The sequence below is a fragment of the Pseudoduganella sp. UC29_71 genome (assembly GCF_042693265.1).
Lineage (GTDB): Bacteria > Pseudomonadota > Gammaproteobacteria > Burkholderiales > Burkholderiaceae_D > Rugamonas.
Genome location: NZ_CP170549.1, coordinates 57,672 through 115,342, shown reverse-complemented (window position 1 = coordinate 115,342; position 57,671 = coordinate 57,672). Strand labels below are relative to the sequence as shown.

The following is a 57,671-nucleotide window of genomic DNA, read 5'->3' as shown; positions in this document are numbered from 1 at the left end:
GACCATGTTCGCCGGCGCGCTGGACATGGGTTCCATGTACGGCACCAAGACCTACCCGGTCACCTACATGGTGCTGGAGCTGGTGACGGACACCTTCGCGCTGTTCATGCTGGTCATCACCACCTTCTACGCGGGCGAGCTGGTGTGGCGCGAGCGCGAGAACCGCATGGCGCAGATGCTGGACGCGCTGCCGGTGCCGAGCTGGCTGCCGCTGCTGTCCAAGCTGTTCGCGCTGATCGGCCTGCAGGCCCTGCTGATGCTGGTGGTGATGGTGTGCGGCATGGCGATCCAGATGTTCAACGGCTACTTCCAGTTCGAGCCCGGCCTGTACTTCCAGCACCTGTTCACCATCCAGCTGCCGTCCTACGCGCTGGTGGCCGTGCTGGCGATAGCCGCGCAAGTGCTGATCAACCACAAATACATGGCCCATTTCGCCATGATCGTGTACTACGTGGCCAGCATCACCCTGCCCTCGCTGGGCATCGAGCATCCGATGCTGGTGTACGGCACCTCGCCCGGCTTCGTCTACTCGGCCATGAACGGCTATGGCCACTACCTGGTGCGCGAGCGCTGGTTCGAGCTGTACTGGGGCGGCTCGGCGCTGATCCTGGTGGTGCTGTCGCTGCTGTTCTGGGCGCGCGGCAACAACGACGAATGGCGCCAGCGCATCTCGCTGGCGCGCCACGCGCTGACCATGCCGGTGCTGGCCACGCTGGCCGTCGGCGTGAGCATCGTGCTCGGCTCGGGCGCCGTGCTGTTCTACAACCTGCACATCGCCAACTGCTACAAGTCCACCTACCGCCAGCTGGCCGACCGCGCCGACTACGAGCGCAAGTACAAGCAGCTGGCCGCCATGGCGCAGCCGCGCATCACGGACGTGCAGCTGGGCGTGTCCATCGAGCCTGAAAAGCGCCGCCTGCAGGTGAAAGGCCGCTACATGCTGGAGAACAAGAGCGGCCAGCCCATCACCGACATCTACATCACGCAGGACACCACCTCCGACATGCAGCCGCTGCGCTTCGGCCAGGTGGCGCACCTGAAAATGAAGGATGAAGACCTGGGCGTGTACCGCTACTCGCTGTCCACGCCGCTGGCGGCGGGCGCGCGCATGCCGCTGGAATTCGAGCTGGAGTATGCGCCCAAGGGTATCCTCGGCCTGGGCCAAGATACGCCGGTGGTGGGCAACGGCACCTTCTTCAACAACACCAAGCTGCCGCACATCGGCTACCAGCGCCAGGCCGAGCTGACCGATCCGCGCGACCGCAAGCGCCACGGCCTGCCGGCGCAGGAACGCGCCCTGCCGCGCGACGATCCCAAGGGCCTGGCCAACAACTACCTGGGCAGCGACGCCGACTGGGTCACCTTCGACGCCACCGTGAGCACCAGCGCCGACCAGGTGGCCGTGGCGCCGGGCTACCTGGAAAAGGAATGGAAGGCCAAGGGCCGCCGCTACTTCCACTACAAGATGGACAAGCCCATCCTGAATTTCTACGCCTTCCAGTCGGCCCGCTACGCGGTCAAGCACGACTGGTGGCAGGACGTGGGCATCGAGATCTACTACCAGCCCGGCCACGAATACAACCTGGACCGCATGGCCAAGGGCGTGAAGGACGCGCTGGAGTACTACACGAAGAACTACAGCCCCTACCAGCACAAGGTGGTGCGCATCGTGGAGTTCCCGCGCTACGCCGGCTTTGCGCAATCGTTCCCGAACACCATCCCGTATTCGGAAAGCGTGGGCTTCATCGCCAAGGTGGACGACAAGAATCCGAAGGACATCGACTACCCCTTCTACGTGACCGCGCATGAAGTGGCGCACCAGTGGTGGGCGCACCAGCTGGTGGGCGGCGACACGCGCGGCGCCACGGTGCTGAGCGAAACCCTGTCCGAATACTCGGCGCTGATGGTGATGAAGAAGCAGTACGGCCCGGACAAGATGCGCCGCTTCCTGCGCTACGACCTGAACCAGTACCTGCTGGGCCGCGCGCTGGAGAACAAGACGGAACTGCCGCTGGCCGACAACGAGAACCAGCCCTACATCCACTACCGCAAGGGCAGCCTGGCCATGTACCAGCTGCAGGACATCCTGGGCGAGGACAAGGTGAACGCCGTGCTGAAAAGCCTGCTGGTCAAGCACGCCTTCAACACGGCGCCCTACCCGAGCGTGACGGTGCTGGTGGATGCGCTGCGCCGGATTGCGCCGCCCGAGCAAGCCTACCTGATCGACGACCTGTTCAATTCCATCGTGCTGCACGACAACCGCGCACTGAGCGCGACCGCGCGCAAGCGGCCCGACGGCAAGTATGAGGTCACGCTGAAAGTCCACGCCAGCAAGCTGCGCGCGGATGGGCTGGGTGCAGAGAAAGAAGTGCCGATCCACGACCTGATCGACGTGGGCGTGGACGACAAGGACGGCAACAGCCTGCTGCGCGAGCGCAAGCTCGTCACGCAGAAGGAAGGCAGTTATACGCTGGTGGTGAACGGCCGTCCGGCCAAGGCCGGTATCGACCCGGACAACAAGCTGATCGACCGCAAGCCCGACGACAATATGATCGCCGTCGAGCTGTGAACGGCGGCGCTTATTTCAGCAGGATGGCCTTGCGGTAAGGCGCGATCGGCGGTTTCGGGAATTGCACGGAAGCGTAGGTCTGGCGGAAGCAGGCTGCCTTGCTGTTCTCCACGTCCGTGACGGTATTGGTGACTTTGCCGTTCGCGTCCAGCAGCAGCATGATGGTGACCGGATATTTCGACTTGCCGTGGCAGTTGCCGCGCTCATCGAATTTCTGCGCGTTGTTGTGCGCGATGGACTCTTCCTCGTACTTGCTGACCTTGGCGTTCGGGAACTGGGCGTTGAATTTCGCCATCTCGGACGTGAACTCGGGGTTCTTCGGCGACGGCGCCTCGTCCTGTGCGGCGGTATTGCTGGTTTGCGTGGTCTGGCAGGCGGACAGCAGCAGTGCGGCGCACAGGGCGCTCAGTTTCAAGCAGGTATTTCGCATAATTTCTCCCAAAGCATGTAGTTGTGGTACCAGTCTACATACTTTCGGTTTTTTGCAGCGCACGCTGCGGAGCCGTCGCACGGCTGTAGCCTTCGGCCAGCTTGAACACGCTCACCACGTCCGCCAGCGATTCGGCCTGCTCCTGCAGCGCGCCGGCCGCGGCGGCGGCTTCTTCCACCAGGGCCGCGTTTTGCTGCGTCACGTTGTCCATCTGGATCATGGCTTCGTTCACCTGCTCGATGCCGGCGCTCTGCTCCAGGCTGGCGGTGGTGATTTCGCCCATGATGTCGGTCACGCGCTTGATGCTGTCCACCACTTCGCTCATCGTCATGCCGGCCTGCTCCACCAGCTTGCTGCCGGTGTCGACCTTGCCGACCGAATCGTCGATCAGCGTCTTGATTTCCTTGGCGGCGGCGGCGCTGCGGTGCGCCAGGTTGCGCACTTCGGTGGCCACCACCGCGAATCCCCGGCCCTGCTCGCCTGCACGGGCCGCTTCCACGGCGGCGTTCAGCGCCAGGATATTGGTCTGGAAGGCAATACCGTCGATCACGCTGATGATGTCCACGATCTTGCGCGCCGAGGCGTTGATCGATTCCATCGTGTCCACCACCTGGCCCACCACTTCGCCGCCGCGCTCGGCGACGTGGGAGGCGGCCACGGCCAGCTGGTTGGCCTGGCGCGCGTTGTCGGCGTTCTGCTTGACGGTCGAGGTCAGCTCTTCCATCGACGACGCGGTTTCTTCCAGGCTGCCCGCCTGCTGCTCGGTACGGGCGGACAAATCCTGGTTGCCGGCGGCGATCTGGCCCGAGGCGGTCGCGATCTGGTCGGTGCCGTCGCGCACTTCGCCGACGATGCGGGCCAGGCCGTCGTTCATGGTTTTCAGCGCTTGCAGCAGGCGGCCGGTTTCGTCCTTGCTGTCGATGACGATGTCGCTGCGCAGGTCGTTGGAGGCCACGGCGCAGGCGATTTCCACTGCGCGGCCCAGCGGCTGCGTGATGCCGCGCGTCAGGCGCCAGGCGCAGACGCCGCCCAGCGCCAGCACCACGGCGGCGAAGGCCAGCATGAAGCGGCGGTTCTGCCGGTAGCTGGCGTCGATGCGGGCGGCGTTGGCGTCGATGCTTTGGCGCTGCATCACCAGCAGGCCGTTCAGCGCGTCCAGGTAAGCCTTGCCGTCCGGGATGAAGCGCTTTTCCAGCAGCGCGGCGGCTTCGTCGAATTTGTCTTCCTTCTTCAGCGCCACGATGCCGTCGCGCGAGGAGATGTAGCGCTTGCGCGCCGCCACCATGTCGGCAAACAGCTTCTTCTCGTCGTCGCTTTCCAGCAGCGGCTCCACCTTCTTTTGCAGCTCGTTCACTTCGCTGGTGGAAGCGGCGGCGTCGGCGGCAAAGAACGGCCCCAGGCTGGCGTCGCTGGACTTGGAAATAGCGGTGGTGCGGCGCACGCTGGTGTGGATCAGGCGGTACCAGTCGGAAATCATGCGCTCCTTGGCCAGCGGCTGCTGCATCATTTCACCGGTGGCTTCGGCCACGGATTGCATATGGCTCAATCCTATCCAGGTCATCAACATAGTGAGCAGCAACACCAGCCCAAAGCCGCCGGCAAGGCGGGTGCCAATTTTCAGGTTTTTCATTTTTCTCTCAAAAACTATGGGTGGGACACAAGCGGATGAACCGCGCCCCGGCTGAAAAATGGTGCCAGTGCGTCCACGGGAAACGACGAATTGCTACGTTGAGACAGCGCGCAGCGGATGAAAGTACGCTGCACTTGGTATTGACAGGACTGCTAGGGAAGGCCAGGAGTGTAGCACCAAGACGAAAATGGTGCCTCGTGGAAACTACGTAGATTGATGCGCAAGCCTAGGCGTAGGCCTCGAACGCGCCCAGCACGGAGCTGTTGAACAGGGAGCTGGCGGCGACGCCGGCCAGGTTGGGACGGGTCTTGAGTACGTCGCCCCAATAGGACGACAGCGCGGGAGGCGCACTTTGCAGCAGGCCAGCGCCCGTGTAGAGGCCGGAACTGAACGTGCTCGCGGCCAGGCTGGCGGCGACCAGTTGGTCCTGCTGCAACTGGGCTTGCCCTTGGGTCGGACTGCCGAGCGGCGGCACCGCCACGGGTTCCTGTAGCGAACCGGCCTGCAGGATCGAGTTGAGCAAGCCGGACGCGGTATAGACCTGTGCAGCGGAATTGTTCCCGCCCAGCGAGGCCACCACGCTGGACTGCTCGGACAGGCTGACCGCGATCGACGGCAGCACGGCGTCCTCCGTGCCGGTCTCCTCGATTGCGGGAGGCTGGTACAGGGAATAACTTGGCGGCAATGTTAGTGCGGGGATCATAGCTACACTATAGCCACCTCTGCAGTGAAGACAAGGCGGCTTACATCAGCCCGGCCAGGGTGCGCAGCCAGCCCGGGGCACGCGCGCGGTTCCACACCAGCGCAACCTGCTCGCTGCAAACGAAAGCGCAATCGCTGACCTGGATGCGGACCAGCGCGGGATCGTCCAGCGCAAAGTCGGGCAGGTAGGCCAGCGCTGCGCCGGATTTCACCAAGACCAGCAGCAATTGCAGGTCGTCGGTCCAGTAGCGGATCTTGCGCGGGAACTGGTCGTCGCGCCAGCCGTCGGAGCGGGAGCCGCGCTGCACGCCGCAGAACAGCGAACGGGAGGGGCAGGCGAAATCGCATTCCAGGACCTGGGCGCTTGTCGCGTGCAGCACGGCGGCGGCGGGAGCCGCCGGTGCGCGGGAGCCGGCCAGCGCCTGTACCAGCGGATGGCTGCGCCCCGCCACCAAGTGCTGCACCACGCCACCCAGCGGCGTCGCGATCCATTCGTCGGACCAGTGCTCGCCGCGTCCCTCGGTCACTTCGCCGGTCACGATGGCCGCATTCACGTCGCCGCGCGCCAGCGCTGCCAGCGCTTCATCCTCGAACATGGCCTGCATGCGGATGCTGGCGTCGGGGTAGCTGCGCAGTGCGTCCGCCAGCGCTTTGCCGTGCCGCCACAGCAGGATGGCCGGTCCCCCGACGCGGCAATCGACGGCCGCCTGCTCGCCCAGCAGATCCGAGCGGGCCTGGTCCGCCAGCGCCAGCAGCGTCTGCGCGCGCGACAGCAGGAAGCGGCCGCTGTCGTTCAGCGCCAGCTGTTTGCCGCTGCGGTCGAACAGGGACTTGCCCAGGCTATCCTCCAGCCGCCGGAGCGCCTTGGACACGGCAGACGGAGTCAAATGCATTTCCTGCGCCACCGCGCCGAGCGAGGGACGGCGCGCGGCGCTGACGAAAATACGCAGATCGGCAAGATTCATGATTCCAAATTGGACACAATACGTGAATTTAAGTTGCTTTACGCGACATTATCGCGAGCATACCATGGCAGCATGAACTCAATCACACTACGACCATGGATCCGCCGCCGCACGCTGCCGGTGCGCACATGAACGCGGCGCGCGCAAGCTTCCCGCTGGCATTGCTGGCATTGCTGGCATTGCTGGCGGTGCCGGCGCCCACCCTGGCCGCCGGCCCCACCTACGGCGAGCATGGCATGGCGCTATTCGGCGGCAAGGACGGCCTGTACGCCTCGCACCTGCCGATGTTCCATGCGCCGCACGACTACCAGGTGGTGCTGCAGCTGCACGTGGCGGACGCCAGGCTGGACGCAGCGCTGAAGCGCCGCCTCGACGGCAAGACTGCGCTGTGGACGGTGGCGCCCGAAAAATTCGACCTGGATCGCCTGTCTCCCGGCGCCACTGTACCGCTGCGCCAGTTCAAAGCAGACTTGGTGCTCGGCCACTTCGAGCAAGGCGGCAAGACACAGTACAGCGCCGCAACATTGGTGGTGGATAAAGTTTTGCTGTACCGGCAGCTCTCCCCGGAAGTTAAAAAAATCTCCACAGCAACTTATGTGCAAATAGGCAACGGTAATCAACGATTTTTGATCAAGAATATCGACAGCCGGCCTGATTTCGATCATATTGTTTCTTACCGTGCAGCATCGCACGCGCCCTACGCACCGATTACCATCGCCAGGAACGGCGTGGCCGAACCGGACGCGAACGCGCTAGCCGCCGCGCTGCAGGCAGTTCCGTCCGCTATACGCGGCACGGTCTACTTCTTTACCGAAGACTTACGGTGATGACAGTTCCTGCGATTTACCAAGGCTTGTGGCGACGCACCGGTATCTGGCGCAGCAATGGCACCAGCGACCTGAGCACGCAGGTCTGGTGGTTTCAGTCCGCCAGCTTCCACATCGATCTGCGCATCCCCATCGACCGCCCTTCCATGGATAGCCGCACCCAGCTGGCCAGGCTCGCGCCCGCGCAGCTGGCCCGTTTCAGCGCGCAGACCGGCTTTGCTGGCAAGACCGTGGTGACGGGCGACCGCTGCGAATGGCGCCCGGAAATCGCCTTCCCCGCGCTGAGCGCCGACCTCGACGCGGGCTGGATGCGCTTCGACAGCGAGGATTCCGTCCATGAAACCGGCATCGACAACAGCTACGAGGAAGACTGGATACGCATGGCGTCCGCGCCCATGCGCGGCGTGCGGCTGGAAACCACCGGCGCGCCCGTTTCGGCTGGCTCGGCGGCCGTGGCCTACCTGATCATCGGCGAACGCTGGATGGCGTGGGCCTGCGGCAGTCCCAGCGACGCCTATTTGCCGGGCGCGCCCGACCACAGCGCCTGGAGCGAGTTCACGGTATTGCACAAAGGCGGCGGCTGGCGCATCGCCGGCTCCAACTGCGCCTGGCTGGAAGGCCAGGAAGTGCCCGACGCGGACGCGCTCGCGGCGCAGCTGCTGTCGCCGGCCGAAATCACCACCCTCCCCTTCGCCCCCGGCCACTGGCGCGTCACGGCACTGGCGTAGGCGCCGCCGGTAGCGCCGGACACCGACGGAAAAGAACTCGCCAGCGGCGCGTACGATTTGATGTAAAAACGGGACCCAAAGGTCCCGTTTTTGCGCCGCTGCTTACTCCGCGGTGGCGGTGGCTTTCTTGGCCGGTGCTTTCTTAGCCGCCGGCTTGACAGCCGCCTTTTTGGCTGCGGGCTTGGCGGCGGCTTTCTTGGCGGCCGGCTTGGCGGCGGCTTTCTTGGCCGGCGCTGCCGGTGCCGCTGCCGCTTCGCCGTCGGCGCCTTCGGCCGCGTCGGCCTTGCCGGCTTTCGGCTTGGCGCCCGGCTTGGCCTTGCGTTCTTCGAACTCGAAGCTGATCTTGCCGTCCTTGCCCTTCACCAGGAAGGCCTTGAACGGACGGCGCGTGCGCTGCGACACGAAGCCCGGCAACAGGTCGGTCTTGCCGTCGTTGAGCAGCTTGCTCATCTGCTCGGGCAGGATTTCCTGCTGCAGGATGATGCGGCCGCTGCGGAAGTCGCAGGTCTTCGGCTTGGCCACGCTGTGCTCGCACACGTAGGCCAGGCCCATTTCATAGACGTTGGCGGCGCATTTCGGGCACGGGCCGACCGGCGTCTGGCCGGTGAAGTCCACGCCCTCGCCGTCCTCGCCTTCTTCGTCGTTCTGGCCGAAGTCGAATTCCAGCTTGAAGTTGCTGATGTCTTCGTCGCGCACGATGCGCAGGATGGCGGCGAACGGACGGCCCATCTTGGAGCGGAAACCTTGCAGCGGGCCGATGGTGCGGTCCTTCAGCAGTTGCTCCACCTCGGCGATCTCGAACTGCCGGCTGCCCGGTGTCTTGCTCATCGAGAAGTCGCACTTGGTGCAGGCGAAACGGCGGTAATTCTCTTTCACCACGCCGCCGCAATTCGGGCACGGCGTGGTCAGGGTGGCGTACTCGCCGGGAATGGTGTCGTTGTCGTATTCCTTGGCGCGCTTGACGATGATTTGCGTCATCTGGGCGATTTCGCGCATGAACTCCTCGCGCGAGATGCGGCCCTTTTCCATCTGCGACAGCTTGTATTCCCACTCGCCGGTCAGCTCCGGCGCGGTCAGTTCGTTCACGCCCAGGCCGCGCAGCAAGGTCATCAGCTGCGACGCCTTCGCAGTCGGCATCAGTTCGCGGCCTTCGCGCAGCAGGTATTTCTCGCCCAGCAGGCCCTCGATGATGGCCGCGCGCGTCGCTGGCGTGCCCAGGCCCTTGCCGGCCATGGCGTCGCGCAGCTCGTCGGAGTCCACCAGCTTGCCGGCGCCTTCCATGGCCGACAGCAGCGTTGCTTCCGTGTAGCGTGCAGGCGGCTTGGTGACCAGGCCGTTGGCCGTGACTTTCTCGGTGTGCACCTTCTCGCCCTTGGCGACCGGCACCAGCATGCCGCTGCCTTCCTTGTCGTCGTCGGCGGCCACGTCCTTGCCGTAGATGGCCATCCAGCCGGCGTTGGTCATGACCTTGCCCTCAGTCTTGAACTGGTGGCCGGACACTTCGGTGTAGCGGGTGGTGACCTGGAACTCGGCGGCCGGGAAGAACACGGCCATGAAGCGGCGCGTCACCAGGTCGTACAGTTTCTGTTCCGGCTCGGACAGGTTCTTCGGTGCGATGCCGGTCGGAATGATGGCAAAGTGGTCCGAGATCTTGCTGTTGTCGAAGATGCGCTTGTTCGGCTTGACCCAGCCCTTGGTCAGGATCTGCTTGGCGAAGGTGTGGTAGTTGTTGTTCTCGCCCAGCACGCCCAGCACTTCCTTGACGGTGTCCAGGTAGTCTTCCGGCAGGTGGCGCGAATCGGTACGCGGGTAGGTCAGCACCTTGTGCTTCTCGTACAGCGCCTGGGCCAGGCCCAGCGTGTTCTTGGCCGAGAAGCCGAAGCGGCCGTTGGCCTCGCGCTGCAGGCTGGTCAGGTCGAACAGGCCCGGCGCCATCGAAGTGGTCGGCTTGGATTCCTCGGTGACGTTGCCCTGCTTGCCCTTGCAGGCCAGCGCGATGCTGTCGGCCGCCGCCTTGGACCACAGGCGCTCGGCGCGCTTTTCCGGATCGGTTTCGTCCTTCTTGAAGCTGGTATCCATCCAGCGGCCTTCGTACACGCCGGCCGCGCAGATGAACTCGGCGCGCACCTCCCAATAGTCGCGCGGCACGAATTTCTTGATCTTCTCTTCGCGCTCGACCACGATGGACAGGGTCGGCGTCTGCACGCGGCCCACGGTGGTCAGGTAGAAGCCGCCCTCTTTCGAGTTGAACGCGGTCATGGCGCGGGTGCCGTTGATGCCGATCAGCCAGTCCGCTTCCGAACGGCAGCGCGCGGCGTCGGCCAGCGGCAGCATTTCATCGTCCGAGCGCAGGTTGTTGAAGCCTTCGCGGATCGCGTTGGGCGTCATCGATTGCAGCCACAGGCGCTGCACCGGCTGCTTGGCCTTGGCGTTCTGCGCGATCAGGCGGAAGATCAGTTCTCCTTCGCGGCCCGCGTCGCATGCGTTGATCAGGCCGGTGACGTCCTTGCGTTTGATCAACTTGTTGAGCACTTTCAGGCGCGACTCGGTCTTGGCGATCGGATTCAGCGCGAAGTACGGCGGGATCATCGGCAGGTGCGCGAAGCTCCATTTGCCGCGTTTGACGTCGTGCTCTTCGGGGACCGCGATTTCCAGCAAGTGGCCCACGGCCGAGGACAGCACGTATTGGTCCGACTCAAAGTACTCATCGTGCTTGGTAAAGCCGCCCAGCGACTTCGCGATATCGTTCGCGACAGATGGCTTCTCGGCGATGATGAGGGTTTTGCTCATAGTTTTCGTATTCTCTTGTTTTTTTACTCTGGATTTGGCGCAGCATGCGCATCATACAGAACATTCTTATACCGCATGCTGAACTTTTGCAATCCCGGCATGGTTGCCGCGGTAAGGCGGCCTGGCGCTGCATAGGGTAATCTTGAAGTCTTGCGGCATGCAAGCGGGGAACAGCGGGAAGCAGGCTCAGTGCAGCAGGCGCGGCATCTGGTCTTCGTCGGAACCGAACAGGTCGTCGAACATCAGCGCGTCCGGCTCCTTGCCCTGGCTCCACAGCAGCATCAGGACGATGACTTTCAGCTTGCCCAGCGACACCGGCATTTCATCCAGCGCCAGCGCGCGTTCAATGACGATTTCGCGCTGCAGCGGCGACAGCACCTGCGCGCTTTCCAGGAACTGGATAAAGCCGATGGCGGCGGTGCCCAGCGCGTCCCTTTCCTCTTCCACATAGTAGCGGGTGCCGGTGGACGCGGCCGTCAGCGATTGCTCGACACCGGCCATTTCATTCAGGTCGGTCAGCCAGACCAGCGCTTCGGATATCTCCTCGTCGTCGAAACCGACGGCCGACAGTTTCCGTGCCAATGCGGCCGGTTCCGGGCACGCATCGGGGCGGTAATAAGTCTCGTAGAGATAAACAAGGATGTCGAACATGGCGCTACTCTAACAGTTAAGAACGGCGAAACACAAGCCCTGCACCGCATCGTTACTGGCCCCGGCGGGTCAGGCGCTGAAAAATTCCTCCCGGCAAACGTTCCACCAGGCCGGCCAGCTCCAGCGCCAGCAGATGGGTGTGCGCATCGGCGGCGGACAGGCCGGCGCGCTGGGCCAGGGTGTCGGCGTGGGCCGGATCGTGGCCGAGCGCGGCCAGCACCGCCTCCAGTTCGGCGCGCACCAGGGCGGTGGCCTGCAGGCGCTCGGCGCCTGCGCCCGACGGCGCCTCGGGCAGCAGCTCCTCGAGGATGTCGGCGGCGCACTCGGCCAGCTTGGCCTTGCATTCCCGTATCAGCGCGTTGCAGCCCTTGCTCAGGGTGGCGTGGATGGAGCCGGGCACGGCGAACACGTCGCGCCCCTGGTTCAGGGCGTAGCGCGCCGTAATCAGCGAACCGGACTGGGCGGCCGCCTCGATCACCAGCACGCCGCGCGCCAGGCCGCTGATGATGCGGTTGCGGCGCGGAAAATTGTCTGGCAGCGGCGCCGTGCCCAGCGGATACTCGCTGACGATGCAGCCCTCGGCGGCGATGCGCAGCGCCAGCTCGCGGTTGCGGGCGGGATAGAGCCGGTCGATGCCGGTGCCCATCACGGCCACCGTGCCGGCGCCGCCACCAGCGCCGCCGCTGCCCGCCAAGGCGCCCGCGTGGGCGGCGGCGTCTATCCCCAGCGCCAGCCCGGACACCACGGTCAGCCCGGCCGCCGCCAGCGCCTCGGCAAAGCGGTCCGCGTTGGCCACGCCCTGCGCGCTGGCATTGCGGCTGCCAACAATGGCGACGGCGGGCCGGTACAGCAGCTCGCGCCGTCCTCTTGTATACAGTAGCAGCGGCGCGGCGGGGATATGGACGAGCTGGGGCGGGAAGGCGGGATCGTCCAGCGCCATCAGCGCGTGGCCCGGCTGCTCCGCCCAGGCCAGCGCGGCGTCCGCGAGCCGGGCCGCCTCGTCCAGCAGCGCGGGCGGCGGCGCGCGCAGCGCCTGCACGGCGGAAGCCACCAGCACGTCGGCCAGCACCTCGGCCAATATCCCGGCCAGGCGGGCGGGAGCGGCGTCGAACACGCAGTCGGGATGTTGCAGTTCAGATATCAGCGCGGCGCCGGCAGTGACGCCGACGCCGGGCGTCAGCTGCAGGCGCAGCCAACTGGCGAGTGCCGCGCGGCTCAGCGGCTGCGGGGCGGGGGCGGGGGTATCCGTGGCTTGCACGGCGGGGTTTACTCCGGCGATTTGGCAACGTCGCCCACTTCCACTGGCGCCGTCACCTGCATGATCAGGCCGTACGAAATATGCTTGAACACGCGGAAGATAAACAAGCTGCCCACTTCCTCGTCCGGCAGCTTGACCTGCGGATTCCCCAGGTTGTGCCAGCCTTTGCTGGCGCCCGGATCGGTCACCGTCTTCCCCTTATGGTACAGCTGCAGCACGGAGCCGATATCGAGTCCGTCAAGCTTTCCGCGATTAATGCTGACAACCTGGTTCTGGCCGGCGTGGGTCACGCCGCCGTAAATGGCGACCACGGCCGCGTCCACCTGGCGCTCGGGCGGGTGCGGCACGTAGTTTTGCAGCGGCGTGGGCGGCGCCTGCATCAGCAAGTCGCCCTTGCCCATTTCTTCCTTGGCCGTGGCGACGGTGAAGGTATGCACTTCGGAACCGGCCTTGGCCAGCGCCACCAGTTTGAGCGTGCCTAAATAGAATGCTTCCTGGCCGATGACGGCCTTGGTGACCGGGTCCTTCAGCGGCTTGCCGGGGCGGAACACCTGGAACGACGTGCCGCCCTTGAGGTCGCCGCGCACATAGGCTTTTTCATCCTTGCCGAGGAAAACATGGCCTTCCTGGGCCGCAATGATGCGCGGCGCGTTCTTCAGCTCGTCGTCCTCGATGATCAGCGGCTGGGTCAGGAACGGTTCGATGTCGCCGGTCGGGATGGATTGCACGGCATCCTTGCCCAGGCCTTCCGTGCGCAGCTGCGGCGACAGGCGCAGCGCCGACGGATCGCCTGCCCCGCTGCCGTCGCCGACGCGCTTGCCCAGCCGCAGCCGGCCTGCGGCGCGGTCCAGGTAGACGATCTGGCCCGGATAAATCCAGTGCGGATTGCGGATTTCCTCGCGGTTCATGCCCCAAACCTGCGGCCAGCACCAAGGCCGCTCCAGGAACTTGCCGGAGATATCCCACAGGGTATCGCCCTTGACCACCACGTGCTGGTCCGGCGCATTGGGCCGGAATTCGCAGTTCATGGTCTGCGCCGAAGCGGCTCCTGCACCGGAAATGAGCGTCGCGATCAACAGGCGTGCGCCGACTGTGCTAAAATTTTTCATTAAGATGTCCGTTAAAGGCGGGCATGGACGAAAGGCTGGATCGCGACCTGAAGGTTGCCCTGCTGAATCAAATTCTGCCCATAATACCCTGAACTAGCAAGAGAAACCACGCTGCGCAGCAGGGTGTGCCTGTTGCATTTTTAAGTCACACGACTAATCCGCATGTCCATATTGAATATCCTCCGCTATCCCGACCCGCGCCTGCACAAGGTGGCGCAGCCTGTTACCGCCTTCGACGCGCGCCTGGCCAAACTGGTCGCCGACATGGCCGAAACCATGTACGAGGCACCGGGCGTCGGCCTGGCCGCCACCCAGGTGGACGTCCACGAGCGCGTTGTCGTCATCGACATCACCGAAGACAAGAGCAACCTGATCGCCTTCATCAACCCGGAAATCATCTGGTCCAGCGAAGAGCGCCAGGTGTATGACGAGGGCTGCCTGTCGGTGCCCGGCGTGTACGACGGCGTGGAGCGCCCTTCCCAGGTGAAAGTGCGCGCCTTCGACGTCAAGGGCGAACAGTTCGAGCTGGAAGCGGACGGCCTGCTGGCCGTGTGCATCCAGCATGAAATGGATCACCTGATGGGCAAGGTGTTCGTGGAATACCTGTCGCCGCTGAAGCGCAACCGCATCAAGACCCGCATGATCAAGGAAGAACGCGGGCTGGCGCGTGAAAAGGCGCTGCGCGAGCAAGGCCGCCGCATCTGATCACCACATGGCCGGCACTGTCCGGCCATGTTTTTTAGTGCCATCTGTTAATCTGTTAGTGCCATCACAAGAGGAAAAAAGATGAAAATAATCTTCGCGGGCACACCCGAATTCGCAGCCGTGGCGCTGCAAAGCCTGCACGAGGCGGGTTTCGAGATCCCCCTGGTGCTGACCCAGCCCGACCGCCCGGCCGGACGCGGCATGCACCTGCAGCCGTCCGCCGTGAAGCAGTACGCGGTGGCGCACAACATCCCCGTAGCGCAGCCGCTGTCGCTGCGCATGGACAGCAAAGATCCGCAGCGCGCCGCCGAAGCCAGGCAAGCCCATGAGCTGCTGATGGCGACCGACTACGACGCCATGGTGGTGGCCGCATACGGCCTGATCCTACCGCGCAGCACGCTGGACATCAAGCCCTGCATCAACATCCACGGCTCGCTGCTGCCGCGCTGGCGCGGCGCCGCGCCCATCCACCGCGCCATCGAAGCCGGCGACGCGGAAACCGGCGTCACCATCATGCAGATGGAAGAAGGCCTGGACACCGGCCCCATGCTGCTGATCGAGCGCCTGCCGATCGGCCCGCAGGACAGCACCGGCGTGCTGCACGACAAGCTGGCCGCCATGGGCGCGCGCATGATCGTCAAGGTGATGCAGAAGATGGAACACGGCATCGTGGAAGCGGTGCCGCAGCCGGAAGCGGGCGTCACCTACGCCGCCAAGATCAGCAAGGAAGAAGCGGCGCTGGACTTTTCGCAGTCCGCGCGCGAGATCGGCCGCAAGATCCGCGCCTTCAACCCCTTCCCCGGCGCGCACGGCGACGTGAACGGCGTGACCATCAAGCTGTGGGGCGCCGAAGTGCTGGACGCCGACAGCTCGGCCCCCGCCGGCCAGGTGCTGGCGGCGGATGCGCAGCACGGCATCGTGGTGGCCTGCGGCGGCGGCGGATCGCTGCGCCTGACCGAGCTGCAGAAGCCGGGCGGCAAGCGCCTGCCGGCTGCCGAGTTCATCAAGGGCTTCGCGCTGGATGGCCTGCGTTTCGCCTGAGGCGGCTGTGCGCCTGCCGCCGCACATACGGGGCGGCGCGCTTGGCTGAGCCGGTGCGCATCGACCAGCTGGCCGCGCTGCGCGCCCTGCGCCGCGTGGTCGAACTGGGCAGCTTCACGGCTGCTGCCGAGGCGCTGGACCTCAGCCACACCGCCGTCTCGCGCCAGATCAAGCAGCTCGAAGCCCATCTCGGTGCCCAGCTGCTGAACCGGACCACGCGCCGCTTCGCCCTCACCGACGCCGGCAAGCAATACTACGAAGCCAGCCGCCAGATCCTGGATGCCCTGGACGACGCCGACCGCGCCGTGGGCCGGCATCAGGCGCGCCCGTCCGGCAGCCTGCGCATCAACGCGCCCATGGCTTTCGGCACGCTGGAGCTGGCCGGCTGGCTGCCCGCCTTCATCGCGCACTATCCTGAATTAAGAGTGGACCTGGTCTGCAACGACCGCATTGTCGACCTGATCGAAGACGGCTTCGACGTGGCGCTGCGCCTGACGCGCGGCCTGCCGGACTCCACGCTGGTGGCAAAGAAACTGGCCGACAGCCCGCTGCTGCTGGCCGCCAGCCCCGCCTACCTGAAACAGCACGGCGCGCCGCGCACGCCGGCCGACCTGCGCAACCACAACTGCCTGGCCTACACCCAGGCGCAGCATCCGCACCAGTGGACCTTCAGCGGCCCGGACGGCGCGACAGAGACGGTCAGCGTGCAAGGCAACCTGCAAGCCAACACCAGCGTCGCCCTGCGCGCGGCCGCGCTGGGCGGCCTGGGCATCATCAGCGCCGCCGCCTTCATCGTGCACGAAGACGTGCAGCGCGGCGCCTTGACCGCGCTGCTGCCGGACTATCCGCAGCGGCCCCGGGAACTGTACGCGCTCTATCCGCAGAGCCGCCACTTGTCCCCGAAGGTACGCGCCTTCATCGACTTCGCCGCCGCCCACTACCGCGAGCGCGGCTGGGCCTGAGGCTAGGCGGCCTGTTCCATCTTCTTCACCGCGCGGTACTGCTGGGTGAGGCCGCCGTAGCCCCAGGCGGCGGGACGTGCGTCGTCGATGTGGACGTAGCTCACCTCGTGCAGCGGGCCAAGCAAGCCGGCCATTTCTTCGAATACCGCCTTGATGTAGGCCGCCTTGTCGATCGCCGTGTTGGTCTCGTCGGTGATTTTGATGTCGAGGAAGAAGCTGGCCTTCTCTTGCTGCGCCAGCGACTGCTCGCCGATGTACCAGTGCTGCTGCGGCACGTGCGAGATGGCGATGGAGGTCAGCGGCTGCGCCTTGTGCAGGATGTCGTGGGTCAGGCGCAGCAGGATGGCGGCGGCGCGCTGCGATTGGTCGGCGCTGGCGTTGTTGGTCGGCGTGGACAGGGTGAGGTTCAGGATGGGCATGGTGCTACTCCTTTAGTGGATCGGGTTAAGGTGTAGCCATCGTAGGCCTCCTGCCCCAACCGCACCAGCCGCGCGGGCGCACATGATTTGTGCGGGCGGCGCACATAGGCGGCTTACGCGCGCGGCGCTAAGCCGCCCTACGGTTTGAGCTGGCGGATGGGGGACAGGCGGGGGAAGACGTGGCGCTGGCTGCGCACTTCCTTGTTCCATTCCTGGTTGGCCTGGTGCAGCGCGGCGTCGTAGTAGCCGCGTCCGTGGTCCAGGTGCAGGCTGACGATGGAGTGCCGCGCGCGCACGCCGCGCACGCCGATGTTGTTCAGCCGCAGGCCCATGTTCAGGTCTTCGCCGCCGTAGGCCATGCTTTCGTCGAAGCCGCCCACTTCCAGCACGTCGTGCCGCCATGCGCAGCTGTTGGCGCCGCTGAAGGCGTTGCGCGGCGACAGGAAGTCGTAGAAGCGCTGCAGGCGCGGATTGCGCAGCAGGCGGTTGCGGCTCTTGTCGAAGCCCGGGATGGCGCTCAGGAAGTCGTAGTCGAACAGGCGCTGGTCCAGGATGGCCGGGCGCAGGTCGTTATTCAAATGGTACGCTTCCGGCACGCTGATATGGCTGCCGCCGGCCAGGAAGGCGCCGGGACGGCTCAGGCGCAGGTAGGTCTCGACGAAATCATCGCGCGGAATGCAGTCGCCGTCGGTGAACAGCAGCAGGTCGCCGCTGGCCTGCAGGATGGCCTTGTTCAGGGCGCGGCATTTGCCGAAGCCCCGGTGCTCCTGGGTCAGGTGGATCAGCGGCAGGTCCAGGTGGCGGCAGCTTTCCACTGCCTCGGCAATCTCGGGGAACTCGCCGTCCTGGGAAACGATGATCTCGTCCGGCATGCGGGTCTGGGCGGCGTAGCCGGTCAGGACGAACTCCATTTCGCGGCGCTTTTTATGCGCGGAGATGATAACGGTAATCTTCATGCCGCCATGTTACCGGAACAACGCGGGTATTGCTCCAGCTTATGCCGCCGATGCTGCAATGCCGTATAATTTTAGACCCGGTATCGCATTCCCCCGGCCATCCTCCAGCCACGTCGCGAAAGTATTAAATGAATAACAAAGCCACCCAGCCACGCTACTCCAAGACCGAAGCCCAATTGCGCGACATCCTCGCCAAGCGCATCATGTTCCTGGACGGCGCGATGGGCACCATCATCCAGCAGTACAAGCTGGATGAAATGGCTTACCGCGGCGGCCCGGCCGGCCGCTTCGCCGACTTCGCCGCCCCCGCCGCCGCCAACCCTGCCGGCTTGGCCGCGCGCGAGCTGTTCGTCAAGGGGAACAACGAGCTGCTGACGCTGACGCAGCCGCACGTGATCCAGGAGATCCACGAGCGCTACCTGGCCGCCGGCGCGGACCTGATCGAGACCAACACTTTCGGCGCCACCTCGATCGCGCAGGACGACTACCACATGGCCCACCTGGCCTACGAGATGAATGTGGAAGCGGCCAAGCTGGCCAAGGCCGCCACGGCCAAGTACAGCACCCCGGACAAGCCGCGCTTCGTGTGTGGCGCGCTCGGCCCGACGCCGAAGACCGCCTCCATCTCGCCGGACGTGAACGACCCGGCCGCCCGCAACGTGACCTTCGACCAGCTGGTGGCCTCCTACTACGAGCAGGTGCGCGGCCTGGTGGACGGCGGCTCCGACGTGCTGCTGGTGGAAACCATCTTCGACACGCTGAACTGCAAGGCCGCCCTGTTCGCCATCGACCAGTACTTCGATGAGCGCCCGCAGCAGGAACGCCTGCCGCTGATGATCTCCGGCACCGTGACCGACGCTTCCGGCCGTATCCTGTCCGGCCAGACCGTGCCGGCCTTCTGGAACTCGGTGCGCCACGCGCGTCCGCTGACCATCGGCCTCAATTGCGCGCTGGGCGCGGCGCTGATGCGCCCTTACGCCGAAGAGCTGTCGCAGATCGCCGACACCTTCGTCTGCATCTACCCGAACGCCGGCCTGCCCAACCCGATGAGCGACACCGGCTTCGATGAGCTGCCGGCCGACACCTCCGCCCTGCTGCGCGAATTCGCCGACGCCGGCTTCATCAACGTGGCCGGCGGCTGCTGCGGCACCACGCCGGACCACATTGCCGCCATCGCCGCGCTGCTGAAGGACACCACGCCGCGCGCGCTGCCGGAAGTGAAGGTCGCGCAGCGCCTGTCCGGCCTGGAACCGTTCACCATCGACGACGACTCGCTGTTCGTCAACGTGGGCGAGCGCACCAACGTCACCGGCTCGAAAGCGTTCGCGCGCATGATCCTGAACGAGCAGTACGACGAAGCGCTGTCGGTGGCGCGCCAGCAGGTTGAAAACGGCGCCCAGGTCATCGACATCAACATGGACGAGGCGATGCTCGATTCGCTGGCCGCCATGACGCGCTTCCTGAACCTGATCGCCTCCGAACCGGACATCTCGCGCGTGCCCATCATGATCGACTCGTCCAAGTGGGACGTGATCGAAGCAGGCCTGAAGTGCGTGCAGGGCAAGTCCATCGTCAACTCCATCTCGATGAAGGAAGGCGAGGAAGAGTTCATCCGCCAGGCCAAGCTGTGCCGCCGCTACGGCGCCGCCGTCATCGTCATGGCCTTCGACGAGAAGGGCCAGGCCGACACCTTCGAGCGCAAGATCGAAATCTGCGCGCGCGCCTACAAGGTGCTGACCGAGCAGGTGGGCTTCCCGCCGGAAGACATCATCTTCGACCCGAACATCTTCGCCATCGCCACCGGCATCGAGGAACACAACAACTACGCGGTGGACTTCATCAACGCCACGCGCTGGATCAAGGACAACCTGCCGCACGCGAAGATCTCGGGCGGCGTGTCCAACGTGTCGTTCTCCTTCCGCGGCAACGACCCGGCGCGCGAAGCCATCCACACCGTGTTCCTGTACCACGCCATCAAGGCCGGCATGACCATGGGTATCGTCAACGCCGGCATGGTGGGCGTGTACGACGACCTGCCGGCCGAGCTGCGCGAGCGCGTGGAAGACGTGGTGCTGAACCGCCGCGAAGACGCCACCGAGCGCATGATCGAAATCGCCGGCACGCTGAAGGCCGGCGGCAAGGCGCAGGAGCAGAACCTGGAGTGGCGCAACGCCATCGTCGAGAAGCGCCTGGCGCATGCGCTGGTGCACGGCATCACCCAGTTCATCACCGACGACACCGAAGAGATGCGCCAGCAGGTGCTCGCTTCCGGCGGCCGCCCTATCCACGTGATCGAAGGTCCGCTGATGGACGGCATGAATATCGTCGGCGACCTGTTCGGCCAGGGCAAGATGTTCCTGCCGCAGGTGGTGAAGTCGGCGCGCGTGATGAAGCAGGCCGTGGCCCACCTGATCCCCTACATCGAAGAGGAAAAGCTGGCCGAGGAAAAGCGCACCGGCATCGTCGCCAAGCCGAAGGGCAAGATCGTCATCGCCACCGTGAAGGGCGACGTGCACGACATCGGCAAGAACATCGTGTCCGTGGTCCTGCAGTGCAATAACTTCGAAGTGGTGAACATGGGCGTGATGGTGCCCTGCTCCGAGATCCTGGCGCGCGCCAAGCTGGAAAACGCCGACATCATCGGCCTGTCCGGCCTGATCACGCCGTCGCTCGAAGAGATGGCCCACGTGGCCAAGGAAATGCAGCGCGACGAGCACTTCCGCATGATGAAGATCCCGCTGCTGATCGGCGGCGCCACCACCAGCCGCGCCCACACGGCGGTGAAGATTTCGCACAACTACGAAGGCCCGGTGGTGTACGTGCCGGACGCGTCGCGTTCGGTGTCGGTGGCGCAGTCGCTGCTGACGCCGGAGAGCCGCGAGCAGTACATTGCCGAGATCGAGCAGGACTACGTGCGCATCCGCGAGCAGCACGCCAACAAGAAGGCGCTGCCGACCGTGTCGCTGGCCGCCGCCCGCGCCAACAAGGCCAAGCTGGAGTTCGCGCCGGTAAAGCCGAAGTTCATCGGCCGCCGCGTGTTCAAGAACGTGGACCTGGCGCTGCTGGCCAACTACATCGACTGGGGTCCGTTCTTCCAGACCTGGGACCTGGCCGGCCCCTTCCCCGCCATCCTCACCGATGAGGTGGTGGGCGAAGCGGCCAGCAAGGTGTACGAGGAAGGCCAGGCGCTGCTGAAGAAACTGATCGACGGCCGCTGGCTCACCGCCAACGGCGTGGTGTCGCTGCTGCCGGCCAACAGCGTGAACGACGACGACATCGAGGTCTATACCGACGACGAGCGCAACACCGTGGCCTTCACCTACTACGGCCTGCGCCAGCAGGGCGTGAAGCCGATTATCGACGGCGTGCAGCGTCCGAACCAGTGCCTGGCCGACTTCATCGCACCGAAGCTCATTGACGGCAAACCGTCGGGCATCAAGGACTACATCGGCATGTTCGCCGTGACTTCCGGCCTGGGCATCGAGAAGTACGAGCAGCGCTTTGAAGACGCGCACGACGACTACTCCTCCATCATGCTCAAAGCGCTGGCCGACCGCCTGGCCGAGGCCTTCGCCGAATACATGCACGAGCGCGTGCGCAAGGACCTGTGGGGCTATGCCGCCGCCGAAACGCTGAGCAACGAGCAGATGATCGCCGAGGAATACGCCGGCATCCGCCCTGCGCCCGGCTACCCGGCCTGCCCGGAGCACACGGTGAAAGCCGACATGTTCAAGGTGCTGCAGGCCGAAGAGATCGGCATGGAGCTGACCGAGTCGTTCGCCATGTTCCCCGGAGCGGCCGTGTCCGGTTTCTACTTCGCGCATCCGCAGTCGAAGTACTTCACCGTCGGCAAGATCGGCAGCGACCAGTTCGAGGACATGGCCGCCCGCCGCAACATCGACAAGGCGGAACTGGAACGCTACCTGGCGCCCAACCTGTAAAAAAACCGGGAACCTTTTGACCGCTGCGATGGCCTAAGCATGGAGTTAACCACTTCAATGGAGGCCATATGGAAAACAAGGTTGCAATCAAGCGCTGGCAGGATCAGCTGACCCTGCTGCTCGGCTTGTGGCAGTTCATTACGCCATGGGTGTTTGACTACGGCATCCCGTCCCAGCTGGCGTGGAATGCGTTCATCACCGGCGCCGTGATGGCGGTGCTGGCGGCGTTTGACCTGTACAAGACGTATTTCTGGGCCGTAGTGCTGAACCTGCTGGTCGGCATCTGGGTGGCGGTGTCGCCCTGGGTGCTGGCGCGCGCCGAACAAGTCACCGTGCCGCAGACGGCGATGTGGAACAACCTCATTGTCGGCCTGGCGGTTGCCGTGCTGGCGCTGTGGGAAATGCGCACCGATCCGGAACTGCGCACGCACTGGCCGGGCGCGGCGCATCCGTGATGCTGGCCGGGCTAGGCTACAGCCATGAGCCCGCGAGCCGCGGCAATTGGATACGGCGTAGGGCGGGTTAGCGCGTGAGCGCGTAACCCGCCGGCCCTTAATGCTGATCGCGGCGGAATTTCCAGATGGCGAGGCCGGCGAACACGGCGGCGAAGGCGAGCTGCACGCCCATGGGGCCGAGCGCGCCTTCCATGCCGAGGCCGCGCCACGTGACCGCATCGAAGCCATCCACCGCCCAGCGGGTGGGGATGGCGACGGTCAGCTGCTGCATCCACGCCGGGAAGACGAAGGACGGCACCCAGGCGCCGCCCAGCATCACCATGATCAGCGTGGCGAACACCGCAATGCCGCGCGCCGCTTCAGGCGTCTTGCCGAAAGCGGCAATCAGCAGGCCGAAACCGGCCGTCATCAGCGCGAAGCACAGGCCGACGCCGGCAAAGCCCAGCGGGTTGGCAATCTGCACCTTGAAGATCAGCATGGCGCACAGGAAGATGGCCACCAGCAGGCCGGACGCGATCACGGCGGCCGACACGGCACGCGCAAGCAGCACGGCCGTCAGCGATACCGGCGCAGCCAGCAATCGGTTCCAGATGCCCATGCGGCGCGCCAGCAAGATGCCGATGCCCATGTCCACGCCCATGAAAAGAATGAACTGCACGCTCATGCCGGCGAAGGAGTGGGCGTAGCCGTTGTACTTGGGACCGGAGCTGAGCGCTTCATCTTTGGTGGCGAAGGGCATGCTGAGGCCGGCCTTGCTCTTGCCCGCGTCCCCGCCCGCCCCACCCGCGACACCGTCGGCACCGTCCTTCGCGGCGCTGGCCTGCTCCGTCTGCTGGAACTTGCGCACGCTGGCCAGCATGTCGCGCAGTTCGGGCCGGCCCTTGCCTTGCGCGGCCTCCTGTTCCAGCTGCTTCAGGCTGGTATCCATGAATTTCTCGCCGGTCTGGCCGCCGAACATTTCGGCGCTGACGATCTGCATTACCTGCTGCGTGAGCATGCCCTTCACCATGGCCAGCGTGGTCGATTGCGAGGGGTCGTAGAACACGGGAATCTCGGGCTTGTCCGCGGCGTTGAACAAGGCCTTGCCGGCGGCGTCGCCGAAGCCTTGCGGGATCACCACGGCCACCGTCAGCTTGCCCGAGCGGACCCGGGCCTGCGCTTCTCCCAGCGGCAGTTCGACGATGCGCAGCGAGGCGTCGGCCTTCAGGCCGTCTGCAATCTTCACGCCGACCGGGCTGCTGTCCCGCAGCACGAGGCCGACGTCGATCTTGCCGGTGTTGGCGTCGCCCCCCGCCGCCGAACAGCGAGCCGAAGAAGGCGGCCAGCACGATGGGCAGCATCAGGTTGATCAGCAGCGCGCGCTTGTCGCCGAGGTAGAGGATGAGGTCTTTACGGACCAGTGCGAAAAAGGCGGTCATGGTTAGTCGCGCAGGCTGCGGCCGGTGAGGTTGAGGAAGATGTCTTCAAGGTTGGTCCTGGCGGTGGCGAAGTGCTGCAGCGCGCAGCCTTGCGCGTCCAGCCAGGCCAGCACGGAGGCGGCGTGCGCGGTGGCGGCAAGGCCGATTTCAAGCACCGGGCCGCCCGCGCCGGCAGGGCCTGCCGCGCCCTCCAAGCGTGCGCCGGCGGCGCTGTCCGGGCCAGCGGACGCGGCGGCGCTGCCTGCGCGGCCCAGCTCGCTCACCCCGCTCACGCCGGGCAGGCCGCGCAGGCCGGCCAGCAATTCGGCCAGGCGCGCCGGCGGCAGCGGCTGCGCCAGTTCGGCGCGCAGCGCGGCTTGCGCCGGCAGGCGGCGGTACAGGTCGGCCGGGCTTTCGTCGGCCAGCACCTTGCCGTGGTCGATGATGACGATGTGGTCAGCCAGCCGCTCCACTTCTTCCATGTAGTGGCTGGTGTAGATCAGCGCCATGCCCCTGGCCTTGAGCGCTTCCAGCGTGTCGAAGATGGCGTTGCGGCTTTGCGGATCGACGCCGACGGTGGGCTCGTCCAGGATCAGCAGCCTGGGTTCGTGCAGCAGCGCGGCGGCGATGTTGAGGCGGCGCTTCATGCCGCCGGAGAAAGTGGATGGCTTGTCTCCAGCGCGGTCGGCCAGGCGCACCATGTCCAGCGCCTGCGCGCAGCGCTCCTTGAGCAGCGCGCCCTTCAGGCCGTACAGCGCGCCGAACAGCTTGAGGTTCTCGATGGCGGACAGGTCTTCGTACAGCGCCAGGTCCTGCGGCACCAGCCCGATCTTGAGCTTGGCGCCGTTCTGGCCTTGCGCCATGGCCTGCCCTTCCAGCTCGACACTGCCGCCGTCGCTGCGCAGCAGGCCGCAGATCATGCTGACGGTGCTGGACTTGCCGGCGCCGTTGGGGCCGATCAGCCCCACGGTCTGGCCGTGCTTGACCTGGAAGGAAACGCCGTCGACCGCGCGGCGGCCGCCGTAGGACTTACTGAGTTGATTGACGCTAAGCAGGACTGTGGACATGGCGCATTGCGATCCGTTAAAAGAATCGCAAGCGTATCGCGTCTGTTAGCCTTCTAGCAAGTGACAAGTGTCATGACTTGTCATGGCTTGTCGTGGCGCGTCACAATGCGTAGCGCACCACGTTGTCGCTCCACTCGAACGCGGCCATTTCCAGTTCCACCAGCTCGTCGGTGGACACGGCCAAGTCGCGCAGCGTGGGCACGATCTTGTGTTCCATGTCCTCGATCTGCTCGATGCACTCGGCCAGTTTCAGCAGGTCGCCGAAGAAGCCGCCGCGGAACATCAGCGCGTCCTGCACTTCGTCGATGACGGGGATCTGCGCCAGGATTTCAGACATGGGAATGCCGAACAGCGTATCCATCAGCGACATGATGCCGACCGTGAACGCGATGTCGGCCGCGTGGCGTTGGCTGGGGCGCAGCTTGTGCGCCAGCAGTTCCAGCAGGCGGCCGCGGGTGGTGGCCAGCATCAGCAGCGGCGTCATGCTGTGGCCGCGCTTGCTCGGCTCGGCGTACAGCATGATCTGCAGCCAGCGCTGCAGCTGGCGGCGGCCCAGGATGGTGACGGCCTGGCTCAGCGAATCGATGCGCTGGCGCGCGCCCACGGCTGGCGTATTCACCAGGCGCAGCAGGTTCAGCGCCAGCGACACGTCGCGCTTGATGGCGCGCTCGATTTCCTGGTTGTCGGCCTCGGAGGTGACCAAGGTCATCAGTTCCATCACGGCCAGCTGCGACGGCGACAGCTTCTTGCCGCTCATGATGACCGGTTTGGCGAAGTAATAGCCCTGGAAGTAGTCGAAGCCCAGGTCCAGGCAGTTCTTGAACTCGTCGCGCGTTTCCACCTTCTCGGCCACCAGCTTCTTGCCGTCCTGCTTGAAGCGCGGCGCCAGCTTCATCAGGGTGGGCAGCGGCGTGCTGCGCATGCTCATCTTTACGTATTCGATCATCGGCAGCAGCGTCTGCACATTGCCGGTGTCGGCCGTCACGTCGTCCAGCGCGAAGCTGAAGCCGTGGCTTACCAGCTCGGCCATGCGGTTCAGCACCGGCGGCGTCGCCTCCATGGTCTCGACGATTTCCAGCACCACTTTCTCGCGCGGCAGGAAACCGAAGATATCGCTCATGATGACGTCGGCATCGACGTTGACAAAGCCGAGCGCGTCGCCGATCACCTTTTCCATGCCCAGCTGCGAGGCGTGGGCAATGACGGAGGCGGTGGCGCCGATGTCGCTGGTGATGTTGGCCGGCCCCACGGGCGCGTTGCGGAACAGCAGTTCGTAACCGAACAGTGCCTGGTTACGGTCCAGCATCGGCTGACGGCCAAGGTAGAACTCGCGCACGCGCAAGCTCTTGGAAGAGGTATCGTTGGTCGAAAGGTCGATCATGGAAGAATCATCTCTGTTCGGTGGTGCCAGAAGGCAACTAATCCGCTGTTTTACGCGGTTTTACCTGATATTTTGGCATCATTCGCTGTCGTTGTCTCTGACAATTTTTCTGCGCCGGAAGTATCCGGTACTCCATCCAGAAATACTTTCAGTTCTCCAGGCGCAAACGCGGTCCACTGTTCATTCGTGGTGAGCGGCTGGGTGACAATGATGGCGACCCGGTCGTTGGGCGTGGTGACTTCGGAAAAGTCCACGCTCACATCCTCGTCCGACAGCTCGGCCGTCACGAAAGGATACTGCCGCACCAGGTAGTACAGATTGGTGGAGCAATGCGCGTACAGCTCGTTGCCGCTGGAGAGCATCATATTGAAGGTGCCGTGCGCGGCGATCTCCGCCACCAGGGCGGCCAGCACGGCGCGCAACGCGCCCCGCTCCGGCTGCACGTCGCCAAAGCGGGCGCGCAGCGTTTGCAGGATGTAGCAGAAGGCGCGCTCGCTGTCAGTGGTGCCGACCGGACGGAAGGCGCCGTCCAGCACCGGATGGAATTCCTTCAAGTCGCCGTTGTGCGCGAATACCCAGTAGCGGCCCCACAATTCGCGCACGAAAGGGTGGCAATTTTCCAACGCCACCTGCCCTTGCGTGGCCTTGCGGATGTGGGCGATGACGTTGCGCGACTTGATCGGGTAGCGCTTGATCAGCTCGGCGATCGGCGACTCGATGGCGGCCTGGTGGTCAACGAAATGGCGCACGCCGGCGCCCTCGAAAAAGGCGATGCCCCAGCCGTCATGGTGGGTGTCGGTGCGGCCGCCGCGCATGGCAAAGCCGGTGAAGCTGAACACAATGTCGGTCGGGACATTGCAGTTCATTCCAAGTAATTGGCACATAGTAAGGGGAAATCTGCAACAGACTCCCACCTTACCATGCCTGCGCCCTTTAATGCAGCAGGACGGGTTGGCTCATCAGTAACTCGTAGCTGCCGAGGAATTCATCGATTTCCTCCATGGTGGGCTCGCTGGCGATCAGCTGGTTGACGTCGCGCCGGAAGCTTTGCGCCAGCACGCCCGCGATGAAAATCTCGCGCTTGCAGCCTTTATCGACAATTTCATAGCCGCCAAAGCGCAGGGCTTCCAGGTCGCGGTCCGCACCGAATTCAACCACGCTGTATTGCTCGCTGTTGTAGATCAGGTTCATTTTGCTTCCTTCACGCTTGGGGCGGAAGCTGGATTTGTTCCGCCGGTCCATATTGAAGTGGGGACCGGACGCCGCTTTTCAAGCCTAGGCTTGCAAGTCGGCAGCCAGGTCCAGCAAGTCGCCATACGGAGCTTCCAGCAGCATGCTGCGCAACTGATCCACATGCTCCGCGTTTGCCAGGCTGATGAACAGCTGCGCTGGCGGACGGCGCAGCAGACGATTCAATGTTACTCGCAAAACGAGATTTCCCGCGCAGCACAGGCAGCCGGGGGCGATGCGCAGCACCTGCAGGCCCGTTTCAGGGGCGGATTCGAGGGGGGAATTGGCGTCCGCCAGGCCTTCGAGGATGACGGCGGCAGGCCGGACAGGGGTGGGCGCGGCCGCAGCCAAAGCGGAGGCGATGGCCGCTTCGCGCACGGCGGCGCGCGCGCCGGTGACCAGCGTGGTGCGGCTACGGATGGGGGAGGAAGCGCCGGCGCCGGTCCCGGCAGCGCCGGGTGCGGCACCAGCGGCGGCCATTATTGGTTCTTCTTGGCCAGCTTGCCCGGCTCGACGCCGAGCTGCTTGAGCTTGCGGTACAAGTGCGTGCGTTCCAGGCCGGTCTTTTCCGCCACCCGCGTCATGCTGCCGCCTTCGCGGCCCAGGTGGTGTTCAAAGTACATGCGCTCGAAGGCGTCGCGCGCCTCGCGCAGCGGCAGGTCGAACGACAGGTTGAACATATGGCCCTCGCCGGCCGTGGCGCCCGCGCCGCGCACCGCGGCGTGGGCTTGCGGCATGGCGGTGCTGAACGGTGCGCCGGCGGCCACCGCGCCGTCTTCCGGCGGCGGCGCCACGGCCGGGCGCGGCGCCAGCGACGGCGAACGCACGGTTTCCTGGGCGCGCGTCAGGCCGGCTTGCACTGCCTTCAGCAGTTTCTGCATGGCAATTGGCTTTTCCAGGAAATTCAATGCGCCGATGCGCGTGGCCTCGACCGCCGTGTCGATGGTGGCGTGGCCGGACATCATGATCACCGGCATGGTCAGCAAGCCGTCGCGCTGCCATTCCTTCAGCAGCGTGACGCCGTCCGTGTCCGGCATCCAAATGTCGAGCAGGACCAGATCCGGCGCGCCTTGCGCACGCGCCTCGCGCGCCTGCTGCGCGTTTTCGGCAAGCTGTATTGCGTGTCCTTCGTCGCTCAAAATTTCCGAGAGCAACTCGCGGATACCCATTTCATCATCCACTACCAGAATGTTTGCCATCTATCCCTGCCTTTTTTCAATCGCCGGTCATGCTGACATTGTAAGCCTGCATGCTAGCAATAATTTTATTAGTCTTCCAATATTATGCCAACTGCACCGGTGCCAACTTTAACAGCAAAATCAGTACCGAAGCGCCACTTCTATCGACATGGTTCTGGATATCAATCCGTCCCCCATGCTCGTCGATAATTTTTTTCACCATCGCCAGCCCCAAACCCGTGCCGCGCGCCTTGGACGTCACGTAGGGTTCGAAGGCGCGCGCCAGGATTTTGGGTGCGAAACCGGGGCCGTTGTCCGAGATCGCCAGGCGCACGGCGACGCGGGTGCCGCCGTCTGCGCTCTGGTAATGGATGGCCTCGGTGACCACGTCGATGCGCGGCGCCACGCCGGCCGGCGGCTGGTCCAGCAGCGCATCTTGCGCGTTCTGCAGTAAATTATGGATGACCTGGCGCAGCTGGGTGGCGTCGCCCATCACCAGCGGCAGCTGCGGCGCCAGCGCCAGGTGGATGATGTCGCTCACTTCGCCGGTCAGGTACAGGTTCAGGATCTCTTCCACCAGCGCGTTCACGTCCAGCGGCTCAAGCACGGCCGGCGGGGTTTTCGCGTAATCGCGGAAGTCGTCCACCATGCGCTTCATGGCGGCAACCTGGTTGACGATGGTGGTGGTGGCCTTGTTCAGCAGGTCCACGTCGTTCTGCATCTCGAGCTTGGATTCAAGCTTCATCTGCAGGCGTTCGGCCGACAGCTGGATAGGCGTCAGCGGATTCTTGATTTCGTGCGCCAGGCGGCGCGCCACCTCGCCCCAGGCGATGGAACGCTGGGCCGAGATCACGTCGGTAATGTCATCGAACACCACGATGTAGCCGCTGCCGTTCTCCACCGGCAGGCGCGAGCCGCGCGTGAGCAGGGTCAGGTCGTGGTCTTCCGGGTTGGCGCTCTGGGCCGGGCGCGGGATCTCGATCTGGCGCTGCCAGTGCAGGCGCTGCACGTTGCGGCCGGCGGCCGAGTGCGCGCTTTGCGCCGAGAACGCGGCCACGATGGCGTTGGCGAATTCCTGCAAGCCTTCGATCTCGGTGAGCTGCTGGCCTATCATCGTCACGCCGGCGTGCTGCAGGATGCGCTCGACCGAATCGTTGCAGCTGACCAGGCGGAACTCGCCGTCCAGCACCATCACCCCGGCCGACATATTGGCCAGCACCGACTCCAGGTGGGCCTTGGCGTTCTGCAGCGCGGCGCGGTTCTTGTCCACGGCGATGCGCGCGTCCGACAGCTGGCGCGTCATGGTGTTGAACGACTGCGTCAGGGTGCCCAGCTCGTCCGAGCTGGCCACGATGGGGCGCGGCGACAGGTCGCCGCCGGCCACCGCGCGCGTGCCCTCGGCCAGCAGCAGCAGCGGCTGGGCCAGGTCGTTGGCGATCAGGAAGGCTGCCGCGATGGCGCCGAACACGGCCAGCAGCAGCGTCAGCGTCAGCGTTTCGATATACATCTTGCGCAGGCCGACGCGGGCCACGAAGCGTTCCTTGTATTCGCTGTAGGCGGTGCGCAGCATTTCGCCGTTGGCGGCCAGCTTGGGCGGCACCGCCTGGATGATCTGCAGGAAACGCGGCGCCAGGTGGGTGCCGTTGGGCTGCACCGGGTCCGGTATCGCCATCAGCACGCGCACGCGCAGCACGCTGGAGGCGTCCGGCAGCGGCGGCGGCGGCGCGCCCACGCGGTCGTCGCGCAGCTCGCTGCCGCCCTCGGCCTGGGCGTAAGAATCCTCGCTCTTGGCCACGGCCAGCATGGGCGCGTTGGGCAGGTCGGCCGACAGGTTGATGCGCTGCGGCCCGGTGGCCGAAACGATCAGCCCGCCTTCCGCGTCCACGATGATGGCGCTCTGCGTGCCGGGATGGGTCTTGACGAAGCGCGCCAGGATGGCCGGTGCGGCGTAGAACGGTTCCTCGGCCAGCAAGGTGGAGGTCTTTCGCGCTTGCCCGTTGAGGTCGGCCACAGCCTTGTCGAGCGCGTCACGGCCCAGGTTCAGGCCGGCGTCCAGCGCTTCCTCGATGCGCACGTTGAACCAGGAATCAATCGAGTGGGAGACGAACTGCACCGACACCAGGAAGATCACCAGGCCGGGCAGTACGCCGATGGCGGCAAACAGCAGCACCAGCCGCGTCATCAGCTTGGAGCCGAACTTGCCGGCCCGGTAGCGCGAGTACAGGCGGAACAGCGACACGCCGACCAGGATCAGCAGCGCCAGCGCGACCGCCGCGTTCAGGCCCAGCAGCCAGCCGTAGTAGCGGTCGAACAGGCCGGAGTTGTCGGAGGCGGAGGCGAGCAGGAACAGCAGGATGCTGACCGTGGCGCCGGCAACGACGAACAGATACCGCAAAGCCGGCGTCACTTATTCAGCCCTGTACAGGAAGGTTTTTTTGTTGGACGCCAGGCGCCATTCACTGTTGTTGAAGGCGTTGACCTGGATCGGCTTGGGCAGGTAGTCGCGGTCCATGCCCATGCGCAGGGTGACGTTGTAGACCTCGCCCACCTTGAGCGCGCCGCGCGGCGCCACCACCCAGCGGCTGGGCCGGCGCAGCAGGAACAGCGCGTCCTCCAGCGTGGAAAAACTCTGGCGCACGCCGCTCACCGGCCCCACGTGGTACTGGCGCGTGAGCACGTTGTAATTGATGCTGAAGGTGCGCTTGACCTTGACGGCCTTCTCGTCCATCCAGTACCAGCGCGGACGGGTGAATTCGACTTCGGTGGTGAAATACAGGGTGACGCCGAACTGCAGCGCGTCTTCCAGGCCATGGTTCAGCTCGAACGAATACGCGGCCGACAGGCGGTAGCCCTCTTCGGCCGCTTCGATGGTGGCGCGGGTGATCTCAACCGTCTCGTCCGAGGCGCGCGCCGGCGTCAGCGCGCACGCGCACATCAGCAGCAACTGCCAGGCGAGGAGTCGAAAAAAACGTAGCGTCACGAGTGGGCCGGTACTAGTTTGCGCGCAGAGGGTTTTCACACATCGATTACGCATTTTTCTGGAATAACGCGTAAAACAATCCATCGTGATCCTGTTCGGCACTGCCGGTGGGCAGCAACTGACCGGGCGCATCGAGACGGGTGGCGCCATGGCGCACCGCGAAAGCGGCCGCCTGCGCCTCGGATTCTTGCGGCCACAACGAACATGTCACGAACAGCAATTTACCATTGGGGGCGAGCATCTGCCAAAGGTTGTCGAGAATTTTGCCGGAAAGTGTTGCAAGTTGGAGCGTGTCGCCCTTGCGGCGCAGCCAGCGGATATCCGGGTGGCGGCGCACGATGCCGGAGGCGGTGCACGGCACGTCGGCCAGGATGCGGTCATAGGCCTGGCCGTCCCACCAGTCCGGGTGCTGGGCATCGGCCGCCTTCAGGGTTGCCTTCAGGCCCAGGCGCTCCAGGTTCTCGCCCACGCGCGCCAGGCGCTTGGCGTCCGCGTCCAGCGCGGTCACGTCGGCATCCGCCAGCTCCAGGATGTTGCAAGTCTTGCCACCCGGCGCGGCGCAGGCGTCCAGCACGCGCATGCCGTCCTGGACGTCGAGCAGCTGCGCGGCCAACTGGGCCGCCGCGTCCTGCACCGAGACCACGCCGTCGTCGAAGCCCGGGATCAGGTGCACGCCGACCGGCTTGGCCAGGCGCACCGCCTGCGGGCCGATCTGGGCGGCGGCGATGCCGGCCTGCTCCAGCGTTGTCAGGTAGTCGGCCACCGAGCTGCGGCGCGCGTTCACGCGCAAGGTCAGCGGCGGCGGCTGGTTGCCGGTGGCCAGTACGGCCTGCCAGTCGTCCGGGTAGGCGGCGCGCACGGCGTCGATCCACCATTGCGGGTAATTCCACTTGGCCACCGGCTGCAGCGCGGCCGCCTCCAGCAGCTCCTTGCGCTCGCGCTGGAAGCGGCGCAGCACGGCGTTTACCATGGGCTTGGCGCGCTCGGTGTCTGGATGCGCCCAGGCGGCGGTGACGGTCTGGTCCACCACGGTGAACTGTTCATAGGCCGAGCTGCCGTCGGCGTCCTTCTGCATCAGCGGCAGCGCGCAGGCCAGCAGGGCCGCCACCAGCGGTTCCGGGGCTTTGGGGGCCATCAGGGCGATCAAGGCGTCGCTGTGGCCCAGCGCGCGCATGGCGCGGTAGGCGATGTCCTGCATGGCGCCGCGCGCCTGCGGGGTGGCGCTGGTATTGGCGAACACGCCGGCCAGCGCCTGCGGCAGCGCCATGCCGGTGCGCACCTGGGCCACGGCGGTGGCGGCGCCCAGCAGGGCGAAAGCCAGCGAGTCCTGGCGCAGGTCGGTCTGGAAATTGACTTGCAGCGCAGGTTTCAGGTCGCGGTGATGGCTCTCGCGGAACTCCGGTTTCGGACGCGGCGGCGCGAAAGTCAGCGCCGGCGGGGCCTTGCGCTGCTTCGGCGCGGCCTTGGCCCAGACCGCTGCGGCGCTGGTGGCGTCCTCGGTGACTGGCCGGCGCTCCTGCTGCGGGCGCGCCGGCGCACGCTCGGCGCCGCCGGGGCCGGTCCTGCCCGCGCCTGCCGGCTTGCCGTAGCCCGGTTTCGACACGGCCGGTCCTGCGCCGCCCGCGCCTGCCGGCTTGGCATAGCCGGGCTTGCCCGCTGCGGCCTTCCCTGCCGCCCCTGTGCCTGCAGCGCCCTTGTAAGGCTGCTTGCCGGCAGCGGATTTGGCCGGCGCGGCAGGGGTTTTCAGTTTCAGGACAGGGCGCTCTTTGGTCATCTTGTTATTTCCGTAATGGCTCGCGTCCGCCCATGGCTGGGCCGAGCGGCCCGCCGGGCCGCAAAAAATCGCGGGAATTCTATAAAGGTGAGATTGTAACCGGGTTGTGGACGACTCCCGCAGCAAAGTACGCCCCCCGGCGCCGTGCATGCACCGGCCAAACGTTTCCTCCCTCTTGCAAACCAGTATAATTACCGCTGTTTGGCCGGGGCGGACGCTGCCGGCCGTTTCGCTTTTAGCAGATTTTTTAGCGCGGTCCAGCCGCCACCTACGCACATGCTCGCCCAACAGAAACAAGAGATCATCGCCCTGTTCAACGCCGCCCTGGCGCCCATCCTCGACGGTTCCGGCGTCACCGCCAATGTCGTGCTGGAGCGCCCGCGCGACGCGTCGCACGGCGACGTCGCCTGCAATATCGCCATGCAGCTGGCCAAGCAGCTGAAAATGAACCCGCGCGAACTGGCCACCAAGCTGGTCGCCGCGCTGCTGGAAAACCCGGCCGGCAAGCACATCGTTGCTTCGGCCGAGATCGCCGGCCCCGGCTTCATCAACCTGCGCGTGACCGACGCGGCCAAGCAGGCCGTGGTCAAGGCCGTGCTGGCGCAGGGCGCGCAGTTCGGCAGCAGCGACGCCGGCAGCGGCAAGCAGGTGATCATCGAGTTCGTGTCCGCCAACCCGACCGGACCGCTGCACGTGGGCCACGGCCGCCAGGCGGCGCTGGGCGACGCGCTGTCCTCGCTGTTCGGCTCGCAGGGCTACAAGGTCACCCGCGAGTTCTACTACAACGACGCCGGCGTGCAGATCCAGACCCTGGCCACCTCGGTGCAGGCGCGCGCGCGGGGCTTCAAGCCGGGCGACGCTGAATGGCCTGAATCGGCCTACAACGGCGACTACATCCAGGACATCGCCGACGACTTCCTGGCCAAGAAAACCGTGTCCGCCTCGGACGGCGCCCCGGCCACCGCCTCGGGCGACGTGGACGACATCGAGTCGATCCGCGCCTTCGCCGTGACCTATCTGCGCAACGAACAGGACATCGACCTGCAAGCCTTCGGCGTGAAGTTCGACAACTACTACCTCGAATCGTCGCTGTACAAGGACGGCAAGGTGAACGCCGCCGTGGAATCGCTGGTGAAAGCCGGCGTGACGTACGAACAGGAAGGCGCGCTGTGGCTGAAAACCACCGACTACGGCGACGACAAGGACCGCGTGATGCGCAAGTCCGACGGCACCTACACCTACTTCGTGCCGGACGTGGCTTACCACATCGTCAAGTTCCAGCGCGGCTTCGACCAGGCCATCAACATCCAGGGTTCGGACCACCACGGCACCATCGCCCGCGTGCGCGCCGGCCTGCAGGCGGTGAACCTGGGCATCCCGCAGGGCTACCCCGACTACGTGCTGCACAAGATGGTCACCGTGATGAAGGACGGCGCCGAGGTGAAGATCTCCAAGCGCGCCGGCTCCTACGTCACCGTGCGCGACCTGATCGAATGGTCCGGCGGCGGCGACATCACCAAGGGCCGCGACGCGGTGCGCTTCTTCCTCATCTCGCGCAAGGCCGACACGGAATTCGTGTTCGACGTGGACGTGGCGCTGAAAACCTCGGACGAGAATCCGGTCTATTACGTGCAGTACGCCCACGCGCGCATCTGCCGCATGCTGGAACTGTGGAACGGCGACGAAGCCACGCTGGCCAATGCCGACCTGTCGCCGCTGACCGCGCCGTCCGAAGCGACGCTGCTGGCCGCTCTGGCAGCGTATCCCGAAGCGCTGGCGCGCGCGCAAGCCGAGCTGGGTCCGCACCAGGTGGCGTTCTACCTGCGCGACCTGGCGGCGGCGCTGCACAGCTTCTACTTCGCCGAGAAGGTGCTGGTGGAAGACGAAGCGCTGAAGCTGGCCCGCCTGGCGCTGATGGTGGCGACCCGCCAGGTGCTGCGCAACGGCCTGGCGCTGATCGGCGTCTCGGCTCCAAACAAAATGTAATTGCGAAGGATATCCCGCACAATGAGTTTCCGTTCCCGCCCTACCTCTTTGGACCGCCAGCAAGGCAACACGCTGGTGGGCATCATCATTGGCCTGGTGATTGGCCTGGTCATCGCCGTGATCGTGGCGCTGGTGATCACCAAGGGCTCGACGCCGTTTACCGACAAGTCCGGCAAAGTGGGCAAGTCGACCGAGCCGACGGCGGGACAGATCTCGGACCCCAACAAGCCGATGTACGGCAACAAGGAAGCCGTGCGCGAAGCGGCGCGCGACCTGTCGCGCGACTCGGCGGCAGCGCCTGCGGCGCCCGCAGCACCTGCCGCACCCGCAGCGCCTGCCGTACCGGCGGCGCCCGCGCCGGCCGCGCCGTCCAAACCTGCAGCGGACGAGTTGCAGCAGGTGGTGGACAAGATCGAGGTGGCCAACAAGGCCAAGCCGGGCGCCACCAATGTACAGCCGACACCGCCGGCCGCAGCGGGCGACGAGAAGTACGTATATTATCTGCAGGCGGGCGCCTTCCGCGAAGTGGCGGACGCCGAAAACGCGCGCGCCAAGCTGGCCCTGCTGGGCTTCGAGGCGACCGTGTCGGACCACACCAATAGTACCGGCGTGCTGCACCGCGTGCGCATGGGGCCATACAACCAGGTGGAAACGATGAACAAGGTGCGCAGCAAGCTGTCCGAAAACGGCATCGACGTGGCAGTGGTGCGCAATCAAAAATAAGCAAAAACAAGCAGAAATAAGGAAATCCGCATGCGTATCCTGAAGCAGCTCCTGAGCGTAGTAGCACTGTGCAGCGTGGCCTTCGCCGCCACCGCATCCCCGGCCGCGCCGATCAGCGGCGTGGAATACCAGACGCTGGCCACGCCGCAGCCGACCGACACCGGCAAGAAGATCGAAGTGATCGAGTTCTTCGCTTACTACTGCCCGCACTGCAACAACCTGGAACCCATGCTGGAAGCCTGGGTCAAGAAGCAGGGCGACAACATAGTCTTCAAGCGCGTGCACGTGCCGCGCGACGAAAGCGTGCTGCCGCAGCAGAAGCTGTTCTTCACGCTGGAAGCCATGGGCCTGCTGCCGCAGTACCACAAGAAGGTATTCAACGCCATGCACGTGGAGCGCAACCGCCTGAACCGCGACGAGCAGGTGTTCGACTGGGTGGCCGCCAACGGCATCGACCGCCAGAAGTTCATCGACACCTACCGCTCCTTCGGCGTGCAGGCCAAGGTCAAGCGCGCCGACGGCATGATGGACTCGTACAAGATCGATTCCTGGCCGACGCTGATCGTGGACGGCCGTTTCCAGGCCTCGCCGCACCTGGCCGCAGCCGGCATGCAGGGCAACCCGTCCGAAGCCGAACTGCAGACTGCCGCGCTGCAGGTGATGGACTTCCTCGTCGCCAAGGCGAAAGCGGAAAAGAAATAAACATGGGCCGCCGTTGAAACGCGTATTCATCACAGGCGCGTCCAGCGGCATCGGCGCCGCGCTGGCGCTGCGGTACGCGCAGCACGGCGCCACGCTCGGCCTGCTGGCCCGGCGCGGCGAGTCGCTGCAGGCGCTGATCGCCTCCCTGCCCTTCCCTGACAAGCACCGCGCCTACGCGGTGGATGTGCGCGACCACGCCGCCATCCGCGCGGCCGCCATGGACTTCATCGAATACACCGGCGGCGCCGACATCGTCATCGCCAACGCCGGCATCTCGCACGGCACGCTCACCGAATACGCGGAAGACTTGCCGGTGTTCGAGTCCATCATTGCCACCAACCTGAACGCCACCGTGGCCACCTTCGCGCCCTTCATCGCCGCAATGAAGCTGCAGAAAACGCCGGCGCGGCTGGTCGGCATCGGCAGCGTGGCGGGCATCCGCGGCCTGCCCGGCGCGGCCGCTTACAGCGCCTCGAAAGCGGCGGTGATCAGCTACTGCGAATCGCTGCGGCTGGAGATGAAACCGCACGGCATCGACGTGGTGACGATCTCGCCCGGCTACATCGATACGCCGATGACGCAGCGCAACGCCTACCCCATGCCCTTCCTGATGGCGCCCGACAAATTCGCGGCCGCCGCCATGCGCGCCATCGAGCGCGGCAACAGCTACGCCGTCATTCCCTGGCAAATGGGGGTGGTGGCGAAGGTGCTGCGCATGCTGCCCAACGCCGTCTACGACTTCGCCTTCGCGAAAGCGCCGCACAAGGCGCGCCTGCGCACGCCCGCACCATAGAGCACCATGACCATGCAACTGACTCCGGCCGCCATTGCGCGCCATTGCGCCGAATGCGCGAACCACGTGGCGATTGAAGTGGTGGCCGAAACCGGCTCCACCAACATCGACCTGCTGCAGCGCGTGAACGCGCTGCGCGGCCCGGTGCTGCTGATCGCCGAACGCCAGACCGCCGGCCGTGGCCGCGCCGGGCGGCCCTGGCTGTCGCAGCCCGGCTCCACGCTGACGTTCTCGCTGGCCTGGCGCTTCAAGGGGCCGCTGCAAAACCTGGTGGGCCTGCCGCTGGCGGTGGGCGTGGCGCTGGCCGAGGCGATGAATGTGCTGGGTGTGCCGGTGCAGCTGAAGTGGCCGAACGACTTGCTGAAGGACGGTGCCAAGCTGGCCGGCATCCTGGTGGAGACGCAAACCGCGCAGGACGGCGCCATCTGGGCCGTGATCGGCGCCGGCATCAACCTGCTGATGCCGGACCAGCTGGAGGCCGACATCGGCCGCGAAGTGGCGTCCGCGCCATGGCTGGCGCAGATGGACCGCAATGAGCTGATGGCTGCGCTGCTGAACCGCCTGGCGTCGGTGCTGGCCGAATTCGACGACACCGGCTTCGCCGCCTTCACCGAGCGCTGGAACCGCCTGCAGGCGTGGCGCGGCCAGACCGTGCGCATCCTGGACCATGGCGACACGCTGCACGAAGGCCTGAGCGCCGGCGTGGACGGCTCCGGGCGCCTGCTGCTGGACACCGCGCAAGGCCGCGTGGCCGTGCTGTCGGGCGATGTGTCGCTGAGGCTGGCGCCATGATCCTGCTGATCGACGCGGGCAACACCCGCATCAAATGGGCGCTGATCGACTCCGCGCCTGCGCCCGCCGCCGCGCTGGGCACGTGGCTGGCCTATGGCGCCGTCATGCACGCCGACGCCGCCCAATTGCCCGCCGCCTGGCACGCCGCGCACGCCGCCCAGGTGGCGGCAGGCCGTCCAGCCGTCAGCCGGGTACTGGCCGCCAACGTCGCCGGCACGGCGCTGCGCGACCGCCTCACGCGCATGCTCACCACCGGCGCCGACGCAACGGCCGGCACCGCCGAAGCCACGCCTCCGGCAGTGCCCGCCGCCCCATTGCAGCCCGCGCCCGGCGCCAGCGGCGCTGGACGCCTGGCGGCAGGCGGGCTGCTGGTTGCGCCGGAGGCGATCGAATGGTTCGCTTCCCTGCCCGAGCGGGCGGGGGTGAAGAACGGCTACCGCAATCCCGCGCAGCTGGGCTGCGACCGCTTTGCCGCCGCCATCGGCGCGCACGCGCTGGCGCCCGGCCAGTCCGTCATCGTGGCCAACTGCGGCACCGCCACCACCATCGACGCGGTGACGGCCGACGGCCGCTTCCTGGGCGGGATGATCCTGCCGGGCCTGGGCCTGATGGCCACCTCGCTGGCGCGCAATACGGCGCAGTTGCCGCAGGTGGCCCAAGGCGGTAAGCTGCCGTCTGGATTCGCCGACAACACCGACGATGCCATCCTGAGCGGCTTGCTGGCGGCGCAGGCCGGCGCCATCGAGCACGCATGCGCGCTGCACCAGGCGCAAGCCTGCCTGATCTCGGGCGGCGCAGCGGCCTATATCGCGCCGGCCCTGCCGGCCGGCATACCGCACCGCCTGGTGGACAATATCGTGCTGATCGGATTGCAGGCTGCTGCCGGCAGCGTCTGACTGGGGACTCTCGTGCTGAAACTTATCTTCTGGTTGCTGCTTGCTGTGAACGGCGTGCTGTACGCCTATGGACAGGGCTATCTCGGCCATTTCAGCGGCAACGAGCGTGAACCGGCGCGCCTGAAGAATCAGCAGAACGCGGACAAGCTGGTGCTGATCCCGGCCGCCAGGGCCAACGCCGCCGTGGCCGCGCTCAAGCCGGCCGCCGACACGCCGGCGGAAAAGAAGGCCGAAACCGTGGCCTGCTACGAGATCGGCAACTTTGTGCTGGCCGACGCGCGCCGCTTCGAAGCGGCCGTGGCGCCACTTGACCTGGGCGACCGCCAGGCACGCCGCAACCTGCCCGGCACCGAGATTTCCAGCTACATCGTGCACATCCCGCCGCAGGGCAGCAAGGAAGCCGCCGACAAGAAAACGGCCGAGCTACGCGCGCTGGGCGTGACCAATTACTTCGTCATGTCGGACAATACCGCCATGCGCTGGGCTATTTCGCTGGGTGTGTTCAAAACGGAGGCGGCCGCGCAAAGCCAGCTGGCTACGCTGCAGAAACAAGGCGTGCATAGCGCCCGTGTGACGCCGCGCATGAGCGCCAGCAAGCTGCTGGCCTTCCAGTTCCGCGACATCGGCAGCGACGTCAGGGCGCAGCTGGACGAGAAGCTGAAAGCCTTCCCGAACCAGGAAAGCCGCAGCTGCAAATAATCAGCGCTGGATGATGAGGGGCTTCAGGCCCATGGCAGCCGGCAGGCCGGGGATGGCTTGCGCGGCGTCCTGCCGGGTGGCGTAAGGACCGGCATACAGGCGGTGCACATCGCCCGACGGCACGATTTCCAGGCCGCTCAGGCCGCCGTCCATCGCCAGCTTCGCGCGCACCGCCTCGGCATTCTCCTTGCGGCCATACGCACCCAATTGAAGATAGAAACCGCTAGCAGTGGCGCCGGCCGGCGCGGTCACTGCCGCCGGAGACAGGCTGGCTTCGCTGCCGGACACCGGCGTCAGGATCAGCGGCGCGGCGCGCGGCATGGCCTGCAAAGGCTGCGGCACCGGGGCTGCATCCGAAGCAACGCCGGTAGCAACGCTGGTAGCGACACTGGTAGCAACACCGGCAGCAGCGCCGGCAGCACCGCCGCTGGCCGCTGCGCCAGCTGCCACTGCGCCTGCCGCCACGGCGCCGGCGCCCGGCGCGGAGCCGAACGAAGGCTGCGGGTACAGCATGGCCGCCATCTCCGCCGGCGCGCGCGGCTTGGGCGGCGCGGCGGGCGGGGAGGCTGGCGCCGCGGAGGCTGTCGCCTTCGCCTGCGCACGCGACGCATTGAAACGTTCCGCGTCGGCCGGCAGTATGCGCTCCACTTCCAGTTGGTGGCTGCCCTTGCCCAGCAATCCCAGCTTCAGGGCCGCCGTGTAGGAAACGTCGATGACGCGCGTGGAATGGAACGGTCCACGGTCGTTGATGCGCACCACCACCTGGTTGCCGTTGTCCAGATTCGTCACCTTGGCGTAGGACGGAATCGGCAGCGTCGGATGGGCAGCGGACATCTTGTACATATCGTAGATCTCGCCGGACGAGGTGCGCTGGCCATGGAACTTCTTGCCATACCAGGTGCCCAGGCCGCGCTGCACGAAGGGCTTGTCCGGGTCCGTGATCGGCGTGTAAGTCTTGCCGAACACGACGTAGGGCTTGTTGTTGCGCGGATTGGGCGGCTCATTGCGCACTTCCGCATCCGGCGTTGCCATCAAATTCGGCGGCGGATTCTCGCCCGGGCCGTCGTCCTGGTAGTAGCCGCCACGGCCCGAGTTCGCGGGAGGCAGCACCGGCACGCCGGGTTCCTGGTGCGGCTTGGCCGCCGGCTTGGCGCCGGGGACAGGACGGGCCGCCGGCGTCGGCTGCTGCGGCGCGCTGCCGCAGCCGGCCAGCGCCAGCAGCACCGCCAGCGCGGACAGCAGCGGCAGCGCAGCGCCTACGTTCAGGCGGCGCATCATGTCTGTACCAGCTTGCGGTGGCGCTGGATGCTCATCAGGATGCCGGATGCCAGTCCCAATGTCAGCAATGCGGTGCCGCCGTAGCTCATGAACGGCAGCGGCACGCCCACCACCGGCAGGATGCCGCTGACCATGCCCATGTTGACGAATGCGTAGGTAAAGAAAATCATCGTGACGGCTCCCGCCAGCAGGCGGGTAAAAAGTTAGGCGCGTTGGCGGCGATCATCAGCCCGCGTCCGATCAGCAGCAGGTACAGCAGCATCAGGAACAGATTGCCCATCAGCCCGAATTCCTCGGAGTACACCGCAAAAATGAAGTCGGTGGTGCGCTCTGGGATGAATTCCAGGTGGGCCTGCGTGCCCTCTTTCCAGCCCTTGCCCATCATGCCGCCCGAGCCCACCGCAATGGTGGACTGGATAATGTGGAAGCCCTTACCCAGCGGGTCGGTGGTCGGATCGATCAGCGTCATGATGCGTTCGCGCTGGTAGTCGTGCATCATAGACCAAGCCACCGGAAGGCTGGCGCCCGCAAGCAGGGCCAGGCCCAGGATCGCTTTCCACGACAGGCCGGCCAGGAAGATCACGCAGAAGCCCGCCATGACCACCAGCAGCGCAGTGCCCAGGTCGGGCTGGCGCGCGATCAGGAATACCGGGATCACCAGCAGCACCGCCGCAATGACGTAGGAATGCCAGCGCAGCGTACCCTGGCGCTGCTGGAAGAACCAGGCCAGCATCAGCGGCACGGCGATCTTGGCGAACTCGGACGGCTGGATGTCCACCACGCCGATGTGCAGCCAGCGCCGCGCGCCCAGCTTGATGGTGCCCACCGTCGCCACCGCCAGCAGCAGCGCCACCGTAATCACGTAGGCCGGCAGCGCAATGCGCATCATCATTTGCGGCGACACGTTTGCCACCATCCACATCATCAGGAAGGACATGCAGATGTTACGAACCTGGTCCTCGATCTTGCCGGGTATGCCCATGCTGGCAGACACCAGCGTTACGAGGCTGGTCCCCAGCAGGAAGGTGATGATCAGCATCAGCGGACCGTCGAACACGGTCAGATAGGGCTTCATGCGGCGCCACAGCGAGCGCCTTTCGTTAATACGCATACGCGTCCCTTATTCTTTCTTGCGCGGCTGCGCGGGCGGCGCAGGCGGCACTACGGCAGGTGGCTGCGCATGCGGCTGCCCGCCCGGCGGCACCACGGTGGCGTGCTTGCGCGGCGCGGTCGGCGCCTGCGGCGGCGGAGTCTGGATCAGCGGCGGATTCTGCACCGGCTGCGGCTTGGGCGCCACGGCAGGCTTGCCCGCCGCGCCCGCAGCAGCGGCCGGAGCGCCTGCCGGCGCCCCGGCAACGGCGGCTGCACCGGCTGCACCTGCGGCCGCAGGCGCAGCACCGCCGGCCGCGCTGCGCTGTTCGTTGACGGCGGCTGCGGCCTCCTCGTCGGCCGGGTCGAGCACCGGCTCGAAGTCTTCCGCATCTTCCTTCGGCACCTTGGTGGTGTCCTTCTCGGGCAGCTTGCCCAGCAGGTAGTAGTCCAGCACCTTGCGCGCGATAGGCGCGGCCACCGCGCCGCCGAAGCCCGCATTCTCGACAATCATGGCCAGCACGATCTTCGGTTTTTCCGCCGGCGCGAACGCGGTGAACCACGCGTTGTCGCGCAGACGCTCGTCGATCTTGGCCGCGTTGTACTTCTCGTTGGCCTTGATCGCCACCACCTGCGCCGTACCGGTCTTGCCGCCCACCGCATAGCCCGCGTTGGTGAAGGCGCGGTAAGCCGTGCCGCCAGGCTCGCTGGTCACGCCCACCATGGCGTTCTTGATGAAGTCCACGTTCTCCTGCTTGAGGGGAATGCGGTAGCTTTCTTTCGGCACCGTCAGCGTGCGCGCGCGGGTGGCGCCATCTTCCACGATCTTCACCAGGTGGGGCTTCATCACCACGCCGTTGTTGGCCAGGATGGACACGGCCTGCGCCACCTGCAGCGGCGTGTACGCGTTGTAGCCGGAACCGTTGGCGATGGAGATCGTGTCGCCGCCCACCCACTTGCCCGCCTGCGGGTTCTTCTTGAAGCGGTTGCGCTTCCATTCCTGCGACGGCAGCACGCCGGTCTTTTCGTTATCCAGGTCGATGCCGGTCGGCTGGCCGAAGCCGAACGGCTTCATGAAGTCGTGGATCGCGTCGATGCCCATGTCGCGGCCCAGCATGTAGTAGTAGGTGTTGCAGGACACGACGATGGACTTGCGCATGTCTACCGTGCCGTGGCCGCCCACCACGTCGTCGCGGAACTTGTGCGCGCCCAGGTAGAAGAAGCCCGGATCGCCGATGGCCTGGCTGGTCGTGCGCTTGCCCAGCTCCAGCGCGGCCAGCGCCATGAAAGGCTTGAAGGTGGAGCCGGGCGCATAAGTGCCCGACAGCGGCCGGTTCACCATGGGCTTGTCCAGCGAGGTATTGAGCTCGTTCCAGCTTTGCGTATCGATACCGTCCACGAACAGGTTGGGGTCGTAGCCGGGGCGCGACACATAGGCCAGGATGTCGCCGGTCTCCGGCTCGATGGCCACCAGCGCGCCGCGCCATTCGCCGAAGGCGTCCTCCACCACTTTCTGCAGCTTGATGTCGATCGACAGGATCAGATTATTGCCCGGCGTGGCGGGCGTGCGCGACAAGGTGCGCACCGCGCGGCCGCCGGCCGACACTTCCACTTCCTCGTAGCCGGTAATGCCGTGCAGCTGCTTCTCGTAGCTCTTTTCCAGGCCTTCCTTGCCGATATGCTCGGTGCCCTTGTAGTTGCGCGCATCGTCGCCCGCTTCGATCACCTTCGCTTCGCTCTGGTTGATGCGGCCGATATAGCCCAGCACGTGCGAGGCGGTTTCACCCAGCGGATACTGGCGGAACAGGCGCGCCTGGATTTCCACGCCTGGGAAGCGGAAGCGCTGCGCGGTGAAGCGCGCCACTTCCTCGTCCGTCAGGCGGGTGCGCAGCGGCACGCCTTCGAAGCTCTTGGTTTCCTCCAGCAGTCGCTTGAAGCGCTTGCGGTCCTTGGGCTCCACCGACACCAGCTTGGCCAGGTCGTCGATCACCTGTTCAAGCGGCACGCGCAGCTTGGACGGCGTGATCTCGAGCGTATAGGCCGAGTAGTTGCTGGCCAGGACCACGCCGTTGCGGTCCACGATGAGGCCGCGGTTCGGCACCACCGGCACGAAGGCGATGCGGTTTTCCTCGGCCTGCGTCATGTAGTGGTCGTGGTGCAGCACCTGCAGCCAGACGAAGCGCGCCAGCAGCAGCGCAAAGCAGACGAACACCAGCAGGCCCAGCGCCGACACGCGCAGGCGGAACAGGTGCAGTTCGCGTTCGGTATTCTTTAGTTCAGTCATTGCAGGGTTGAGTCCAGGCCCTAGATGGGGCGCGTGTGGTCTTTATCCACCGCGCGGCGCTGCGGCGCCAGCAGCAGCATGGAGATCACCGGCCACAGCACCACTGCCACCACGCTTTCGATGAAGTACCAGAAGCTGGGGAATTTGCCGGAGACGAAGAAGCGCACCAGCAGCTGCACCAGCTGCGCCATCAGCAGCAGCGGGAAAACGTGGACGGCTTGCGTCATCATCGGGAACCACAGCACGCGGCGGTGCATCATGATGGCGAAGTAGGACAGCAGCGTGTAGGCCAGCGCGTTCTCGCCCAGCAGCGTGGCGTCGTGCACGTCCATCAGCAGGCCGAGGAAGAAGGCGGTGCCGATGCCGACCTTGCGCGGCTGGTGCACGCCCCAGAACACCAGCGTCAGCGCCACGAAGTCCGGCGCGCCGACGAAGTGCCCCCAGGGCAGCAGGTTAAGCAGGAAAGCGCACAGCAGGCTGAAGGCAATGAACAGCGGGCTGACCGGCAGCAGGATGTAGTGTGGGCGATTCATCGCGTGTCCTTCTTGGGTTCGGCGGCAGCGGGCGGCTTGGCGGCGGCAGCAGGTGCAGCAGCAGCAGGAGGTGCAGCACCGGCGGGGCCGGCAACGACGCCGGCAGGCGCGCCGGCGGCGGCCGGCGTTGCCGCTGCTGCAGCTGCGGCGGCCTCCTTGGCCTCCTTGGCTGCCTTGCCCTTCCTGGCCGGCTTGATCGGTTCTTCCTCGGGCGGCCGTGGCGGCAGGTCCGGCGGCGACATCAGGATCAGCAGCTGGCGATGATTCTGGATGCCGGCCAGCGGCTGGCACACCACGCGTCCGAAGGCGCCGTTGCCGTTGCTCTCCACCTGCGACACGCGCGCCACGGCCAGGCCGGCCGGATACACGCCATCGATGCCGGAAGTGATCAGGATATCGCCCACCTGCACGTCCGCATTGGGCGCCATGAAGCGCAGGTCCAGCTGGCCGGACTGGCCGCGTCCATACGCCACGCTGCGCAGGCCGTTGCGCAGCAGCTGCACCGGAATGGCCTGCTCCTTGTCCGTCAGCAGCGTGACTTCGGAGGTGAACGGGAACACCCGCGTCACCTGCCCCACCACGCCCTGGTTGTCGATCACCGGCAGGCCAAGCTGCACGCCGGCCTGGCCGCCGCGGTCCAGCACCACCTTGCGGCTGGCGCTATCACGCGCGTCGTACAGGATTTCCGCCAGCATGGACTTGCCGGGCACGTGCTCGCGCGCGTCCAGCAGCTTGCGCAGCTGCGCGTTTTCCGTGCTGTGGAGCTGCGCCTGCTGCAAAGCCTGGGCAGTGACGATCTGCTGCTGGCGCAAGTCGCGCACCTGCTTTTCCAGCGAGGACAATGAGGAGAAATAATCGCCGACGCCGTAGATCGCGTCGCGCGGGCATGAGCGCCGCCATCTGCAGCGGATAAAGCACCGTGCCGACTACCTGGCGCACCGTGGTCAGTGCGTGCATGCGCGCATCGGCCAACAACAGCGCAATCGAAATGCAGGCGAACAGCGTCATCTTGACGCGTGCGGGCGCGCCTTGTTTGAAGAGTGGCGGAGGACTGTATTCCATGACTTCCAATAATCCGGCGCTCGCGCGCCACCGAACGGCCTTAGCCTGAAAAACCAGCTTATAAAGCAGCGGGGCGGCTCCTGGCCGCCCCGCTTACTCAGATCATTCGTAGGAGAAGATGGAACCCAGTTGGTCCATCCGCTCCAGCGCCATGCCGGAGCCGCGCACCACGCAGGTGAGCGGGTCTTCGGCCACCAGCACCGGCAGGCCGGTCTCCTCCATCAGCAGGCGATCCAGGTCGCGCAGCAGTGCGCCGCCGCCGGTCAGCATCATGCCTTTTTCGGCGATGTCCGCGCCCAGTTCCGGCGGGGTCTGTTCCAGCGCGTTCTTCACGGCGGAAACGATGTTGTTCAGCGGGTCGGTCAGTGCTTCCAGGATCTCGTTGGACGAGATGGTGAACGAGCGCGGAATGCCTTCGGACAGGTTGCGGCCCTTGACTTCCATCTCTTTCACTTCGGAGCCCGGGAAGGCCGAACCGATGGCTTTCTTGATCGCTTCGGCGGTCTGTTCGCCGATCAGCATGCCGTAGTTGCGGCGGATGTAGTTGACGATGGCTTCGTCGAACTTGTCGCCGCCCACGCGCACGGAACCCTTGTACACCATGCCGCCCAGCGAGATGATGCCCACCTCCGTGGTGCCGCCGCCGATGTCGACCACCATCGAACCGGTGGCGTCCGACACCGGCAGGCCGGCGCCGATGGCCGCTGCCATGGGTTCTTCAATCAGGTACACCTGCGAGGCGCCGGCGCCCAGCGCCGATTCGCGGATCGCGCGGCGTTCCACCTGGGTCGAGCCGCACGGCACGCAAATGATGATGCGCGGCGACGGGCGGAAGAATTTGGAATCGTGCACCATGCGGATGAACTGCTTCAGCATCTGTTCGGTGACGGTGAAGTCGGCGATCACGCCGTCTTTCATCGGGCGGATCGCCTCGATGTTGCCAGGCACTTTACCCAGCATCTGCTTCGCTTCCTTGCCGACTGCCTGGATCGTTTTCTTGCCGTTCGGGCCGCCTTCCTGGCGGATCGCTACTACCGACGGTTCGTCCAGCACGATGCCGGAACCACGTACGTAAATCAGGGTGTTGGCCGTGCCCAAGTCAATGGCCAGATCGGTGGAAATATACCTGCGTAAAAAACCAAACATGAGTATCCTGTGGCGCGTTGCCCGCACGCGCGGGCAGTTATAGGGAGTATCCGTGGAGGCGGCGGCGGCCTGTGCTTGCATGGGCACGGCGCCAGCTACGCATCAACCCGCCATTCTACCTTATAATTCGAATGTTATTTACCATTAATCCACTCTAAAGTGCGGCGCTGCAACGCGTAAATTACGCGGTAATTGCAGGGTTTTCAAGGTTAAATAGCCGGATTTACAAGTTCTTTATCAAAACCACAACCGCGCGGTCCGCCGCGCTTCTCGCCATGTCCCTGACACTATCCGACGTAAAACGCATCGCCAACCTGGCACAACTGGAAATGAGCGAAACCCAGGCGGGAACCGCCCTGGAACAGCTGAACGGTATTTTCGCGCTGGCCGAGCAGATGCAGGCCGTGGACACCACCGGCGTTGCCCCGCTGAGCCACCCGCTGGCGGCCCATATGAACACTATCGCCCTGCGCCTGCGCGAGGACGTGGCCACCGAGCCGAATCGCCGCGAACATTATCAAAAAGTGGCGCCGAAAACCGAAGACGGCTTGTATCTGGTACCAAAAGTGATTGATTAAGAAATAATGTCCATGCATACCAAAACCATTAAAGAGCTGTCCACGCTCCTGCAGAACAAAGACATTTCCGCCACCGAATTGGCGACGCATTTCCTGGACCGCATCGAGAAAAGCGAGCTGAACGCCTTCCTGCACGTGGACCGCGCCCTGACGCTGGCGCAAGCGGCCGAAGCGGACGCGCGCATCGCCGCCGGCACCGCCACCCCGCTGACCGGCGTGCCGATCGCGCACAAGGATATTTTCGTCACCCAGGGCTGGCGCTCGACCGCCGGCTCGAAAATGCTGGCCAACTACGTCAGCCCCTTCGATGCCACCGTCGTGCAGAAGTTCAACGCTGCCGGCATGGTCACCTTGGGCAAGCTGAACTGCGACGAATTCGCCATGGGCTCGGCCAATGAGAACTCGGCTTTCGGCCCCGTGAAGAATCCATGGGACCACGCGGCCGTGCCGGGCGGCTCCTCGGGCGGTTCCGCCGCCGCCGTGGCCGCGCGCCTGGCGCCGGGCGTGACCGGCACCGACACCGGCGGCTCGATCCGCCAGCCGGCCGCCTTCTGCGGCATCACCGGCATCAAGCCGACCTATGGCCGCGTATCGCGCTTCGGCATGATCGCCTTTGCCTCCTCGCTGGACCAGGGCGGCCCGATGGCGCAAACCGCCGAAGACTGCGCCCTGCTGCTGAACGCCATGGCCGGCTTCGACGAGCGTGACTCCACCAGCCTGACGCCCGAGCAAGGCGGCATCGAGGAAGACTTCAGCCGCGACCTGGACAAGCCGCTGGCCGGCCTGCGCATCGGCGTGCCGAAAGAATACTTCGGCGAAGGCTTGGCGGCCGACGTGGAAGCGGCCGTGCGCACCGCGCTGGCGAAATACGTGGAACTGGGCGCCAGCCTGGTGGACATTTCGCTGCCCAACACCGCGCTGTCGATTCCCGCCTACTACATGATCGCCCCGGCGGAAGCCTCGTCCAACCTGTCGCGCTTCGACGGCGTGCGCTTCGGCCACCGCGCCGACGGCTACAAGGACCTGCAGGACATGTACAAGAAGACCCGCGCCGAAGGTTTCGGCCCGGAAGTGCAGCGCCGCATCATGGTCGGTACCTACGTGCTGTGCCACGGTTACTACGACGCCTACTACTTGAAGGCGCAGCGCATCCGTCGCCTGATCGCGCAGGACTTCGAAGCCGTGCTGAACGGCCCGAACGCCGTGTGCGACGTGATCATGGGTCCGGTGGCCCCGACCGTGGCCTGGGACCTGGGCTCCAAGTCCGACCCGGTGGCCAACTACCTGGCCGACATCTATACGCTGTCCACCAGCCTGGCCGGCCTGCCCGGCATGTCCATCCCTTGCGGCTTCGGCCAGGGCGACAAGAACGGCAAGCGCCCGGTCGGCCTGCAAATCATCGGCAACTATTTTGCCGAAGCCAAGCTGCTGAACGTGGCACACCAGTTCCAGCAAGCGACCGAGTGGCACAAGCAAGCCCCGAGCGGCATCTAACTACCCAACAAGCGAGAACAGAAATATGGAATGGGAAGTCGTCATCGGTATTGAGAACCACGTGCAGCTCACTACCGAATCGAAAATCTTCAGCGGCTCGCCGATCAAGTTCGGCGCGGAGCCGAACACGCAAGCCAGCCCGGTTGACCTGGCGTTGCCGGGCGTGCTGCCAGTCATGAACAAAATGGCCGTGGACCGCGCCATCCGCTTCGGCCTGGCCGTGGGCGGCAAGATCGCGCCGCAATCCATCTTTGCGCGCAAGAACTACTTCTACCCGGACTTGCCAAAAGGCTACCAGATCAGCCAGTTCGAAGACCCGGTAGTCCAGGGCGGGGCGCTGACCTTCGGCTACGAGAAGGATGGCAAGTTCGTCACCAAGACCGTCAACCTGACCCGCGCCCACCTGGAAGAAGACGCCGGCAAATCGCTGCACGAGGATTACCACGGCATGTCGGGCATCGACCTGAACCGCGCTGGCACCCCGCTGCTGGAGATCGTGTCCGAGCCGGAAATCCGCAGCGCGGCCGAAGCCGTGGCGTATTGCAAGGCGCTGCACGGCCTGGTGATGTGGCTGGGTGTTTGCGACGGCAATATGCAGGAAGGTTCTTTCCGCTGCGATATTAACGTGTCCGTGCGTCCAAAAGGCGCAACGGAATTCGGCACCCGCTGCGAAATTAAAAACCTGAACTCCTTCCGCTTTATCGAGGAAGCCGTTCACGTTGAAGTGCGCCGCCAGATTGAATTGATTGAAGACGGCGGCACCGTGGTGCAAGCCACCCGTTTATACGATCCGGATAAAAAAGAAACGCGTCAAATGCGCAGCAAGGAAGACGCGCAGGATTACCGTTATTTCCCGGACCCGGATCTGCCACCGCTGGCCATTTCGGAAGACTGGATTGCGCGTGTGAAAGCCGATATGCCGGAACTGCCGGGCGTAATGCGCACGCGCTTTATCGAGGAATATGTGCTGCCGGAATATGATGCGCTAATTCTGACCTCATCCAAAGCCATGGCGGTTTATTTCGAAGCCGTGGTCGCCAAAGCCGGCAAGGAAAATGCAAAAGCCGCAGCCAACTGGCTGATGGGTGATGTTTCTTCCACCCTGAACCGCGAGAATACCGAAATCGGCGCTGCGCCGGTCAAACCGGAGCAATTGGCTGCCATGCTGAAGCGTATTGCGGACGGCACTATTTCCAACAAGATCGCCAAAGAAATCTTTGGCGCCATGTGGGAAGCCAATTCGGCCGACGAAAATCTGGTCGATGCGATTATCGACGCCAAGGGCCTGAAGCAGATTTCGGATACCGGCGCGCTGGAAGCCATCGTCAATGATGTATTGGCAGCGAACGAGAAATCGGTAGAGCAATACCGTGCGGGCAAGGAAGCGGCAATTAACGCGCTGATTGGACAGGCCATGAAAGCATCCAAAGGCAAAGCCAATCCTGCCCAGCTGACGGAACTGCTGAAAAAGAAACTGACCGGCTGATACTCTTTCAGCGGCCACGCGGAAGGCGCCTACGGGCGCCTTTTTTTATTGGCGGAGCGCGGCCAACATGCTTACCGTAGGGCCGGTTAGGGCAGCGTAACCCGCCACATTTGAGCACAATCGCGCCAACATTTAGCATGTCAAGGGCGAAAAGCAGCCGTTGGGGCTGCGTTCACACAACAGGGAATCAGGAACCGATGCGAGGCCGCATCCAGGCGAGGATATCGGCGAAGATTTCTTCGCGATTGGTCTCGTTGAAATTCTCGTGGTAATTCTTCAGCTGATAGCTATAGCGCAGCAGATTGCCGTCTATCGAGGTCAGCATGGCTTCAGCAGCCTTGGCATCGGCCAATTTATCGTCGCCCGCCACAACCGCAAAAATGGGATACCGCCAGCCGGGGATTTTCTCCACCAGCCCCTTTTGCGCCTCGCTCAACGCATGCCCGAAACGCACCGTCAATTCGGTCGCGCGCGTGCCGTCGCTCTCATCCACATGATGACGCGCCGTAATTACCTCATCGTGCGTTAATACATCGGTAAACGAGGCCAGTGGCACTTTCATTCTCGGCACCAGTCGCGCCAGCAGGCCCGACATTTTCTGCAGCAGCGGCGATATCTTTACCGCATTCACATAATACGGCGACGATAAAATAAATCCCTGCACTTCATCGCTGCGGCGCAATCGCTCCAAGCCGAATCTGGTGGCAATCAACGCCCCCATGGAATGGCCCATGACGAATACCGGCAGATCCGGGTAATTCTTCTTTACCCACTGCAGGAATAATTCCGCCTCATCGAGGAAAATATCGAAATCGGGAATATCGGCGCGGCGCTTGCCGTCGTGCCCGCACATATCGAAACTGGCGGTGGCAATGCCGTGGCTGCGGAAATACAGTGCCGGCGTGACATAATCGCCCGCATGTGCCAACGCACCATGCAGCGCCATAATGACTGCGCGCGGCTGGGAGGGCTCCCAAATATGGATGGTGCGCTCCGCCCCGCCCCGTCCTTTAAAACGGGCCAGCCGGTCTTCAGAGAAACGCATCAGGAAGTGATGCTGAGAGTAATGCCCATTTCTATCAGCAGCGTCAATTCCGCCAATGAGAAATCCAGCGTGGGCGATCCCGGAGCGGGATCGCAGACATAGGCGATGCGCAATTCGGCTTCGATATTCGGCGCATTGAACGAAATGCCGCGCGCCTGGCATTCCATCAGGAAGCCGTGCACCTGCTTCAGCAAAGCCATCGGATTTTTGTCCGTGGCCAAGTTCACATAGAAGCCGGAGTCGATGCGCACCCGGCCGTCCGGCCGCACATCGCCCTTTTTCCAGTCGCTGTCCGGCTCGGCCGGCAGGCCGTCGCGCACATCGGCCAGCGCATCCGCGTCGCCATATACCTTCAGTGTTGCAATGTTCATTGTTGCTCCAGCGTCAATGTTACAGCAAAGAAAATACAGTCTAGCATACGCTTGCCGGGTGTGAGGCGCGCCGGCTTGGCTTTAGGCCACGCCGTATTGCGCGCGGTAAGCCGCCACCTTCTCTTTATATTGCTGCAGGGCAGGATCGGCCGCCGCGCCGGACAGATAGGTGAACAGGTCATCCAGGTTGCCGATCGAAATCACGGGGATGCCGTAGGTCTGCGCCACTTCCTGCACGGCAGACAGGTCCGACATCACGCCATCCTTGGCGCCGCGCTCCATGCGGTCCAGTGCGATCAGCACGGCGGCCGGCTCGGCGCCGGCGGCGCGTATCATGGCCACCGATTCGCGCACCGAGGTGCCGGCCGAGATCACGTCGTCGATGATGACGACCTTGCCCTGCAGCTTGGCGCCGACAATGGTGCCGCCCTCGCCGTGGTCCTTGGCTTCCTTGCGGTTGAACGCGAAGGAAGTATTGCGGCCCTTGCCGGCCAGCGCCACGGCGGTAGCGGACGCGAGCGTGATACCTTTATAGGCTGGGCCGAACAGCATGTCGAACTCGACGCCCGAATCCAGCAGGGTTTGCGCGTAGAACTGGGCCAGCTGGGCCAGCGTGGCGCCTTCATGGAACAGGCCGGCGTTAAAGAAGTACGGCGACTGGCGGCCCGCCTTCGTGGTGAACTCGCCGAAGCGCAAAACTCCCGTTGCCACGGAAAACGCGATAAACTCTTGCCGTAAATTTTTCATAATGCCTCGTAAGTAGTAAGTGCCTGTATTTTAATCCCTGTACCCCTATGCCAAAAATCATTTCCGCAAATCTGAACGGTATCCGTTCCGCCGCCACCAAGGGCTTCTTCAACTGGATGGCGAAGCAAGATGCCGACTTCGTCTGCGTACAGGAGCTAAAAGCCGTCGCGACCGACATGACGCCCGAGTTCCTCAACCCCGGCGGCTACCATGGCCACTTCCACTACGCCGAGAAGAAAGGCTATTCCGGCACTGGCATTTACAGCAAGATCGCGCCGGATGCGGTGCTGATCGGCTTCGGCAGCCCGGAATTCGACGCCGAAGGCCGCTACGTGCGCTGCGACTTCGGCCCGCTGACCGTCATTTCCGTCTACTGCCCGTCCGGCTCGTCCGGCCCGGAGCGCCAGGAAGCCAAGTTCCGCTTCATGGACTTGTTCATTGAACACCTGAAACAGCTGCACGCGGAAGGCCGCGAGGTGGTCATCTGCGGCGACTGGAATATCGCCCACCACGAAATCGACCTGAAAAACTGGAAGGGCAACAAGAAGAACTCCGGCTTCCTGCCCGAGGAGCGCGCCTGGCTGACCCGCGTGTTCGACGAAGTGGGCTTTGTCGACGTGCACCGCGGCCTGGACAAGCGCGAAGAGCAGTACACCTGGTGGAGCAACCGCGGCCAGGCGTATGCGAAGAACGTGGGCTGGCGTATCGACTACCATGTGGCAACCAAGGGCATCGCCAGCAAGGCGCACCAGGTGGCGATTTACAAGGATGAGCGCTTCTCGGACCATGCGCCGCTCATCATTGACTACCACCCGCATTGATATTTCCCATATGTAAAATATGATGCTTTGGCGCTACTTTATTGATACTATACGGTAGCGCTCCTGCCTCTGCCTTTTCCATTCCTATGACCCTCGTCACCTCCACGGTGCCCGCACCGGTACTCACTTCCGCCACGCCCGCCGACAATGCCGGCGCCGTCAGCGCCAGCGCCAACATCGTGCTGAACTTCAGCGCGGCGGTGCACGCCGGCAGCGGCTACATCACCATCAGCGACGGCGCCACGCAGACGTACATGGGCCGGGACGGCCTGATGCACACGCGCCTGGTGGGGGCGACGGACACGCGCACGGTCAGCATTTCGGATGCCAGCCAGGTGACGATTAATGGCAACCAGGTCACCATCAACCTGAGTTCCGACCTGAAAGCGGGCGTCAGCTACAGCGTGCAGATGGGTAGCGGCGTGCTGCTGGGCGAGTCCGGCCTGAGCTATGCCGGCCTGGCGGATGCGACCAAACTGAATTTCGCCGTCAGCGCGCCGGTGGTGCAAGTGCCAGCGCCGACGGCGGTGGTGGACACGCTGTCCATGTCCAGCTGGGGCAGCGAAGGCCCCTTTGTCACCAATATCGCGGCGCAGCACTTCAACGGCACCTTCCAGGGCGCACTGCACAGCGGCGAGAAGGTGGAAGTATCGATCGACGGCAGCACCTGGCACGCGGCCACGGTGGACGGCAACAGCTGGAGCTACGACGCCACCATCGCGGCCAGCGGCACCTTGCGCGCGCGCGTGAGCAACAGCGCCGGCGTAAGCACGGAAGCGCTCAGCCACGCATACACCTACGACACCACCGGTCCCGCCATTGCCAGCATTTCGCTGGACAAGGAAGCGCTCAGCGTGGGCGAATCGGCGCGGCTGACCGTGGTGTTCTCCGAGAAAGTGACCGGACTGACCACGGAAGCGTTCGGCAAGCACAACAGTTCTGTCAGCAGCCTGGAAGCCTCCGCCGACGGCAAGACCTGGACCGCCATCCTCACCATGGGCAATGAAGGCCTGATGGGCGGCGACGTGGCGCTGAACCCGGCAGCAGTGAAGGATGGCGCGGGCAACTACGGCAGCGGCGAATGGAACACGGTTACCTACACGCGCAAGCCCGGCTCTCTGGCCAGCCTCGCCGTGACGCTGGACAGCGATAGCGACACCGACTCGCATCCGAACGACGGCCTGACCAGGGACGACACGCCGACCGTCCACCTCGACATCCGCAGCGTAGCGGGCCTGATCGCGGGCGACATCATCAAGATCTACGACGAGGCCAACGAGACGGTGGTCGGCACGCATACGCTGACCGCTTCCGACTTCGGCATGTACGGCGGCAGCATCGATATCACGGTCGATGGCGAGCATTCGCTCTCCGAAGGCGAACACCACCTGGTGGCCTACGCCAGCGACGCGCTCGGCGTGCGCGGCGCGGCCACCGGAACGGCGCTCGACATCACCATCGACACCACCGGCCCGCTGATCAGCCACACCGCGCCGGTCAACAACGGCCCGGCGGTCGATCCCGGCCTGAAGACCATCACGCTCACCTTCAGCGAAGACATCGACTGGTCTTCCAGCGACGGCGTCGTGATCCGGAAAGACCAGAGCGAATCCGGCGTGGAAATCATCTTCGAAACGCCGCCGCCCACGGGCGAGCAAGTGCCGGACTATAACTACCTGACGTACGACGCCGAAACGCATGTGCTGACCATCAATCTGGCCCAGCCGTTGACCGCCGGCGGCACCTATTCGATCCACAGCGCCGGCAATGTGTGGGACATGGCGCACAATTCGTACGCCAATGAAGGCGCGCTGCTGAGCTTCCTGATCAATAGCGAGAGCCAGGTGATTCCGCTGGCGCCAACGCTGGCCATCACTGAAACCGGCGCGGCCGGCGACGGCATCACGAGCAACGCCACCATCACGGTGAGCGGCATCACCGCCAGCTTCTGGAAGTACTCGCTGGACGGCGGCGAGACCTACTCGTCCGAACAGCATGCCGACGGCGGCAACGTCGTCTTCGAGATCCCGAACGACGGCACCTACGAAGCAGGCAAGATCCTGGTCAAGCAGTACAACGTCGCAGGCCAGGAAAGCAGCGCCGGCAGCCTCGCCTTCGACCTGAAGCTGGACCGCGTTGCGCCGACGGCGGCGGTGCTGGGCGCCAGCGGTTTCAGCTCAAGCGCTACGACTATTAGCGGCAGCTACGGGGGCACGCTGTTGGCGGGCGAAGTAATCCAGTACTCCGTCAACGGCACGGACTGGAGTTTGGCAACGGCCGCAGATGGCACCTGGACCGCGAGCGGTGTCGCGCTCGACAGCAGCGGCCGGATCGCGCTGCGCGTCGCCGACCTGGCCGGCAACGTGGCGACCAACCCTCACATTTCCGGCACCGGCCCGACCTGGTTCGGCAGCAGCACCGGCGCCTCCTACACCGCCACAGCCAGCACGGTACTGATTGCCGGAGCCGGCAACGATGGCGTTGGCCTGGTGGGCGGCGCCGCCGGCTACCTCGACGGTGGTGCAGGACAGGATACGCTGATGCTGATCAACTCCCTCAACCTGGCCGATGCAGCCGGTAGGATCAAGAACTTTGAATCCTTCGCGCTGGGCAGCGACGTCACGCTTAAGCTGGGCAGTTTGGCCGCGTTGGGGGACCTCAATTTGCCCTCGTCCATTGTCCCTGGCTACAGTCTGCTCACCATAGAAGGCTCCAGCAGCGCGCATATCGACCTGACCGGCACCGGCGGCTGGCAGGAAGTCACGCTGCTGAATGTACTGACGCTGGGCCTGAACGCCATCAGCGACCTGCTGGGCGGCCATCATATTTACACCAATCCGGGCGCGCACCTGATCATGGTGGTGGGCTCGCCCACCGTCGACAACATGGCCGGCCTGGCCTGATCCGCTACAGCGTGCGGCGGCTTTCGTAGTGACGGATGCCGCCGCTCACCGGATCGGGGAAGGTAATCGAGCGCGCCAGCAGCTTGAGCGGCTGCGACACGTCATCCTGCTTGCACGGCAGCGCCACCGGATAGAACGCATCGTTCACGATGGGAATGCCGAGCGAGGCCAGGTGCAGGCGCAGCTGGTGCTTGCGGCCGGTGTGCGGCCATAGCCGGTACAGGGTGGCGTCCCCGCCCGCATAGCCGTGCTCGATCACATCGATCACGGTCTCCGAATTCGGCTCGCCCTCTTCCTCCTTCATGACGAAGAACTTCTCGCCATCGACCATGCGGCTGCGGTAGGTGAACGGGAACGCGCGCCCATGCAGGCGCGGCGCCAGCGCCTCATATTCCTTCTGCACTTCGCGCTTCTGGAACAGCGACTGGAACGCACCCCGGCTGGCGATATTGGACGAGAACACCACCACGCCCGCCGTTTCGCGGTCCAGCCGATGGATGGGCGTCAGGTCCGGCAAGTTCAGCTTCTTCTTCAGCCGCACCAGCAGCGTCTCGTGCAGGAAGCGGCCGGTGGGAATCATGGGCAGGAAGTGCGGCTTGTCCACCACCACCAGGTGCTCGTCCTGGAACAGGATCTCTTCCTGGAAGGGGATCGGCGTCTCGGCCTGCTCCAGCTCGCGGTAGTAGAAGATGCGCATGCCGCGCCGGTAGCGGCTGGACGGCTGCAGCGGCCGGCCTTCGCCGTCCACCACGTCGCCGCGCGCCATGCGCTCGCGCCACGCATCCGCGCTCACAGCCGGGTAGCGCTCCACCAGGAAGTCCAGCATATTGGCCCAGCTGCCCTCGGGCAGCCACAGATAGCTGGGCGCCACGCCGTCCCGGATCGGCAACGGCAGCGCCGGCTGGCGCTGCGCCTTGTCGCGCAACGGCATGTCAGTTCGGCGCTGGGGTGGTGCGGTACGGCGGCAGCGATGCCTGCTGCACGCCCTTGGCGCGCGCGTACACCGGCATCACCAGCGGCAGCGATTCGTTCATGCGCTGGATGCGCTCCTTGCCCGCCGGGTGGGTGGACAGGAAGGCCGGCGGCGCGCCGGAACTC

At 64.9% G+C, this 57,671-nt stretch carries 49 protein-coding genes and 2 pseudogenes (2 of these 51 cut by a window edge); 20 read left to right on the top strand and 31 right to left on the bottom strand.

What is annotated here, in order from left to right; genetic code table 11:
- Positions 1-2,569 carry the 3' portion of an ABC transporter permease/M1 family aminopeptidase gene (locus ACFJI2_RS00480; protein WP_377703284.1) on the top strand. The gene continues 1,004 nt to the left of window position 1, outside the view, so the window shows 2,569 of its 3,573 coding nt (coding positions 1,005-3,573); its start codon lies beyond the left edge, outside the window; the stop codon is at positions 2,567-2,569.
- A gap of 10 nt (positions 2,570-2,579) precedes the next feature.
- On the opposite strand, the gene ACFJI2_RS00475 is transcribed toward ACFJI2_RS00480, so the two are convergent.
- From ACFJI2_RS00475 to ACFJI2_RS00460, 4 genes are all read right to left on the bottom strand, one after another.
- Entirely contained in the window at positions 2,580-2,999 is a 420-nt protein-coding gene (locus tag ACFJI2_RS00475) for a hypothetical protein (protein ID WP_107877780.1), read from the bottom strand.
- Positions 3,000-3,033: 34 nt separating this feature from the next.
- The gene (locus ACFJI2_RS00470) at positions 3,034-4,629 is read right to left on the bottom strand and encodes a methyl-accepting chemotaxis protein (protein WP_377703283.1); all 1,596 of its coding nucleotides are present in this window, start codon (positions 4,627-4,629) and stop codon (positions 3,034-3,036) included.
- A 226-nt stretch (positions 4,630-4,855) separates the two neighbouring features.
- Positions 4,856-5,332: a hypothetical protein gene (locus tag ACFJI2_RS00465; RefSeq protein WP_377703282.1), complete on the bottom strand. Its 477-nt coding sequence runs from the start codon at positions 5,330-5,332 to the stop codon at positions 4,856-4,858.
- A gap of 40 nt (positions 5,333-5,372) precedes the next feature.
- Entirely contained in the window at positions 5,373-6,296 is a 924-nt protein-coding gene (locus ACFJI2_RS00460; protein ID WP_377703281.1) for a LysR family transcriptional regulator, read from the bottom strand.
- 95 nt (positions 6,297-6,391) lie between these two features.
- Here ACFJI2_RS00460 and ACFJI2_RS00455 point away from each other — a divergent pair, with 95 nt between their 5' ends.
- Positions 6,392-7,123: a hypothetical protein gene (locus ACFJI2_RS00455; protein ID WP_377703280.1), complete on the top strand. Its 732-nt coding sequence runs from the start codon at positions 6,392-6,394 to the stop codon at positions 7,121-7,123.
- Positions 7,123-7,851: a hypothetical protein gene (locus tag ACFJI2_RS00450; protein ID WP_377705776.1), complete on the top strand. Its 729-nt coding sequence runs from the start codon at positions 7,123-7,125 to the stop codon at positions 7,849-7,851. Before ACFJI2_RS00455 ends, ACFJI2_RS00450 begins: the two co-directional genes overlap by 1 nt.
- 102 nt (positions 7,852-7,953) lie before the next feature.
- On the opposite strand, the gene ACFJI2_RS00445 is transcribed toward ACFJI2_RS00450, so the two are convergent.
- From ACFJI2_RS00445 to ACFJI2_RS00430, 4 genes are all read right to left on the bottom strand, one after another.
- The gene (locus ACFJI2_RS00445) at positions 7,954-10,641 is read right to left on the bottom strand and encodes a DNA topoisomerase III (RefSeq protein ID WP_377703279.1); all 2,688 of its coding nucleotides are present in this window, start codon (positions 10,639-10,641) and stop codon (positions 7,954-7,956) included.
- A gap of 186 nt (positions 10,642-10,827) precedes the next feature.
- A complete protein-coding gene (locus ACFJI2_RS00440) occupies positions 10,828-11,292 on the bottom strand; it encodes a DUF494 domain-containing protein (RefSeq protein WP_107877792.1) in 465 nt (154 codons plus the stop codon).
- Between the two features lie 52 nt (positions 11,293-11,344).
- Positions 11,345-12,550 (bottom strand): DNA-processing protein DprA, encoded by a 1,206-nt coding sequence (gene dprA / locus ACFJI2_RS00435; protein ID WP_377703278.1) that lies wholly within the window; start codon positions 12,548-12,550, stop codon positions 11,345-11,347.
- A gap of 8 nt (positions 12,551-12,558) precedes the next feature.
- Entirely contained in the window at positions 12,559-13,659 is a 1,101-nt protein-coding gene (locus ACFJI2_RS00430; RefSeq protein ID WP_377703277.1) for a LysM peptidoglycan-binding domain-containing protein, read from the bottom strand.
- Positions 13,660-13,821: 162 nt separating this feature from the next.
- On the opposite strand from ACFJI2_RS00430, the gene def reads away from it, so the two are divergent.
- From def to ACFJI2_RS00415, 3 genes are all read left to right on the top strand, one after another.
- Positions 13,822-14,364, top strand: coding sequence for a peptide deformylase (gene def / locus ACFJI2_RS00425; protein ID WP_377703276.1), 543 nt, complete (start codon positions 13,822-13,824; stop codon positions 14,362-14,364).
- 81 nt (positions 14,365-14,445) lie between these two features.
- On the top strand, positions 14,446-15,405 hold the full coding sequence (fmt, locus tag ACFJI2_RS00420) for a methionyl-tRNA formyltransferase (RefSeq protein WP_377703275.1): 960 nt from the start codon (positions 14,446-14,448) through the stop codon (positions 15,403-15,405).
- A 41-nt stretch (positions 15,406-15,446) separates the two neighbouring features.
- Positions 15,447-16,367, top strand: coding sequence for a LysR family transcriptional regulator (locus tag ACFJI2_RS00415; protein ID WP_377703274.1), 921 nt, complete (start codon positions 15,447-15,449; stop codon positions 16,365-16,367).
- Between the two features lie 2 nt (positions 16,368-16,369).
- Here the strand turns inward: ACFJI2_RS00415 and ACFJI2_RS00410 are convergent, their stop codons facing one another.
- On the bottom strand, positions 16,370-16,786 hold the full coding sequence (locus tag ACFJI2_RS00410) for a 4-oxalocrotonate tautomerase family protein (protein WP_377703273.1): 417 nt from the start codon (positions 16,784-16,786) through the stop codon (positions 16,370-16,372).
- A gap of 137 nt (positions 16,787-16,923) precedes the next feature.
- Positions 16,924-17,742 carry a glycosyltransferase gene (locus ACFJI2_RS00405; protein ID WP_377703272.1) on the bottom strand — a complete coding sequence of 273 codons (819 nt, stop codon included), beginning with the start codon at positions 17,740-17,742 and terminating at the stop codon, positions 16,924-16,926.
- 128 nt (positions 17,743-17,870) lie between these two features.
- Between ACFJI2_RS00405 and metH the strand changes: the two genes are divergently transcribed.
- Complete coding sequence (gene metH / locus ACFJI2_RS00400) at positions 17,871-21,683, top strand: methionine synthase (protein WP_377703271.1); 3,813 nt, start codon at positions 17,871-17,873, stop codon at positions 21,681-21,683.
- 68 nt (positions 21,684-21,751) lie between these two features.
- Positions 21,752-22,138: an SPW repeat protein gene (locus ACFJI2_RS00395; protein WP_377703270.1), complete on the top strand. Its 387-nt coding sequence runs from the start codon at positions 21,752-21,754 to the stop codon at positions 22,136-22,138.
- A gap of 97 nt (positions 22,139-22,235) precedes the next feature.
- Here ACFJI2_RS00395 and ACFJI2_RS00390 read toward each other — a convergent pair whose 3' ends face one another.
- The 10 genes from ACFJI2_RS00390 to rsmB form a co-directional block, all read right to left on the bottom strand.
- Positions 22,236-23,363 (bottom strand): ABC transporter permease, encoded by a 1,128-nt coding sequence (locus ACFJI2_RS00390; RefSeq protein ID WP_377703269.1) that lies wholly within the window; start codon positions 23,361-23,363, stop codon positions 22,236-22,238.
- Between the two features lie 195 nt (positions 23,364-23,558).
- A complete protein-coding gene (locus ACFJI2_RS00385; protein WP_377703268.1) occupies positions 23,559-24,602 on the bottom strand; it encodes an ABC transporter ATP-binding protein in 1,044 nt (347 codons plus the stop codon).
- A 100-nt stretch (positions 24,603-24,702) separates the two neighbouring features.
- Positions 24,703-25,983: an EAL and HDOD domain-containing protein gene (locus ACFJI2_RS00380; protein ID WP_377703267.1), complete on the bottom strand. Its 1,281-nt coding sequence runs from the start codon at positions 25,981-25,983 to the stop codon at positions 24,703-24,705.
- Between the two features lie 50 nt (positions 25,984-26,033).
- Entirely contained in the window at positions 26,034-26,867 is an 834-nt protein-coding gene (locus ACFJI2_RS00375; RefSeq protein WP_377703266.1) for a class II glutamine amidotransferase, read from the bottom strand.
- 49 nt (positions 26,868-26,916) lie between these two features.
- On the bottom strand, positions 26,917-27,174 hold the full coding sequence (locus ACFJI2_RS00370; RefSeq protein WP_107877858.1) for a DUF3567 domain-containing protein: 258 nt from the start codon (positions 27,172-27,174) through the stop codon (positions 26,917-26,919).
- An 84-nt stretch (positions 27,175-27,258) separates the two neighbouring features.
- Positions 27,259-27,693 (bottom strand): GTPase, encoded by a 435-nt coding sequence (locus ACFJI2_RS00365; RefSeq protein ID WP_377703265.1) that lies wholly within the window; start codon positions 27,691-27,693, stop codon positions 27,259-27,261.
- On the bottom strand, positions 27,693-28,412 hold the full coding sequence (locus ACFJI2_RS00360) for a response regulator (RefSeq protein ID WP_377703264.1): 720 nt from the start codon (positions 28,410-28,412) through the stop codon (positions 27,693-27,695). The genes ACFJI2_RS00365 and ACFJI2_RS00360 overlap by 1 nt, the downstream gene beginning before the upstream one ends.
- A gap of 82 nt (positions 28,413-28,494) precedes the next feature.
- Positions 28,495-30,798, bottom strand: coding sequence for an ATP-binding protein (locus tag ACFJI2_RS00355; protein WP_107877820.1), 2,304 nt, complete (start codon positions 30,796-30,798; stop codon positions 28,495-28,497).
- Entirely contained in the window at positions 30,799-31,371 is a 573-nt protein-coding gene (locus ACFJI2_RS00350; protein ID WP_377703263.1) for a DUF4390 domain-containing protein, read from the bottom strand. It lies immediately after the preceding gene.
- Between the two features lie 46 nt (positions 31,372-31,417).
- A complete protein-coding gene (rsmB, locus tag ACFJI2_RS00345; protein ID WP_377705775.1) occupies positions 31,418-32,800 on the bottom strand; it encodes a 16S rRNA (cytosine(967)-C(5))-methyltransferase RsmB in 1,383 nt (460 codons plus the stop codon).
- A 621-nt stretch (positions 32,801-33,421) separates the two neighbouring features.
- Between rsmB and argS the strand changes: the two genes are divergently transcribed.
- The 7 genes from argS to ACFJI2_RS00310 are packed head-to-tail and all read left to right on the top strand — an operon-like array spanning position 33,422 to position 39,736.
- Complete coding sequence (argS, locus tag ACFJI2_RS00340) at positions 33,422-35,131, top strand: arginine--tRNA ligase (protein WP_377703262.1); 1,710 nt, start codon at positions 33,422-33,424, stop codon at positions 35,129-35,131.
- 21 nt (positions 35,132-35,152) lie between these two features.
- Positions 35,153-35,854 (top strand): SPOR domain-containing protein, encoded by a 702-nt coding sequence (locus ACFJI2_RS00335; protein WP_377703261.1) that lies wholly within the window; start codon positions 35,153-35,155, stop codon positions 35,852-35,854.
- 30 nt (positions 35,855-35,884) lie between these two features.
- On the top strand, positions 35,885-36,556 hold the full coding sequence (locus ACFJI2_RS00330) for a thiol:disulfide interchange protein DsbA/DsbL (RefSeq protein ID WP_107980845.1): 672 nt from the start codon (positions 35,885-35,887) through the stop codon (positions 36,554-36,556).
- Positions 36,557-36,569: 13 nt separating this feature from the next.
- Positions 36,570-37,349, top strand: coding sequence for an SDR family oxidoreductase (locus tag ACFJI2_RS00325; RefSeq protein WP_377703260.1), 780 nt, complete (start codon positions 36,570-36,572; stop codon positions 37,347-37,349).
- A 6-nt stretch (positions 37,350-37,355) separates the two neighbouring features.
- Complete coding sequence (locus ACFJI2_RS00320; protein ID WP_377703259.1) at positions 37,356-38,141, top strand: biotin--[acetyl-CoA-carboxylase] ligase; 786 nt, start codon at positions 37,356-37,358, stop codon at positions 38,139-38,141.
- A complete protein-coding gene (locus ACFJI2_RS00315; protein WP_377703257.1) occupies positions 38,138-39,037 on the top strand; it encodes a type III pantothenate kinase in 900 nt (299 codons plus the stop codon). Before ACFJI2_RS00320 ends, ACFJI2_RS00315 begins: the two co-directional genes overlap by 4 nt.
- Before the next feature lie 12 nt (positions 39,038-39,049).
- Positions 39,050-39,736: an SPOR domain-containing protein gene (locus tag ACFJI2_RS00310; RefSeq protein WP_377703255.1), complete on the top strand. Its 687-nt coding sequence runs from the start codon at positions 39,050-39,052 to the stop codon at positions 39,734-39,736.
- Here ACFJI2_RS00310 and ACFJI2_RS00305 read toward each other — a convergent pair whose 3' ends face one another.
- The 6 genes and pseudogenes from ACFJI2_RS00305 to ACFJI2_RS00280 form a co-directional block, all read right to left on the bottom strand.
- Positions 39,737-41,014, bottom strand: coding sequence for a septal ring lytic transglycosylase RlpA family protein (locus ACFJI2_RS00305; RefSeq protein ID WP_377703254.1), 1,278 nt, complete (start codon positions 41,012-41,014; stop codon positions 39,737-39,739).
- Positions 41,011-42,125, bottom strand: a pseudogene (gene rodA / locus ACFJI2_RS00300) (rod shape-determining protein RodA). The gene ACFJI2_RS00305 and the pseudogene rodA overlap by 4 nt, the downstream one beginning before the upstream one ends.
- A gap of 9 nt (positions 42,126-42,134) precedes the next feature.
- A complete protein-coding gene (gene mrdA / locus ACFJI2_RS00295) occupies positions 42,135-44,387 on the bottom strand; it encodes a penicillin-binding protein 2 (RefSeq protein WP_377703253.1) in 2,253 nt (750 codons plus the stop codon).
- 20 nt (positions 44,388-44,407) lie between these two features.
- Positions 44,408-44,920, bottom strand: coding sequence for a rod shape-determining protein MreD (mreD, locus tag ACFJI2_RS00290; protein WP_107877843.1), 513 nt, complete (start codon positions 44,918-44,920; stop codon positions 44,408-44,410).
- A pseudogene (gene mreC, locus ACFJI2_RS00285) lies at positions 44,917-45,982 on the bottom strand (rod shape-determining protein MreC). Before mreC ends, mreD begins: the two are co-directional and overlap by 4 nt.
- 102 nt (positions 45,983-46,084) lie before the next feature.
- On the bottom strand, positions 46,085-47,128 hold the full coding sequence (locus tag ACFJI2_RS00280) for a rod shape-determining protein (protein WP_056398240.1): 1,044 nt from the start codon (positions 47,126-47,128) through the stop codon (positions 46,085-46,087).
- 275 nt (positions 47,129-47,403) lie between these two features.
- Between ACFJI2_RS00280 and gatC the strand changes: the two genes are divergently transcribed.
- The 3 genes from gatC to gatB are packed head-to-tail and all read left to right on the top strand — an operon-like array spanning position 47,404 to position 50,686.
- Positions 47,404-47,706, top strand: coding sequence for an Asp-tRNA(Asn)/Glu-tRNA(Gln) amidotransferase subunit GatC (gene gatC / locus ACFJI2_RS00275; RefSeq protein ID WP_107877847.1), 303 nt, complete (start codon positions 47,404-47,406; stop codon positions 47,704-47,706).
- A gap of 12 nt (positions 47,707-47,718) precedes the next feature.
- Positions 47,719-49,200, top strand: coding sequence for an Asp-tRNA(Asn)/Glu-tRNA(Gln) amidotransferase subunit GatA (gene gatA / locus ACFJI2_RS00270; RefSeq protein ID WP_377703252.1), 1,482 nt, complete (start codon positions 47,719-47,721; stop codon positions 49,198-49,200).
- A gap of 25 nt (positions 49,201-49,225) precedes the next feature.
- Positions 49,226-50,686, top strand: coding sequence for an Asp-tRNA(Asn)/Glu-tRNA(Gln) amidotransferase subunit GatB (gatB, locus tag ACFJI2_RS00265; RefSeq protein ID WP_377703251.1), 1,461 nt, complete (start codon positions 49,226-49,228; stop codon positions 50,684-50,686).
- 187 nt (positions 50,687-50,873) lie between these two features.
- Here the strand turns inward: gatB and ACFJI2_RS00260 are convergent, their stop codons facing one another.
- From ACFJI2_RS00260 to pyrE, 3 genes are all read right to left on the bottom strand, one after another.
- Complete coding sequence (locus ACFJI2_RS00260) at positions 50,874-51,731, bottom strand: alpha/beta fold hydrolase (protein ID WP_377703250.1); 858 nt, start codon at positions 51,729-51,731, stop codon at positions 50,874-50,876.
- Positions 51,731-52,102 (bottom strand): hypothetical protein, encoded by a 372-nt coding sequence (locus ACFJI2_RS00255; RefSeq protein WP_107878129.1) that lies wholly within the window; start codon positions 52,100-52,102, stop codon positions 51,731-51,733. Before ACFJI2_RS00255 ends, ACFJI2_RS00260 begins: the two co-directional genes overlap by 1 nt.
- A gap of 81 nt (positions 52,103-52,183) precedes the next feature.
- Complete coding sequence (pyrE, locus tag ACFJI2_RS00250) at positions 52,184-52,849, bottom strand: orotate phosphoribosyltransferase (protein WP_056398217.1); 666 nt, start codon at positions 52,847-52,849, stop codon at positions 52,184-52,186.
- Between the two features lie 47 nt (positions 52,850-52,896).
- Between pyrE and ACFJI2_RS00245 the strand changes: the two genes are divergently transcribed.
- Together ACFJI2_RS00245 and ACFJI2_RS00240 are read left to right on the top strand one after the other, a co-directional pair.
- Positions 52,897-53,670 carry an exodeoxyribonuclease III gene (locus ACFJI2_RS00245; protein ID WP_107981699.1) on the top strand — a complete coding sequence of 258 codons (774 nt, stop codon included), beginning with the start codon at positions 52,897-52,899 and terminating at the stop codon, positions 53,668-53,670.
- Positions 53,671-53,756: 86 nt separating this feature from the next.
- Positions 53,757-56,573: an Ig-like domain-containing protein gene (locus tag ACFJI2_RS00240; RefSeq protein WP_377703249.1), complete on the top strand. Its 2,817-nt coding sequence runs from the start codon at positions 53,757-53,759 to the stop codon at positions 56,571-56,573.
- A 4-nt stretch (positions 56,574-56,577) separates the two neighbouring features.
- Here ACFJI2_RS00240 and ACFJI2_RS00235 read toward each other — a convergent pair whose 3' ends face one another.
- Together ACFJI2_RS00235 and ACFJI2_RS00230 are read right to left on the bottom strand one after the other, a co-directional pair.
- Complete coding sequence (locus ACFJI2_RS00235) at positions 56,578-57,504, bottom strand: pseudouridine synthase (protein WP_377703248.1); 927 nt, start codon at positions 57,502-57,504, stop codon at positions 56,578-56,580.
- Between the two features lies 1 nt (position 57,505).
- A protein-coding gene (locus ACFJI2_RS00230; protein WP_377703247.1) for a M48 family metallopeptidase crosses the window boundary here: on the bottom strand, positions 57,506-57,671 show its 3' portion. 737 nt of this gene lie beyond the right edge of the window; 166 of the gene's 903 nt are visible here — the last part of the coding sequence; its start codon lies beyond the right edge, outside the window; the stop codon is at positions 57,506-57,508.

Coding starts and splice junctions, on each gene's coding strand:
- ACFJI2_RS00245 (WP_107981699.1), top strand. CDS start 52,897: ATGCCAAAAATCATTTCCGCAAATCTGAACGGTATCCGTTCCGCCGCC.
- ACFJI2_RS00410 (WP_377703273.1), bottom strand. CDS start 16,786: ATGCCCATCCTGAACCTCACCCTGTCCACGCCGACCAACAACGCCAGC.
- fmt (WP_377703275.1), top strand. CDS start 14,446: ATGAAAATAATCTTCGCGGGCACACCCGAATTCGCAGCCGTGGCGCTG.
- ACFJI2_RS00475 (WP_107877780.1), bottom strand. CDS start 2,999: ATGCGAAATACCTGCTTGAAACTGAGCGCCCTGTGCGCCGCACTGCTG.
- ACFJI2_RS00430 (WP_377703277.1), bottom strand. CDS start 13,659: ATGAAAAATTTTAGCACAGTCGGCGCACGCCTGTTGATCGCGACGCTC.
- argS (WP_377703262.1), top strand. CDS start 33,422: ATGCTCGCCCAACAGAAACAAGAGATCATCGCCCTGTTCAACGCCGCC.
- ACFJI2_RS00470 (WP_377703283.1), bottom strand. CDS start 4,629: ATGAAAAACCTGAAAATTGGCACCCGCCTTGCCGGCGGCTTTGGGCTG.
- pyrE (WP_056398217.1), bottom strand. CDS start 52,849: ATGAAAAATTTACGGCAAGAGTTTATCGCGTTTTCCGTGGCAACGGGA.
- ACFJI2_RS00255 (WP_107878129.1), bottom strand. CDS start 52,102: ATGAACATTGCAACACTGAAGGTATATGGCGACGCGGATGCGCTGGCC.
- ACFJI2_RS00320 (WP_377703259.1), top strand. CDS start 37,356: ATGACCATGCAACTGACTCCGGCCGCCATTGCGCGCCATTGCGCCGAA.
- ACFJI2_RS00465 (WP_377703282.1), bottom strand. CDS start 5,332: ATGATCCCCGCACTAACATTGCCGCCAAGTTATTCCCTGTACCAGCCT.
- ACFJI2_RS00440 (WP_107877792.1), bottom strand. CDS start 11,292: ATGTTCGACATCCTTGTTTATCTCTACGAGACTTATTACCGCCCCGAT.
- ACFJI2_RS00365 (WP_377703265.1), bottom strand. CDS start 27,693: ATGGCCGCCGCTGGTGCCGCACCCGGCGCTGCCGGGACCGGCGCCGGC.
- ACFJI2_RS00330 (WP_107980845.1), top strand. CDS start 35,885: ATGCGTATCCTGAAGCAGCTCCTGAGCGTAGTAGCACTGTGCAGCGTG.
- ACFJI2_RS00360 (WP_377703264.1), bottom strand. CDS start 28,412: ATGGCAAACATTCTGGTAGTGGATGATGAAATGGGTATCCGCGAGTTG.
- ACFJI2_RS00370 (WP_107877858.1), bottom strand. CDS start 27,174: ATGAACCTGATCTACAACAGCGAGCAATACAGCGTGGTTGAATTCGGT.
- ACFJI2_RS00455 (WP_377703280.1), top strand. CDS start 6,392: ATGGATCCGCCGCCGCACGCTGCCGGTGCGCACATGAACGCGGCGCGC.
- def (WP_377703276.1), top strand. CDS start 13,822: ATGTCCATATTGAATATCCTCCGCTATCCCGACCCGCGCCTGCACAAG.
- ACFJI2_RS00280 (WP_056398240.1), bottom strand. CDS start 47,128: ATGTTTGGTTTTTTACGCAGGTATATTTCCACCGATCTGGCCATTGAC.
- ACFJI2_RS00375 (WP_377703266.1), bottom strand. CDS start 26,867: ATGTGCCAATTACTTGGAATGAACTGCAATGTCCCGACCGACATTGTG.
- gatC (WP_107877847.1), top strand. CDS start 47,404: ATGTCCCTGACACTATCCGACGTAAAACGCATCGCCAACCTGGCACAA.
- ACFJI2_RS00315 (WP_377703257.1), top strand. CDS start 38,138: ATGATCCTGCTGATCGACGCGGGCAACACCCGCATCAAATGGGCGCTG.
- mrdA (WP_377703253.1), bottom strand. CDS start 44,387: ATGACTGAACTAAAGAATACCGAACGCGAACTGCACCTGTTCCGCCTG.
- ACFJI2_RS00450 (WP_377705776.1), top strand. CDS start 7,123: ATGACAGTTCCTGCGATTTACCAAGGCTTGTGGCGACGCACCGGTATC.
- mreD (WP_107877843.1), bottom strand. CDS start 44,920: ATGAATCGCCCACACTACATCCTGCTGCCGGTCAGCCCGCTGTTCATT.
- ACFJI2_RS00460 (WP_377703281.1), bottom strand. CDS start 6,296: ATGAATCTTGCCGATCTGCGTATTTTCGTCAGCGCCGCGCGCCGTCCC.
- metH (WP_377703271.1), top strand. CDS start 17,871: ATGAATAACAAAGCCACCCAGCCACGCTACTCCAAGACCGAAGCCCAA.
- ACFJI2_RS00405 (WP_377703272.1), bottom strand. CDS start 17,742: ATGAAGATTACCGTTATCATCTCCGCGCATAAAAAGCGCCGCGAAATG.
- gatA (WP_377703252.1), top strand. CDS start 47,719: ATGCATACCAAAACCATTAAAGAGCTGTCCACGCTCCTGCAGAACAAA.
- ACFJI2_RS00445 (WP_377703279.1), bottom strand. CDS start 10,641: ATGAGCAAAACCCTCATCATCGCCGAGAAGCCATCTGTCGCGAACGAT.
- ACFJI2_RS00240 (WP_377703249.1), top strand. CDS start 53,757: ATGACCCTCGTCACCTCCACGGTGCCCGCACCGGTACTCACTTCCGCC.
- ACFJI2_RS00385 (WP_377703268.1), bottom strand. CDS start 24,602: ATGTCCACAGTCCTGCTTAGCGTCAATCAACTCAGTAAGTCCTACGGC.
- gatB (WP_377703251.1), top strand. CDS start 49,226: ATGGAATGGGAAGTCGTCATCGGTATTGAGAACCACGTGCAGCTCACT.
- ACFJI2_RS00235 (WP_377703248.1), bottom strand. CDS start 57,504: ATGCCGTTGCGCGACAAGGCGCAGCGCCAGCCGGCGCTGCCGTTGCCG.
- ACFJI2_RS00395 (WP_377703270.1), top strand. CDS start 21,752: ATGGAAAACAAGGTTGCAATCAAGCGCTGGCAGGATCAGCTGACCCTG.
- ACFJI2_RS00260 (WP_377703250.1), bottom strand. CDS start 51,731: ATGCGTTTCTCTGAAGACCGGCTGGCCCGTTTTAAAGGACGGGGCGGG.
- ACFJI2_RS00305 (WP_377703254.1), bottom strand. CDS start 41,014: ATGATGCGCCGCCTGAACGTAGGCGCTGCGCTGCCGCTGCTGTCCGCG.
- ACFJI2_RS00335 (WP_377703261.1), top strand. CDS start 35,153: ATGAGTTTCCGTTCCCGCCCTACCTCTTTGGACCGCCAGCAAGGCAAC.
- ACFJI2_RS00380 (WP_377703267.1), bottom strand. CDS start 25,983: ATGATCGACCTTTCGACCAACGATACCTCTTCCAAGAGCTTGCGCGTG.